Annotated in this window: 54 protein-coding genes (1 of these 54 running past the window's edge); 27 read left to right on the top strand and 27 right to left on the bottom strand. The window is 47.8% G+C overall.

What is annotated here, in order from left to right; translation table 11 throughout:
* Positions 1–1331, top strand: partial view of a DegQ family serine endoprotease gene (locus CWB98_RS20500; protein WP_138546524.1) — the 3' portion only. The gene continues 22 nt to the left of window position 1, outside the view; the window shows 1331 of its 1353 coding nt (coding positions 23–1353); its start codon lies off the left edge, out of view; it ends in the stop codon at positions 1329–1331.
* Between the two features lie 272 nt (positions 1332–1603).
* Entirely contained in the window at positions 1604–2686 is a 1083-nt protein-coding gene (locus tag CWB98_RS20495) for a trypsin-like peptidase domain-containing protein (RefSeq protein WP_138546523.1), read from the top strand.
* A 69-nt stretch (positions 2687–2755) separates the two neighbouring features.
* On the opposite strand, the gene murA is transcribed toward CWB98_RS20495, so the two are convergent.
* From murA to CWB98_RS20460, 7 genes are read right to left on the bottom strand one after another with little or no spacing between them, the layout of a single operon-like run.
* Positions 2756–4021, bottom strand: coding sequence for a UDP-N-acetylglucosamine 1-carboxyvinyltransferase (murA, locus tag CWB98_RS20490; RefSeq protein ID WP_138546522.1), 1266 nt, complete (start codon positions 4019–4021; stop codon positions 2756–2758).
* Between the two features lie 12 nt (positions 4022–4033).
* Positions 4034–4291 (bottom strand): BolA family protein, encoded by a 258-nt coding sequence (locus CWB98_RS20485; RefSeq protein WP_010386610.1) that lies wholly within the window; start codon positions 4289–4291, stop codon positions 4034–4036.
* A gap of 5 nt (positions 4292–4296) precedes the next feature.
* Positions 4297–4590 (bottom strand): STAS domain-containing protein, encoded by a 294-nt coding sequence (locus CWB98_RS20480; protein ID WP_054014289.1) that lies wholly within the window; start codon positions 4588–4590, stop codon positions 4297–4299.
* The gene (locus CWB98_RS20475) at positions 4583–5266 is read right to left on the bottom strand and encodes an MlaC/ttg2D family ABC transporter substrate-binding protein (RefSeq protein WP_171045708.1); all 684 of its coding nucleotides are present in this window, start codon (positions 5264–5266) and stop codon (positions 4583–4585) included. The genes CWB98_RS20480 and CWB98_RS20475 overlap by 8 nt, the downstream gene beginning before the upstream one ends.
* 5 nt (positions 5267–5271) lie before the next feature.
* A complete protein-coding gene (gene mlaD / locus CWB98_RS20470; RefSeq protein ID WP_138546521.1) occupies positions 5272–5817 on the bottom strand; it encodes an outer membrane lipid asymmetry maintenance protein MlaD in 546 nt (181 codons plus the stop codon).
* Between the two features lie 14 nt (positions 5818–5831).
* On the bottom strand, positions 5832–6608 hold the full coding sequence (gene mlaE / locus CWB98_RS20465; RefSeq protein ID WP_138546520.1) for a lipid asymmetry maintenance ABC transporter permease subunit MlaE: 777 nt from the start codon (positions 6606–6608) through the stop codon (positions 5832–5834).
* The gene (locus CWB98_RS20460) at positions 6608–7414 is read right to left on the bottom strand and encodes an ATP-binding cassette domain-containing protein (protein ID WP_138546519.1); all 807 of its coding nucleotides are present in this window, start codon (positions 7412–7414) and stop codon (positions 6608–6610) included. The genes mlaE and CWB98_RS20460 overlap by 1 nt, the downstream gene beginning before the upstream one ends.
* 228 nt (positions 7415–7642) lie before the next feature.
* On the opposite strand from CWB98_RS20460, the gene CWB98_RS20455 reads away from it, so the two are divergent.
* The 12 genes from CWB98_RS20455 (at position 7643) to mgtE (ending at position 16934) form a co-directional block, all read left to right on the top strand.
* Positions 7643–8602 carry a calcium/sodium antiporter gene (locus tag CWB98_RS20455; RefSeq protein WP_138546518.1) on the top strand — a complete coding sequence of 320 codons (960 nt, stop codon included), beginning with the start codon at positions 7643–7645 and terminating at the stop codon, positions 8600–8602.
* A gap of 9 nt (positions 8603–8611) precedes the next feature.
* Positions 8612–9583, top strand: coding sequence for a KpsF/GutQ family sugar-phosphate isomerase (locus CWB98_RS20450; RefSeq protein ID WP_138546517.1), 972 nt, complete (start codon positions 8612–8614; stop codon positions 9581–9583).
* On the top strand, positions 9584–10135 hold the full coding sequence (kdsC, locus tag CWB98_RS20445) for a 3-deoxy-manno-octulosonate-8-phosphatase KdsC (RefSeq protein ID WP_138546516.1): 552 nt from the start codon (positions 9584–9586) through the stop codon (positions 10133–10135). It abuts the gene before it with no gap.
* A complete protein-coding gene (gene lptC / locus CWB98_RS20440; RefSeq protein WP_138546515.1) occupies positions 10132–10686 on the top strand; it encodes an LPS export ABC transporter periplasmic protein LptC in 555 nt (184 codons plus the stop codon). The genes kdsC and lptC overlap by 4 nt, the downstream gene beginning before the upstream one ends.
* Entirely contained in the window at positions 10676–11215 is a 540-nt protein-coding gene (gene lptA / locus CWB98_RS20435) for a lipopolysaccharide transport periplasmic protein LptA (protein WP_138546514.1), read from the top strand. The genes lptC and lptA overlap by 11 nt, the downstream gene beginning before the upstream one ends.
* Positions 11212–11937: an LPS export ABC transporter ATP-binding protein gene (gene lptB, locus CWB98_RS20430; protein WP_138546513.1), complete on the top strand. Its 726-nt coding sequence runs from the start codon at positions 11212–11214 to the stop codon at positions 11935–11937. Before lptA ends, lptB begins: the two co-directional genes overlap by 4 nt.
* 44 nt (positions 11938–11981) lie before the next feature.
* The gene (locus CWB98_RS20425) at positions 11982–13490 is read left to right on the top strand and encodes an RNA polymerase factor sigma-54 (protein ID WP_138546512.1); all 1509 of its coding nucleotides are present in this window, start codon (positions 11982–11984) and stop codon (positions 13488–13490) included.
* Positions 13491–13515: 25 nt separating this feature from the next.
* The gene (gene hpf, locus CWB98_RS20420; protein ID WP_010386630.1) at positions 13516–13803 is read left to right on the top strand and encodes a ribosome hibernation promoting factor; all 288 of its coding nucleotides are present in this window, start codon (positions 13516–13518) and stop codon (positions 13801–13803) included.
* A 2-nt stretch (positions 13804–13805) separates the two neighbouring features.
* Complete coding sequence (locus CWB98_RS20415; RefSeq protein WP_138546511.1) at positions 13806–14261, top strand: PTS sugar transporter subunit IIA; 456 nt, start codon at positions 13806–13808, stop codon at positions 14259–14261.
* 12 nt (positions 14262–14273) lie between these two features.
* On the top strand, positions 14274–15119 hold the full coding sequence (gene rapZ, locus CWB98_RS20410) for an RNase adapter RapZ (RefSeq protein WP_138546510.1): 846 nt from the start codon (positions 14274–14276) through the stop codon (positions 15117–15119).
* Positions 15116–15394 carry an HPr family phosphocarrier protein gene (locus CWB98_RS20405; RefSeq protein ID WP_138546509.1) on the top strand — a complete coding sequence of 93 codons (279 nt, stop codon included), beginning with the start codon at positions 15116–15118 and terminating at the stop codon, positions 15392–15394. The genes rapZ and CWB98_RS20405 overlap by 4 nt, the downstream gene beginning before the upstream one ends.
* Before the next feature lie 181 nt (positions 15395–15575).
* Complete coding sequence (gene mgtE / locus CWB98_RS20400) at positions 15576–16934, top strand: magnesium transporter (protein ID WP_138546508.1); 1359 nt, start codon at positions 15576–15578, stop codon at positions 16932–16934.
* 24 nt (positions 16935–16958) lie between these two features.
* On the opposite strand, the gene pmbA is transcribed toward mgtE, so the two are convergent.
* On the bottom strand, positions 16959–18305 hold the full coding sequence (gene pmbA, locus CWB98_RS20395) for a metalloprotease PmbA (protein ID WP_138546507.1): 1347 nt from the start codon (positions 18303–18305) through the stop codon (positions 16959–16961).
* Between the two features lie 193 nt (positions 18306–18498).
* Here pmbA and yjgA point away from each other — a divergent pair, with 193 nt between their 5' ends.
* Positions 18499–19020 (top strand): ribosome biogenesis factor YjgA, encoded by a 522-nt coding sequence (yjgA, locus tag CWB98_RS20390; RefSeq protein ID WP_138546506.1) that lies wholly within the window; start codon positions 18499–18501, stop codon positions 19018–19020.
* A 58-nt stretch (positions 19021–19078) separates the two neighbouring features.
* Here the strand turns inward: yjgA and tldD are convergent, their stop codons facing one another.
* The 9 genes from tldD to CWB98_RS20345 all read right to left on the bottom strand — a co-directional run bounded on the left by tldD (position 19079) and on the right by CWB98_RS20345 (position 31873).
* The gene (gene tldD, locus CWB98_RS20385; protein WP_138546505.1) at positions 19079–20533 is read right to left on the bottom strand and encodes a metalloprotease TldD; all 1455 of its coding nucleotides are present in this window, start codon (positions 20531–20533) and stop codon (positions 19079–19081) included.
* Positions 20526–21350, bottom strand: a complete 825-nt coding sequence (locus tag CWB98_RS20380; RefSeq protein WP_138546504.1) for a carbon-nitrogen hydrolase family protein — start codon at positions 21348–21350, stop codon at positions 20526–20528. Before CWB98_RS20380 ends, tldD begins: the two co-directional genes overlap by 8 nt.
* Positions 21347–25306, bottom strand: coding sequence for a YhdP family protein (locus tag CWB98_RS20375; protein WP_138546503.1), 3960 nt, complete (start codon positions 25304–25306; stop codon positions 21347–21349). The genes CWB98_RS20380 and CWB98_RS20375 overlap by 4 nt, the downstream gene beginning before the upstream one ends.
* Positions 25307–25310: 4 nt before the next feature.
* On the bottom strand, positions 25311–26783 hold the full coding sequence (rng, locus tag CWB98_RS20370) for a ribonuclease G (RefSeq protein ID WP_054014273.1): 1473 nt from the start codon (positions 26781–26783) through the stop codon (positions 25311–25313).
* A complete protein-coding gene (locus CWB98_RS20365) occupies positions 26776–27354 on the bottom strand; it encodes a Maf family protein (protein ID WP_138546502.1) in 579 nt (192 codons plus the stop codon). Before CWB98_RS20365 ends, rng begins: the two co-directional genes overlap by 8 nt.
* Positions 27354–27830, bottom strand: a complete 477-nt coding sequence (mreD, locus tag CWB98_RS20360) for a rod shape-determining protein MreD (RefSeq protein ID WP_138546501.1) — start codon at positions 27828–27830, stop codon at positions 27354–27356. The genes CWB98_RS20365 and mreD overlap by 1 nt, the downstream gene beginning before the upstream one ends.
* The gene (gene mreC, locus CWB98_RS20355) at positions 27827–28666 is read right to left on the bottom strand and encodes a rod shape-determining protein MreC (RefSeq protein ID WP_138546500.1); all 840 of its coding nucleotides are present in this window, start codon (positions 28664–28666) and stop codon (positions 27827–27829) included. Before mreC ends, mreD begins: the two co-directional genes overlap by 4 nt.
* Positions 28666–29709, bottom strand: a complete 1044-nt coding sequence (locus CWB98_RS20350) for a rod shape-determining protein (RefSeq protein WP_054014269.1) — start codon at positions 29707–29709, stop codon at positions 28666–28668. Before CWB98_RS20350 ends, mreC begins: the two co-directional genes overlap by 1 nt.
* Positions 29710–29848: 139 nt before the next feature.
* Positions 29849–31873, bottom strand: a complete 2025-nt coding sequence (locus tag CWB98_RS20345) for an SUMF1/EgtB/PvdO family nonheme iron enzyme (protein WP_138546499.1) — start codon at positions 31871–31873, stop codon at positions 29849–29851.
* Between the two features lie 211 nt (positions 31874–32084).
* On the opposite strand from CWB98_RS20345, the gene CWB98_RS20340 reads away from it, so the two are divergent.
* Complete coding sequence (locus tag CWB98_RS20340) at positions 32085–32987, top strand: 1-aminocyclopropane-1-carboxylate deaminase/D-cysteine desulfhydrase (RefSeq protein WP_138546498.1); 903 nt, start codon at positions 32085–32087, stop codon at positions 32985–32987.
* A gap of 22 nt (positions 32988–33009) precedes the next feature.
* Here the strand turns inward: CWB98_RS20340 and CWB98_RS20335 are convergent, their stop codons facing one another.
* Positions 33010–34605 (bottom strand): EAL domain-containing protein, encoded by a 1596-nt coding sequence (locus CWB98_RS20335; RefSeq protein WP_171045707.1) that lies wholly within the window; start codon positions 34603–34605, stop codon positions 33010–33012.
* A gap of 380 nt (positions 34606–34985) precedes the next feature.
* Between CWB98_RS20335 and CWB98_RS20330 the strand changes: the two genes are divergently transcribed.
* The 3 genes from CWB98_RS20330 to CWB98_RS20320 are packed head-to-tail and all read left to right on the top strand — an operon-like array spanning position 34986 to position 37328.
* Positions 34986–35333 (top strand): PadR family transcriptional regulator, encoded by a 348-nt coding sequence (locus tag CWB98_RS20330; RefSeq protein WP_138546496.1) that lies wholly within the window; start codon positions 34986–34988, stop codon positions 35331–35333.
* Entirely contained in the window at positions 35333–36067 is a 735-nt protein-coding gene (locus CWB98_RS20325; RefSeq protein WP_138546495.1) for a permease prefix domain 2-containing transporter, read from the top strand. The genes CWB98_RS20330 and CWB98_RS20325 overlap by 1 nt, the downstream gene beginning before the upstream one ends.
* Positions 36051–37328 (top strand): serine hydrolase domain-containing protein, encoded by a 1278-nt coding sequence (locus CWB98_RS20320; protein ID WP_249364730.1) that lies wholly within the window; start codon positions 36051–36053, stop codon positions 37326–37328. Before CWB98_RS20325 ends, CWB98_RS20320 begins: the two co-directional genes overlap by 17 nt.
* Positions 37329–37421: 93 nt before the next feature.
* Here CWB98_RS20320 and ssb read toward each other — a convergent pair whose 3' ends face one another.
* From ssb to CWB98_RS20305, 3 genes are all read right to left on the bottom strand, one after another.
* The gene (ssb, locus tag CWB98_RS20315; protein ID WP_138546494.1) at positions 37422–38117 is read right to left on the bottom strand and encodes a single-stranded DNA-binding protein; all 696 of its coding nucleotides are present in this window, start codon (positions 38115–38117) and stop codon (positions 37422–37424) included.
* A 27-nt stretch (positions 38118–38144) separates the two neighbouring features.
* Entirely contained in the window at positions 38145–39512 is a 1368-nt protein-coding gene (locus tag CWB98_RS20310) for an MFS transporter (protein WP_138546493.1), read from the bottom strand.
* 97 nt (positions 39513–39609) lie between these two features.
* Positions 39610–40362, bottom strand: a complete 753-nt coding sequence (locus tag CWB98_RS20305) for a substrate-binding periplasmic protein (protein ID WP_138546492.1) — start codon at positions 40360–40362, stop codon at positions 39610–39612.
* A 124-nt stretch (positions 40363–40486) separates the two neighbouring features.
* On the opposite strand from CWB98_RS20305, the gene uvrA reads away from it, so the two are divergent.
* Both uvrA and CWB98_RS20295 read left to right on the top strand, forming a co-directional pair.
* Positions 40487–43306 (top strand): excinuclease ABC subunit UvrA, encoded by a 2820-nt coding sequence (gene uvrA, locus CWB98_RS20300; RefSeq protein ID WP_138546491.1) that lies wholly within the window; start codon positions 40487–40489, stop codon positions 43304–43306.
* Between the two features lie 64 nt (positions 43307–43370).
* Positions 43371–44453: a hypothetical protein gene (locus CWB98_RS20295; RefSeq protein WP_138546490.1), complete on the top strand. Its 1083-nt coding sequence runs from the start codon at positions 43371–43373 to the stop codon at positions 44451–44453.
* A gap of 184 nt (positions 44454–44637) precedes the next feature.
* Here CWB98_RS20295 and CWB98_RS20290 read toward each other — a convergent pair whose 3' ends face one another.
* Entirely contained in the window at positions 44638–45027 is a 390-nt protein-coding gene (locus tag CWB98_RS20290; RefSeq protein ID WP_138546489.1) for an acyl-CoA thioesterase, read from the bottom strand.
* A 29-nt stretch (positions 45028–45056) separates the two neighbouring features.
* Between CWB98_RS20290 and CWB98_RS20285 the strand changes: the two genes are divergently transcribed.
* Positions 45057–45773: a 2OG-Fe(II) oxygenase gene (locus CWB98_RS20285; RefSeq protein ID WP_138546488.1), complete on the top strand. Its 717-nt coding sequence runs from the start codon at positions 45057–45059 to the stop codon at positions 45771–45773.
* Here the strand turns inward: CWB98_RS20285 and CWB98_RS20280 are convergent.
* A complete protein-coding gene (locus CWB98_RS20280) occupies positions 45770–46144 on the bottom strand; it encodes a YacL family protein (RefSeq protein ID WP_138546487.1) in 375 nt (124 codons plus the stop codon). The genes CWB98_RS20285 and CWB98_RS20280 overlap by 4 nt on opposite strands.
* 135 nt (positions 46145–46279) lie before the next feature.
* Between CWB98_RS20280 and CWB98_RS20275 the strand changes: the two genes are divergently transcribed.
* Entirely contained in the window at positions 46280–47188 is a 909-nt protein-coding gene (locus CWB98_RS20275) for an AEC family transporter (protein WP_138546486.1), read from the top strand.
* On the opposite strand, the gene CWB98_RS20270 is transcribed toward CWB98_RS20275, so the two are convergent.
* The gene (locus tag CWB98_RS20270; RefSeq protein WP_138546485.1) at positions 47180–47404 is read right to left on the bottom strand and encodes a hypothetical protein; all 225 of its coding nucleotides are present in this window, start codon (positions 47402–47404) and stop codon (positions 47180–47182) included. The genes CWB98_RS20275 and CWB98_RS20270 overlap by 9 nt on opposite strands.
* 236 nt (positions 47405–47640) lie before the next feature.
* On the opposite strand from CWB98_RS20270, the gene CWB98_RS20265 reads away from it, so the two are divergent.
* Positions 47641–48954: a short-chain fatty acid transporter gene (locus tag CWB98_RS20265; protein WP_138546484.1), complete on the top strand. Its 1314-nt coding sequence runs from the start codon at positions 47641–47643 to the stop codon at positions 48952–48954.
* A gap of 40 nt (positions 48955–48994) precedes the next feature.
* Here the strand turns inward: CWB98_RS20265 and CWB98_RS20260 are convergent, their stop codons facing one another.
* Positions 48995–50008, bottom strand: coding sequence for a site-2 protease family protein (locus CWB98_RS20260; protein WP_138546483.1), 1014 nt, complete (start codon positions 50006–50008; stop codon positions 48995–48997).
* A gap of 186 nt (positions 50009–50194) precedes the next feature.
* On the opposite strand from CWB98_RS20260, the gene CWB98_RS20255 reads away from it, so the two are divergent.
* The 3 genes from CWB98_RS20255 to CWB98_RS20245 all read left to right on the top strand — a co-directional run bounded on the left by CWB98_RS20255 (position 50195) and on the right by CWB98_RS20245 (position 54861).
* On the top strand, positions 50195–51403 hold the full coding sequence (locus tag CWB98_RS20255; RefSeq protein WP_138546482.1) for an EAL domain-containing response regulator: 1209 nt from the start codon (positions 50195–50197) through the stop codon (positions 51401–51403).
* 89 nt (positions 51404–51492) lie between these two features.
* The gene (locus CWB98_RS20250; protein ID WP_138546481.1) at positions 51493–53946 is read left to right on the top strand and encodes an alpha/beta hydrolase family protein; all 2454 of its coding nucleotides are present in this window, start codon (positions 51493–51495) and stop codon (positions 53944–53946) included.
* A gap of 210 nt (positions 53947–54156) precedes the next feature.
* A complete protein-coding gene (locus CWB98_RS20245) occupies positions 54157–54861 on the top strand; it encodes a response regulator transcription factor (protein WP_138546480.1) in 705 nt (234 codons plus the stop codon).
* A 6-nt stretch (positions 54862–54867) separates the two neighbouring features.
* On the opposite strand, the gene CWB98_RS20240 is transcribed toward CWB98_RS20245, so the two are convergent.
* Both CWB98_RS20240 and CWB98_RS20235 read right to left on the bottom strand, forming a co-directional pair.
* A complete protein-coding gene (locus tag CWB98_RS20240; protein ID WP_138546479.1) occupies positions 54868–56385 on the bottom strand; it encodes a YifB family Mg chelatase-like AAA ATPase in 1518 nt (505 codons plus the stop codon).
* Between the two features lie 14 nt (positions 56386–56399).
* Entirely contained in the window at positions 56400–57014 is a 615-nt protein-coding gene (locus tag CWB98_RS20235) for a trimeric intracellular cation channel family protein (RefSeq protein ID WP_138546478.1), read from the bottom strand.
* Positions 57015–57671: the final 657 nt, after the last annotated feature.

Below are 57671 nucleotides of genomic sequence, written 5' to 3'. Positions count from 1 at the left end.
TTACCGCAGCGCTACTTTCTTCAAGCTTATTCTTATTACCTGAAACCAGCCATGCACGGCTGCCAGTTGCCGTCGATGGCCAACAGCTGCCCACATTGGCCCCGATGTTAGAAAAGGTCACCCCCGGGGTGGTCAGTATTCAGGTATCTGGGGCAAAAGAAGTACGCCGACGCGTTGATCCCTTTGATTTCTTTTTTGGTAACCCAGCCCCGCGCTCTCAAAAACGTCCTTTTAGCGGCTTAGGCTCTGGCGTGATCATTGATGCAGACGAAGGCTATGTCGTGACCAATAATCACGTCATCGACGAAGCCGACAATATTATTGTAACACTTAAGGATGGCCGAGAATTCAAGGCTGAACTGGTCGGTACTGATAAAGAATCGGATATCGCCCTGTTACAAATTGAAGGGGAAGATCTTACTGCCGTGAAGCTGGCTGACTCAGACAAGCTAAGGGTCGGCGACTTTTCCGTTGCCATTGGTAACCCATTTGGCCTGAGCCACACCGTTACCTCTGGTATTGTCAGCGCATTGGGTCGCAGTGGCCTCAACATAGAAGGGTATGAAGACTTTATCCAGACCGATGCTGCCATCAACCAGGGTAACTCTGGTGGTGCACTGGTTAATCTCCGTGGTGAACTGATCGGGATCAACACTGCCATACTGGGTGCCTCTGGCGGAAATGTCGGTATCGGTTTTGCTATCCCCTCTAACATGATGAAAAACCTGGTTGATCAGATCATTGAATATGGTCAGGTACGTCGTGGCTCACTCGGGATCCGGGGTCGAACGCTTGATGCAGGTCTGGCTAAAGCCCAGGGATTCGACGTCAAACAAGGTGCCTTTGTACAAGAGGTCGTCAAAGATTCAGCGGCAGATGAAGCAGGTATTAAAGCCAACGATGTCATCGTTGCGCTCAATGGCGATAAAATTGAGAGCTTCGAAGAACTGCGCGGTAAGATTGCAACCCTTGGTGAAGGGAAAAAGGTCAGAATTGAAGTCTACCGAGACGGTGATACCCGCACGCTCAATGTTGAACTGAAAGGCGCGAGTGAGCAACGTGCGGAGGCAGATCGCATTCACCCCAGCCTGCAAGGTGCGGTACTGGAGAGTGGTGAACGCAATGGCAACCAGGGGATTGTGGTAGTGTCCGTTGAAGAGCGTTCTCCGGCTGCCAGAGTGGGCCTTCAAGAAGGGGATGTGATTATGCAGGTCAACCGCCAGCGTGTTGCATCGGTACGTGATATGAAACGCCTGATAGATGATATTCAGGGCAATATCGTACTGGGTATTAAGCGTGGTCGTGACTCTGTCTTCTACCTCATCCAGTAACTCACACCAAATACAGTATTCCGTTTAAACAGTAAACAATACAGCGGCATTCGTCGCTGTATTGTTTTTTCAGCTTGACTCATTAAGGTACTCGCCGTTACACCACTCCATCTTCGTAAGCCTGACAAAGTGCCTTATGCATTTGTTCTGGGTAAAAATTTTCAACTTAGTCAGTGGCAGGGTTAATCCTCTGTCTGAGCATGTCTTAATGCAGATTACTGTTAATTATGCCATTATTACCTTCTACACTGATAACTAGATAAAAAATAGCCGTGTTTAAATTGTTCAAGCTTATTATACCGCCAATCTTCGTTGGTTTAGGTCTGGCATTGATTATCATCTGGCTCACGCCCGAATTACGTCAAAATGCTCTGCGCCTCAACCTCAACAGCCACTATACCGCTCAGCATATGAGCTTTGCCTCCGGCGTTAACCGCGCAGCACCTGCGGTGGTGTCGATTTTCTCTGAAAGCTTTAGTAGCCAGCCAAGATTTAAACGGCAAAATACGGTTCAGGAACTCGGCTCTGGTGTAATCATGAGCCGAGAAGGCTATATCCTTACCAATTATCATGTCGTCAATAATGCCGATCAGATTATTGTATTGCTGCCAGACGGCCGCTTATTCAATGAAGTACAGTTGGTAGGATATGACACCATCACTGATCTGGCTCTATTAAAAATTAAAGCTGAGCATCTTCCTGTGATCCCGGTTGACGATGCCTTTAACCCGCAAGTGGGCGATGTGGTGCTGGCTATCGGCAACCCGCTGAACCTGGGGCAAACCATCACTCAGGGGATCATCAGTGCCACAGGCAAGCAAACCCTCACTGACAGCCAGTATAATAGCCTGCTGCAAATGGATGCTGCGGTAAACATGGGTAACTCTGGCGGTGCACTGGTCAACTCAAACGGCGATCTCGTTGGTATCACCTCTGCCCAGTTCAGGGCCAGATACAATATCGATATTCAAGGTATTTCCTTCGCTGTGCCTTATTCCCTAGCCAAAGATGTCATGGCCAAACTCATCAAAGATGGCCGAGTTATCCGCGGCTACCTGGGTTTCCGAGGCACCCCTGTCGATAACACCGGACAGGAAGTCACTAATGTCTACACCACCATTGTAGGGTTAAGGATTAGTGATCTCGACCCGCTGGGTCCTGCCTGGCAGGCCGGAATGAAGGAAAATGACATAGTGACGAAAGTAGCGGGAGAGCCTGTTAAGAATCCACAACAAACTTTGCGTAAGATAGGCAATACCGCACCGGGTACTCAGTTAGAATTTGAGGTGTATCGTGGTGACCGTCACCTGACCTTTATGGTGGAAGTGGCTGAGCTGGAAACCCCGATTTACTAGCCCCCAGAAACGGGGTCAAGACAACAAAAAAGCGAGCTCAGCTCGCTTTTTTAATTTTCATAAATTTGCTTAATTATGGCGGCGCTTAATCTTAGCGCCCAGCTTACTAAGCTTATCCTCAATACGCTGATAACCGCGGTCAACATGGTAAATGCGATCGACAACGGTTTCACCACTGGCAACAATGCCGGTTAAGATCAAACTGGCCGATGCCCGTAAGTCGGTTGCCATGACCTGCGCACCTGATAAAAACTCGGTCTCACCACAATAAGCAGTATTGCCCTCAAGACGAATATTCGCGCCCATACGCTGCAGCTCAGGTACATGCATAAAACGGTTTTCGAAAATCGTCTCAGTAATAGTCGCACTACCATTAGCAACCACATTGAGTGCCGTAAACTGCGCCTGCATATCGGTTGGAAAGCCTGGGTGTGGCATGGTTTTAATGTTCACCCCTTGCAGCGTGCGGCCTTGCATGCTGACAAAAATGCTATCTTCAGCCACCTCAACAAGGGCATTGGCATCACGCAATTTATCTAGTACGGGCTCAAGGCTATGATAATCTGTGTTTTTACACAAAACCTCTCCGCCACTCATCGCCGCGGCAACTAAAAAGGTACCAGTTTCTATTCTGTCTGGGAGGATCTTGTGCTCACAACCATGCAGGGCTTCCACCCCTTCTATTTCAATACGGCTGGATCCGGCACCGGATATTTTGGCCCCCATGGCAACCAGACACTCTGCCAGATTGACGATTTCGGGCTCACGAGCCGCATTTTCCAATACCGTTTTACCTTCTGCCAGCGTTGCCGCCATCAAGAGGTTTTCAGTTGCACCTACCGAGACCGTTTCCATGAAGATTTCTGCTCCATGCAACCGTTTCCCTTGTGCAATATCGGCATTGATATAGCCATTTTCAACACGAATGGTCGCGCCCATTTTCTCCAGACCGGAAATATGCAAATCCACTGGACGCGCGCCGATAGCGCAGCCACCGGGTAGCGATACCTGTGCTTTGCCAAAGCGCGCAAGTAAGGGGCCCAGCGCCAGTACTGATGCACGCATCTGTTTAACCAGCTCGTAAGGTGCCAGAACTTTATCAACCTTGGCACCATCAATCTCTAACAACTGACCGCGCCAGTTGACCTCAGCACCTAAGGTGCGCAGTAAGGCTTCTGTAGTCCCTATATCCCTGAGTCTTGGTACATTACTGAATGTGCTTTTTCCATCGGCAAGGAGTGCCGCAAACAGAATCGGCAGGGCTGCGTTTTTAGCCCCGGAAATAGTGACTTCACCGTTTAAAGTGGTGCCACCTTGGATAACAAACTGATCCATTGTGGCTCCAGATTATTGAGGTAAGATAAATTTGCGCTCGCGTTGCCACTCTGTGGGCGTGAAAGCTTTGATGCTAACGGCGTGGATTGTTCCGTCTTTAATCACTTCCATCAAGGGGGCGTAGACCATTTGTTCGCGCTTAACCCGGCGCAGATCTTCAAAACAACCGCCAACCGCGATCACTTCGTAATGGCTGCCTTCTGATTTAACTTTGACTTCGTCAAGTTCCAGCGCTTCTTGTAGTAAAGCTTCGACTTGGTTTGTTTCCATTGGACTCACTCAAATAGGTTACTGACCTGACCTAATGCCATTAGGTTTTGTAGCTGATCAGGTACATTTTTTAACTCAAGACGTACGTCTTGCTGCTTTAATTTGCCTAAAGAGTGAATTAACCAAGCTAAGCCCGCGGTGTCAACCCTGGATACCTCAGAAAGGTCAAAATACAGGACTGACTGCGCATTTTCTAGCAACTGGTTAAGAAGCGATTCATTTGTGAGACTATCTCGGGTTAATTCCCCGACGACCGCCACAGTGTCTGCAGCGGGTTTGGTAAATTGCAAATTAGGCATTGCCGTCATCACCTCGAAACTGCACAGGCAGTTTGCTTTTCTTGTCCAGTAACTCAATTACATGCTCAATGCCTTGCTGGCGTAATATACCGTGCAGCTCAGATTGCTTGGCATCCAATAGACTGATCCCTTCTGCCATCATGTCAAAGGCACGCCAATGGCCATTGCTATCTCGGCGCACTTTAAAATCGATTTTAATATCCGGCTTCCCGGCTTCAACGATCTTAGTTTTCACAATGGCAATTTTATCATCTTCAGCGTCACGAGCTGGTTCAAACTCGACTTTCTGGTCTGTATATTGAGTGAACACCCCTGCATACGTCGCAACCAGATATGACTTAAACACGTCAATAAAAATACGGATATGCTCTATCGCCTGGCGCTTCTCTTCCTTATCCTCGATATTACGGACTTTCTGAATATGACTGCCCAATACCCGATAGGCAGCATATTTGTAATCGATATACGGCAACAGCTCTTCTTCTACGATGACTCTGAGGTGCTCTTTGCTCTGCTCAATTTTAGCCTGATCTTTGGTTACACGTTTAAAAGTATTATCTGCAACTTGTTGTACCATAGTATAAGGGTTAGTCAGATCGACTTCGCTGGCAGACACGGTACTGGCAAGTACAATCATAAAAACACTTGCGATGAATCCCAAAACTTTCGCCATCATGGTTATTACTCACTACTTTGATTGAACAGGAATTGGCCGATCAGTTCTTCCAGAACTAATGCAGACTTAGTATCGGTGATCATATCACCATCTTTAAGTGCAGCGCTTTCAACGCCAAACAGTTCACCCAGGTCGAGCTCATCGTTGTTTACCACTTCCTCGCCTAGACAGCTCTGCTTGGCGGATTTAGAGGCAATCACCGGGGAAATACCCAGATATTGCTCTCCTAATATACCTGAGGTGAGAATAGAGACCGACGTAGTATCTGAAAACTGACACTCATAATGTCTGTCAATACTCATACTTACGACAGGCACAAACTCTTGCGGATGGATACTGATCCCGTCAACACGACCAATCACTACTCCACCCACTTTGATAGGTGCGCGTGTTTTAAGTGACCCGATGTTGTCAAATTTGGCCTGCAGTGTGTAGGTTTCACTATTGCCGCTGATCCCTGCATTCGCAACCTTGAGTGCTAGCATAACAAAGGCGGCCACACCCAAGGCAACGAATAGGCCTACAAGTATTTCAATTTTCCGTGTATTCATGTTTCTACAAACCCTTAACTTGAAAACATCACTGCTGTCAGAACAAAGTCGAAGCCCAGAACAGCAAGAGAAGAATGAACCACCGTTTCTGTAGTGGCTTTACTGATCCCCTCAGACGTTGGGATACAGTCATATCCTTTGTATAGCGCAATCCAGGTCACGATGAGCGCAAATACAAAACTTTTAATCAAACCATTGACAATATCCTGCTCAAAAGAGACCTGAGATTGCATAATGGACCAGAAGCTACCTGAATCGACACCCAGCCAATCGACACCAACTAAGTGCGCACCAAGAATGGCGATAGCGGAAAAAATCAAAGCAAGCAGCGGCATGCTGATGAAGCCTGCCCAAAAACGCGGTGAAATCACCCGTTTTAAAGGATCAATTGCCATCATTTCAAGACTGGATAGTTGCTCAGTCGCTTTCATGAGGCCTATTTCCGCGGTCAATGCACTGCCCGCACGACCTGCAAACAGTAGTGCTGTAACCACAGGTCCCAGTTCTCGCAATAAACTCAGCGCGACAAGCGGACCCAGACTGTCTTCAGCCCCGTAATCAACCAGTACTGTGTATCCTTGTAAAGCCAATACCATGCCAATAAACAGACCAGAGACCATAATGATAAGCAACGACTGATGGCCAACCATATAAAGCTGGCGTACCAACAAAGGCCCGCCTTTTCTGATATTGGGCATACTGCACAGCGCCCCTATCAGCATTCTGGTCGCTCGACCTAATGAAGCAAATCGATTCAGCGTCTTATGGCCCAATTTCTGCAAAAAATCCATTAATGGCTTCCCCCTGCAAGTAACTCATCTTCGTAAGGAGCTGCATCAAAGTGGAATGGTACCGGCCCGTCAGAATGGCCTTGCAAGAATTGTTGAACCAGAGGTGATTCATGGGCCAACATCTGCTCCGGCGTACCACTGCCGATAACACCTTGCTCCGCAATGATCACAACATGATCGGCGATACTTAGTACCTCGGTTACATCGTGCGTTACTATCAAAGAGGATAATCCCAATACTTCATTCAGCGATTTAATCAGGCGCACTAAGACCCCCATAGAAATGGGATCTTGCCCTGCAAACGGCTCGTCATACATAATCAGTTCCGGGTCAAGCGCGATGGCTCTGGCCAGCGCTGCACGGCGCGCCATCCCCCCCGACAACTCCGAGGGCATGAGATCCCGAGCGCCACGCAGACCAACCGCCTGCAGCTTCATAAGCACCACCAGACGGATCAGCTCTTCACTTAGTTTGGTATGCTCGCGCAGTGGGAAGGCGATATTGTCAAAAACAGACATATCCGTGAACAAGGCCCCGCTTTGGAACAACATGCTCATGCGCTTACGTGCCTGATACAATGCCTGACGAGACATAGAAGGAATGCTGTCACCAGAGAAGAGGATCTCACCACTATCCGGCTTGAGTTGACCTCCGATCAGACGCAACATGGTGGTTTTACCGATACCACTGGGTCCCATGATGGCCGTAATTTTCCCTTTGGGAACGGAGAAACTCATATTTTTGTAGATTGTCCTTTCACCACGAGAAAAGGTCAAATCCCTGACTTCAACTATTGACTGCGTCAAGTCGCTCTCCACATCATACTTTTTCAATTGTGGAATAATACGTTGTTTTGCCGCGAGATGGAAAACCCTTAATGGTAAAATTTTGTAATTCATTCACCACAAATCTTGTAGGAAATTGACACTACTCTCTGCGTTTGCATTGCCCAAAGCCGATGACTTTATTTATACATTTGATAAGCTATTTGATACTATCAGCGCCATTGAATTTAGTAACTTGGCTTAGACTTCATGGTTTTATCGTTTGTCATTCTCATTCTTGGATTCATTGCCCTGGTTTGGAGTGCAGATCGCTTCGTGTATGGCGCGGCTGCACTGGCTAAAAACCTTGGGGTACCAACGTTAATTGTGGGTTTGACTATCGTTGCAATGGGCTCATCAGCACCTGAGATGATGGTCGCCGCGCAAGCAGCGCTGGTTGACAAAACAGACACCGCCGTTGGTAATGCCGTAGGTTCAAACATTGCAAATATTCTGATGGTACTTGGCATCACCGCGATGTTACGCCCGCTTGGCGTCGGCTCTGGCATTTTAAAACGTGAAATACCACTATTGGTTGTCGTGTCATTGGCTGCGTGGTTTATCATCAGCGACAACCATTTTAGCGCGCTCGAAGGCTGGCTGTTGCTGATTGGCTTTTTGGTCTTCATCGGCGGTCTCATCTACATCTCTAAAACCGGTAAAACCGACCAGGACGACCCACTGATTTCAGAAGCCTGCGACGAAGTACCGAGTGATGTCCCGATGAGCAAGGCTATATTCTGGCTGGTCGTCGGTATGATCCTACTGCCAGTCAGTGCTGACTACCTAGTCGATTCAGCGGTAGATATTGCAAAATATTTTGGCATGAGTGACCTGCTGATCGGCCTGACAATCATCGCTATCGGAACGAGCTTACCTGAACTCGCCGCTTGCGTAGCTGGTGTTCTTAAAAATGAAGATGACCTGGTGCTGGGCAATATAATCGGTTCGAACATCTTTAATATTCTGGCAGTCTTGTCTATCGCAGGGATCCTTAACCCTGCAGAACTGGACAGTAACATCGCTAACCGAGACATCTATGTCATGCTGGGCGCAACCGCCGCACTGGTAGTAATGAGCCTGAGCCTCAAAGGTCGCCGACAGATCAATCGTTTTGAAGGTGGTTTGCTCTTGAGCGCTTTCGCCGGTTATATGTACTTCATTATTTGAGGAAGCAGCATGAACACCCATAATTTTATTGGTTCTGCCAAACAAGTCTTGGAGATAGAAAAGCAGGCTATTGAAGAAATAACCCAATATATTGACACCCAGTTTGCTGCTGCCTGTGAACTCATGTTGCAGTGTCGTGGTCGTATTATTGTCGTTGGTATGGGCAAGTCAGGTCATATCGGCAATAAAATAGCCGCCACGCTTGCCAGCACAGGTACACCTGCGTTTTTTGTTCACCCAGGTGAAGCAAGTCATGGTGATTTGGGGATGATCACGACCGACGATGTTGTGCTTCTGATCTCAAATTCCGGGGAAACCCATGAAGTACTGGCCATTGTGCCTGTGATTAAACGCATTGGCGCACAGGTCATCAGTATGACAGGGAACGCTGAGTCGAGCATGGCCAGACTGGCAGATATCCACCTGTGTATTAAAGTATCAAAAGAAGCCTGCCCGCTGGGGCTGGCACCAACAGCCAGTACCACAGCTACTCTGGTAATGGGAGATGCGTTGGCGGTAGCTTTGCTGGAAGCCCGAGGCTTTACAGCTGATGATTTTGCCCTGTCTCATCCCGGAGGCAGCCTGGGAAAACGTCTGCTGCTTACATTAGCGGATGTGATGCACACAGGTAAAGCGGTGCCCATTGTGGCGCTAGGCTGCACTATAACTGACGCCTTATTTGAAATGTCAGGCAAAGGTCTGGGTATGACCACCATTGTCGATGACAAAGGTCAACTCAGAGGCTTGTTCACAGATGGGGACTTACGCCGTATTATTGAACAACGACTTGATTTACATAACACTTTAATCGAATCTGTGATGACGAAGCACTGTACTACAGTGACACGGGATATGTTGGCAGCAGAAGCACTGCATATCATGGAGAAAAAACGCATCAATGGTCTCATTGTTATTGATGAGCAAGGTTGCCCAATCGGCGCGTTAAATATGCAAGATTTACTGCGAGCAGGAGTATTATAAATGCTGTTTTCTGACCTATATCAGCCCATTGACAACGCAGTTGTTCATAAAGCGCAGGCTATTAAACTCCTGATCTGTGATATCGATGGGGTATTCTCTGATGGCCGTATTTATCTGGGCAACCAAGGTGAAGAGCTTAAAGCCTTCAATACTAAAGATGGCTTTGGGATCAAAGCATTGATCAACGGCGGCGTCGAAGTTGCAGTCATCACTGGCCGACATTCACAGATAGTTAAGCAACGTATGACTAGCCTCAACGTTAAACATATCTATCAGGGGATGGAGAACAAGTTGCAAGGTTACGCTGAATTGAAAGATAAACTGCAACTTGCAGACCATGAGATTGCTTACATTGGCGATGACGCCCCAGATTTACCTGTGATGCTCAAGGTTGGCCTGTCTGTCGCGGTGAATGATGCGCACCCAATGGTGATCCGTCATGCTGACTACACCACCCTATTGCCAGGCGGCTATGGTGCAGTACGCGAACTGACTGACTTACTGTTGCTGTGCCAGAATAAACCCTTAGGATATGAAGGCAGCAGCATATGACCGTGCTTCGTGTCTTATTGCTCTTTGCATTCAGCCTGACCATGCTTTGGCTGTGGTACCCTTATTTAACGCAATCAGGTCAAACAGCGCCACAATCAGAAGAAGTGTTAGCCAAGCCTGACTATGTCGCGCTCGATCTTAAGCAGACTAATTATGCCGAGAATGGCCAGCTTAGCTACCAAATCACCGCTGACAGAATGGAGCTCTATCAGGAACTCGGCTTCAGCCACTTTACTGCGCCCATTTTTACACTTCACAACGATCAGCAAAACTGGCAATTAAAAGCCAATGAAGCCACTTTATATGGCAACAACACGCTGATATTAGAGGGTAAAGTGCAAGCAACAAACCTGACCGACAATGCGATGATAAAGCACATCAATGCGGATCATGTACAAGTCGATATTAGCGAAAAACACATGCGCTCCGAGCACCCGGTTGAAATTACTGGGCCTAACTTAACCATTTCGGGTAAGGGGTTGGTTGCCGATCTCAATACCGAAATCATTGAACTCATCAACCACACTAAAACGATTTATTATGAGCAATAAATTAACTTATTCCCTGATCCTGCTGTGCACATTAAGTGCTTTTCACCCAAGTGCTTATGCAGAAGATACGGTAGCCGACCAGGTCATTATCAGCTCGGGAACTCAGCTGGCCCAATTGCAAACCAATATCGGCGTATTCGAAGAGAACGTTGAAATCATCCATGGTGACCGAACAATTTTGGCAGATCGTCTTGAAGTCCATCGTAGAGAAGAACTAGGCAAAAACAAGCAACTACTGGTTGCTACAGGTAGCCCGGCGGTGTTTCAAGAGCGCCAGGCAGATGGCTCACTATTAAAAGCAACCGCCAAAGAAGTCCGTTATGATGTGGCAAACCGCATGCTGACCATCAAAGGCGGTGCAGAAATAAGTCAGGCAGGCCAGAAAATCAGCGCACAAACCATAGTTTATGATATGGAAAAAAAGCTGATCAGCGCGCAACGGGGCGATCAAGAGAAAAATCGTGTAAGAACCATTCTTTTACCTGAAAAAGAGAGCAGTAAGAATTCACAAAAGAAGGGTAATCCGTGAGTAAGTTAACAGCCACAGCACTGGCCAAGAGCTACAAGGGCAGACAAGTTGTCAAAAACGTCGAATTGAGCGTTGAAGCTGGCAGCATTGTTGGCCTCCTGGGCCCTAATGGTGCGGGTAAAACCACAACTTTCTACATGATCGTGGGTCTGGTACCCAGCGATAAGGGCAGCATCCATATCGATGACCAAGATATCACTTTGCTCCCAATGCACAGCCGAGCACGCCTGGGCATTGGTTATTTGCCACAAGAGTCCTCGATCTTCCGCAAGCTAACTGTCTATCAAAACCTGATGGCGATTCTGGAAACTCGTAAAGCACTTAATAAAGAGCAAAGAGAAGTCATCCTCAACGAGTTATTAGATGAGTTTAATATTCAGCATATCCGCGACAGCCAGGGCATGGCATTGTCGGGCGGTGAACGACGTCGGGTAGAAATTGCACGTGCACTTGCGGCAGATCCAAAATTTATCTTATTGGATGAGCCTTTCGCTGGTGTTGATCCCATTTCAGTGTTAGATATAAAGAAAATTATTGAACACCTAAAAAACCGCGGTATCGGCGTATTGATTACAGACCACAATGTGCGTGAAACGCTGGACGTCTGTGAGAAAGCTTATATAGTGTCACATGGTGAACTGATAGCAGCAGGCACCCCGGAGCATGTTCTGGCCGATCAAACCGTGCGGGATGTCTACCTAGGTGAGCAATTCAGGCTATAGTTATAAGATTAGAAGTAAATAACAAAAAGGATTGTTAGAGATACATGAGGCAATCGCTACAGCTGCGCATGGGGCAGCAACTGACAATGACACCACAGCTGCAACAGGCTATTCGTCTGTTACAGTTGAGTACGCTAGATCTCCAACAAGAAATCCAAGAAGCGCTTGATAGCAATCCTTTGTTGGAAGTGGAAGAAGGTGAGTCTGAATCACACGATAATGAAACACAGTCCAAATCGGATACTGAGTTAGACCAACACGCAACCAATGATAGTGACAGCTTTGAGGACTCGGCTGTCAGTGACTATGAGCAAGACAGCGACGCTGCATTAAACAAAGACACAGTCAGTGAGGATCTGGCAATGGACGTCACCTGGGATGAGTACATCAGTGCCGCCCCGGCAAGCAGCTCTGGCCCGATGCCAGAAGATGAAACCATCTATCAGGGCAAAACTACTGAGACGCTGCAAGAATACATGATGTGGCAACTGGAGCTCACTCCCTTTAGCCCAACTGACAGAGCCATTGCTCTGGCAATCGTCGAAGCCGTTGACGACGCTGGTTTATTGACCATCAGCTGCGAAGACATTGTTGAGAGCATGAATCAGGACAATGACGACGAACACATAGAACTGGACGAAGTTGAAGCCGTACTGAAACGGGTGCAATTATTCGATCCCGTTGGCATTGCAGCGCGCAGCTTGCAGGAATGCTTGTGTATCCAGCTCAACCAGTTTGATCGCAACACCCCCTGGCTCACTCAAACCAAAGAAATCCTGACTGAGCACATTGATTTGCTGGCCAGCCGCGATTACCGCACTTTGATGAAAAAGACTAAGCTCAAAGAAGCTGAGCTTAAAGAAGTCATGACCCTGATCCACAGTCTTAACCCAAAGCCAGCCGCCAGCATAGTGCAAGAAGAAGCAGACTATGTGATACCGGATGTCTCGGTGAAAAAAGTGAAAGGCCGCTGGGTTGTTGAACTCAATCCGGACTCTATGCCGAAGATCAGAGTAAACGATCACTATGCTGCTATGTCCCGTTCAGTCAAGTCGAGTACAGACAGCCAATTTATCCGCTCGCACTTGCAAGAGGCAAAATGGTTTATTAAAAGTCTTGAAAGCCGCAATGAAACTTTATTGAAAGTTACCAATTGCATTGTGCAACAACAACAGGCATTCTTTGAACATGGCCCCGAGGCAATGAAGCCGATGGTCCTCAATGATGTGGCCGAAATGGTCGACATGCATGAGTCCACGATTTCACGTGTAACAACGCAAAAGTATATGCACACGCCACGCGGTATTTATGAGTTGAAGTATTTCTTCTCAAGCCATGTCAGCACTGAAAACGGAGGAGAATGCTCTTCGACTGCAATCAGAGCATTGATCAAAAAGCTAATTGCCGCAGAGAATACAGCTAAGCCATTGAGTGACAGCAAAATTGCGGATGTATTAGCAGATCAAGGGATCAAAGTGGCTAGACGTACAATTGCCAAATACCGAGAGTCTTTGGCTATCCCACCGTCGAATCAGCGTAAAAGCCTGATTTAGACGTAACTACAGAAGGAAAATGCTTATGCAACTAAATTTAACTGGTCGACATGTAGAAATCACCGATTCGTTAAGAGACTATGTAACAAACAAGTTTGCGAAGCTAGAAAGGCACTTTGATCACATCAACAATGTGCATGTCATCCTAGATGTCGAAAAGCTCATCCAAAAAGCAGAAGCCACATTACATGTGAACGGAGGGGAGATTTTCGCCTCGACCGAACACCGGGATATGTATGCCGCAATAGACGGACTCATCGATAAGCTTGATCGTCAGGTGATCAAGCACAAAGAGAAGCTAACTCGACACTAATCATGAAACTAAGCTCATTGATTTCACAGGACTGCAGCAAAGCTGCGGTCCTTTTTAATAGCAAAAAACGTATTTTAGAATACATCAGCGAGTTGGCACATAGTCAGCTGCCAGACAGCAATGCCCATGATATTCTGGATTCGCTACTCAGTAGAGAAAAACTTGGCAGCACAGGTATCGGCAAGGGGATTGCATTACCCCACGGCCGCCTTCCGGGGATCGATAAAGTCGTCGCTATGCTCCTCGTTAACCAACAAGGTATTGCTTTTGACGCCATCGACAATCAACCCGTCGACATTTTTGTGGCACTCATCGTACCCGAGGGAGAAAATCAACAACATTTGCAGACCTTGGCAACAATCGCTGATAAACTTAAAAACAAGGTGTTTTGTAAACGTATCAGACAAGCTCACGATGATCAGGAGTTATTCTCGATAATTGAAGAGTTTGACAACTAACGGAGAGTTTTTGTGCAGCTAATTATTGTCAGTGGTCGTTCTGGCTCGGGAAAATCGGTCGCTTTGCGTGTACTGGAAGACCTTGGTTACTACTGCGCCGATAATATCCCTGTTAACCTTCTGCCCGCGTTAGTGCGCAGTGTATCCGACAGCTACGATAAAATTGCCGTCAGTATTGATGTGCGCAACCTGCCAAAAGATCAACAAGAACTCGACGATATCCTGGAGTATTTACCGGGCTTTGCTGAGCCAAATATTTTTTACCTGGATAGTGAAGATCAAATCCTGATCCGCCGCTTCTCAGAAACACGCCGTCTGCACCCACTGTCATTAGCGGATCTATCGCTAGACAAAGCGATCAAAAAAGAAAAAGAGCTGCTGGACCCATTGATCCGCCGCGCTAATATTACAATCGATACAACGGACATGAGCATTCATCAGCTCGCAGAGCAGATCCGTGAGAAAATACTGGGTAAAAAAGACAAGCAATTAATTATTACGTTCGAATCATTTGGTTTTAAACATGGTATCCCCAAAGAAGCTGATTATGTTTTTGATGCCCGTTTTCTCCCTAACCCTCACTGGGAGCCAGAGCTTAAGCCTTTGACTGGATTAGATAAGCCTGTCATTGACTATCTAGCTAGCCATAGCCTGGTACAAAAGTTCACCTGGCAAATACAAACCTTTGTGCAAACCTGGCTACCACACCTTGAGCGTAACAACCGCAGTTATCTGACAATTTCAATTGGTTGTACTGGCGGTCAACATCGCTCTGTTTACTTGGCTCAAACGTTGGGTGAGCGCTTTGCCCGAACACATAGCAACGTGAAAATCCATCACCGCGAACAAGAAAAATGACACAACGCTTTGAAGATACCTTTTTGATCCAAAATAAATTGGGCCTGCATGCTCGTGCAGCCAGTGTTCTGGCTGAGCTTTCCGCTCAGTTCGATGCCAATATCATGCTCTTTCAGGGAGACAAAGCGGCTGAGGGCGACAGCGTGTTGGCGCTACTGCTGCTGGAAAGCAGCCAGGGTAAGGAAGTCAAAGTCGTATGTGAAGGGCCTGATGCCGAGCAAGCTTTAAGTGCAATTGGTAATCTGATAGACGACAAATTTAACGAATCCGAGTAACGCTCTTCCCCTTTTTACACAGCCACCACATGCGCCCTGACAAGGCTATTTGCATCACTTAATGCTACTTTTTTAGTTATACTAATTGATATTAAAACAGCTATAATTATCATAAGCCTATAATCAGTGCGCTTTACACTCATGACAAGCTTAATTGTCGACTATCCAATCTGGGACGCCTATGCCTGAAGTTTTTGAACAAGACTACACACTGGAGCTATTACAGCAAGTTACCAATGCCCTCAACAGTGGTCAGTTTGTTCAAGTCAGGCGCACATTAGCCGAAATTCCACCCTGCGACACCGCATTACTCCTTGAGTCCTCTCCGCATAAGGTCAGAACGCTGCTTTGGCAGTTGGTTGACCCGGATATTCAGGGTGACGTATTAGAAGAGCTGTCAGAAGACGTACGACTTAGCATCATCGCCAAGATGGAACCTGAGCTCATTGCTGCGGCAACCGAGGACATGGACGATGACGACCTTGGTGAGGTCCTGAGAAGCCTGCCAGACCCTGTTTATCAGGATGTTATCGGTGCTATGGATTCGCAAGACAGAGCCAGAGCGACACAGGCGCTATCTTATGTAGAGCACTCCGCTGGCGCCCTGATGAACACAGATACGGTGACTATTCGCCCGGATGTGTCTTTGGACGTTGTCTTGCGTTACTTGCGCCTTAAAGGTGATCTGCCTGCTGGTACCGATGACCTGTATGTCGTTGACAAAGACAATTGCTTTTTGGGATCCCTGTCTATCAGTATGTTACTCACCAGCCAGCCTGATAAGCTCGTCAAGGAGCTTATGAATGATGAGCGTGAGACCATCCCCATTTCCATGGATGAAAGCGATGTCGCTCAATTGTTTGAGCGTCACAACTGGATCTCAGCCCCGGTCGTCGACGATAACGCACATCTGCTGGGCCGTATCACCATCGATGACATCGTTGATGTTATTCGTGAAGATGCAGAGCACAGCCTGATGAGTATGGCTGGTCTTGATGACGAGGAAGATACCTTTGCGCCAGTATGGAAAAGTAGCCGGCGCCGTTCAATCTGGTTGGGGATCAATCTACTTACTGCACTGATGGCCGCTTTTGTTGCCAGCTTTTTTGAAGGCACCTTAGATATTTTACCAATCCTGGCTGTCTTAAATGGCATAGTTCCAAGTATGGGTGGGGTTGCCGGTAGTCAGACTCTGACTCTGGTTATTCGTGGTATTGCACTTGGCCACGTAAATGCCACTAACCAACGCTTTCTGCTCGGAAAAGAGTTAGCGATTGGGGCACTCAACGGCCTGCTATGGTCACTGCTCATTGCTGGTGTGATAGCACTGTGGCAATGGGATTTTGTACTCGGTGGCGTGATCGCCTTTGCAATGTTTATGAACCTTGTCGCCGCAGGTATTGCTGGTGCCAGCATTCCTCTAATTCTAAAAAGAATGAACATAGACCCAGCTCTGGCAGGCAGTGTGGTGCTGACGACGGTCACCGATATCGTAGGTATTTTTGCCTTCCTGGGCACTGCAACCTGGCTGCTGGTTTAAGCAGCCGGTCTTCAGCGATAATTATTACTGACCAGCAATTTGCATGCTTTCAATAAGCACTGAGCCAGTTTGTACTGCACCTCGAGTTTCAATGTCTCCGCCAATTGCTTTGACTGACTTAAACATCTCTTTGAGATTGCCGGCAATGGTAATCTCACTGACCGGATATTGAATCTCTCCATTTTCCACCCAAAAACCAGCAGCGCCGCGCGAGTAGTCGCCAGTCACAGTGTTCACCCCCTGACCCATTAACTCAGTTACCAACAAGCCGCGTCCCATTGTGCGTAACACAGCAGCAAGATCAGGTTCTGTTGCTTGCACCAGCCAGTTGTGGATCCCGCCGGCATGACCAGTGCTGCGCATACCTAAGCGTCTGGCGGCATAGCTGGGTAACAGATATGTTTCCAACACACCATTACTGATAATATCGCGTGCTGTTGTTCTGACACCTTCCGCATCAAACGGGCTAGACGCCAAGGCCTGAAGCATGTGCGGCTGCTCCTTTATAGACACACAAGGGTCAAACACTTCGCTTCCCAGACTATCCAACAAGAAACTCGACTTGCGATATAAGGCACCACCACCAATTGCCGATACCAAATGACCAAACAGGCTGTTAGCAATGTCCGCACGAAACACCACAGGCACCCGCATGGTATCCAGCTTACGGCTATTTAACTTTGCCAGTGTTGACTCTGCCGCTTCCACCCCCACGGCTGTGGCATCACGCAGTTGAGTATGCAAACGTGAAATTGAGTAGGCGTTGTCGCGTTGCATCACGCCATTTTCTTCGCCAATCACCATGGTACTTAAAGTATGTCGGGTACGCGGGAACCCTGCCAAAAAACCATGGCTATTGCCATAAACACGCAACCCCTGATGACTGGCCACACTGGCCCCATCAGAGTTGACAATGCGAGGATCGAAATTCAATGCAGCCTGCTCGGCTTCAAGACATCGCTTTACACCTTCTTCTGGGGTCAGAGCCCAAGGGTGAAACAGATCCAAATCAGGTACTTGTGTTGGCATTAGATCCGCATCGGCCACACCATTGCACGGATCGTCGGAGGTAAACTTGGCAATTTCAACCGCTTTTTCCACCACCGAGCGTAAGGCGCTATGACCCAGATCGGCAGTTGATGCAGAGCCTTTGTGCTGACCCACATACACACTCAGCCCCAGTCCACCATCTTGATTAAATTCTATCGTTTCAACTTCACCCATACGGGTGCTGACTGACAAACCCGAAGTCCGGCTCATCGACGCCTCAGCAGAGGTTGCGCCAAGTTGCTTTGCGTAGTCAAGGACATCGGACACTGCCTGTTTTACTTCATCAATCTGCGTCCAAATGGGATCTTGCTGCTGGCTCATGTTTTTCTTCCACAAATCATAGTTCTTCCTTAATCCTAACACAGCCCGGGCCATTACGCTGTGGCTCGCACAAAGATTCTGGTTACCTTGCGTGTATAATGCACGCATCATATGCAGGTGTTATTGCAAACGTTACTGCTTTTCTTACTTCTGGTATAATCTGTTCATTAATAACTTAAGTAAGTGCGACACCATGGCCAAAAAACCGACTCCAGAGCCAGAAGAAGAAATTATTTATGTCTCGAAAAGCGAACTGAAACGCGATGCACAGCAGTACCACCAGCTTGGTGTTGATATCGCCCAGTTAGGTAAAAAACAAAGAGAAAAGATCCCACTCACCCCTGAGCTGGTTGCAGCTATGGATTTGGCCGATAAACTGCGTGGTAAACATGATGCTTACCGCCGTCATCTGAACTTCATCGCCAAACAATTGCGTACCACCAGTAATGTGGATGAATTACAGCAAAGCTTGGACCTGATATTAAACAGGAACAACCAGGCCGATGTATTGCTCAATCAGGTCGAAAAACTCAGAGATGAACTGATCGCCAAAGGAGACGACAAGATCAACGCCCTGCTTGATCAGCACCCGACGCTGGAACGTCAAAAACTCAGGCAATTAGTTCGTCAGGCAAAAAAAGAGCAACAAGCGGAGAAACCGGGGAAAGGATACAAAGAGCTATTTCAGTTGCTTAAAGAATTGATCTTGCCATAACAATAGTCGCTCTATCTACCCGCAGTATCACGCACTTTGTTCTACTGCGGGTGACTTCTTATGCCGTACCACCGACAGTGAGCTCATCAATTTTCAAGCTAGGCTGACCCACTCCAACAGGCACACTCTGACCGTTTTTACCACAGACACCGACACCCGTATCTAATTCCAGATCATTACCTACCATTGAAATTTTTTGCATTACATCTGGGCCATTACCGATCAGCGTAGCGCCTTTTATGGGCTGTGTAACTTTACCATCTTCAATCAAATAGGCCTCAGATGCAGAAAACACGAACTTACCAGATGTAATGTCCACCTGACCACCACCGAAGTTAGGAGCGAAAATCCCCTTCTTGACCGAGGCAATTATCTCGCTCTGGCTATGTTCACCAGGCAGCATATAGGTATTGGTCATTCTTGGCATTGGTAAGTGTGCGTATGATTCACGTCTGGCATTACCTGTCGGCGCCACGCCCATCAACCTGGCATTGAGCTTATCCTGCATATAACCTTTCAACACCCCCTTTTCGATGAGGACGTTATAACCGGCCGGCGTCCCTTCATCATCAATGTTCAATGAGCCTCGGCGATCATTCATAGTACCATCGTCTACCACAGTACACAGGCTGGATGCCACTTGCTCACCGACACGACCGCTAAACGCAGATGCTCCTTTGCGATTAAAGTCGCCTTCAAGACCATGGCCAACAGCTTCATGCAGTAACACACCAGGCCAGCCAGCACCCAATACCACAGGCATAGTGCCCGCTGGCGCATCAACTGCTTCCAGGTTTACCCGGGCTTGGTGAACGGCTTTGGAGACGTATTGTTGCCAGCGCGGTTTGCCATCTACCAACTCGCGAAAATAGTTGTAGTCCAGACGTGCGCCGCCCCCCGCGCTACCGCGCTCCCGGCGACCATTTTTAGCCAATAATACAGAACAATTTAAACGTACCAGAGGACGAATATCCGTTGCAAACGTGCCATCACTGGCCGCAACCAATACTTCCTCGTATACAGCCGCCATTGAACTTACTACCTGCTCAGCCTCCGGAGCCAATTCACGGATTGCGGCTTCTAGTTCGCGTAATAAAGCAACTTTTTCAGAATCACTCATACTCAGCAGCGGCTGAGTTGCCTCAAACTGGGTCGCGGCTTTAACATCACTGAACACCTGCACCTGCTTGTCTTCCCCCTGCTGTGCAATGCTTCTGGCCGCCATAGCTGCCTGATTTAATGCTTCCATATTTATGGCATCTGAGTAACTAAAACCAGTTTTTTCACCACTCACAGCACGCACTCCAACACCGCGTTCTATATTGTAACTCCCCTCTTTGACAGACCCATCTTCCAGCACCCAGGTCTCGTGATAGCTGGATTGGAAATACAGATCAGCATAATCCACCTTGTGCTGATGAATGTATGCCAGCGTCTGCTGCAGCTGCTCACGGGTTAAGTCACTGTCAGTCAGTAAATGTTGTTCAACGTGCTCGCTACCAAAATTACTCATAAAAATCGCTCTTAAATCGGTTATGTGCCGCAACCGGCATTTTCTGTCGGATGGCGTGTAGTGCAGCCAGGTCAACTTGTGCGTGAATAATTTCCACTTGGGTTGAAGCTTCTGCCAAACAAGTCCCCCAGGGAGACACTATCATGCTATGGCCATAGGTTTGCCGACCATTTTCGTGATGCCCAACCTGAGCCGCAGCCACCACATAACATTGTGTTTCTATCGCCCGCGCTCGCAACAAAGTCTGCCAATGCGCATCGCCGGTTACGGTTGTGAATGCACTGGGTACCAGTATTGTCTCAGCTCCCTGTTCACGCATCATTTGATAAAGGCCTGGAAAGCGCACATCATAGCAGACACTCAGCCCAATGCGGCCAAAAGGGCTTGCCACAGTGACCACGTTTTCGCCGGCGCGGGTCAAGGTAGATTCCCGATATTGCCCCGCATTGTCTGCAACATCCGCATCAAACAGATGGATCTTATTATAGCGTGCAACTTCAGTCCCTTCATTGTTAAACAATAAGCTGGCAGCATAATAACGACCCTCACCATCTTTAATCGCGATGGTGCCCGCAGCTAACCAAATATCAAAGTCTCGACAAAGCTGTTGAATTTGTCCGATCCAGTTATGACTTTCCTCAGCTTGTGCCAGTGTCTGTTGAGGCGTTTCGCAAAACGCCAGCCATGATTCGGGCAAACACACCAACGCAGGCTGCTTTAGGGTCTGTGTCTTAAGTAGTTCCCGCAACTGCTTCAGGTTGTGTGCAGGGTGTGTCCCCGAACACATTTGCACGGTATAGATATGACTGATACTCATGGCTTTTCCTCGTTAACCATCGAAGGTTCTGCAGCTGTCTTAACTGCAGTACTCGTACCGACTTCCGGTGTGCCCTGTTTTCCTGGCTGCTCAGTTTGTTTCACTTCCTGTTGAAGCTGTGCTGGCCCCTCAGCGTTATCAGGCTCAGCATTCGGAGGTTTAGGTAATTCAACTTCCCGGCTCTTACGGTCCAGCTCCGTGACGACAGGTTCCGTCATAGTGCCTGTCACTTTGAACTTAATTTCTGAGATCACGCGCGCGGAGTGGATCACCTTGTCTATTGCTAATGCGGCAAGACCCGTCACGGGGTTAACCATCCAGCCAACAATAACAGGTAAACTCGAGGTGACCTGAGGCGCCACAGCCAATTCATAATCAATGGCCTGGCTATTTAGATCTGCATAGCCTCTGACAGACAAATCAGCTGGCACTCCATCCAATTGAGTGTCTTCCGTATAGACAACTCCATTGTTCAGCTGGAATGTCCCATCAATTTGGTTGTAAAAAAACCCTTTTGCAAACACGTCACGAAAGTCTAGCTTGAGCTTGCGCACCAGCGAATCCAGACTGAGTAAAGAAAACACGCGTGCCCCATGATCACTTATCTCCGCCAAATGTCCCTCACCCAGTTGCCATTTAACTTCTCCATCCAAGCTGGCAACATCAAATTCATAAGGAGGTTTAGCCCAACTCAGTACAAACTCAATATCAGCACTGGAGTCCTGAACGCTTGAGGTAATATCAAACTCTTCCATGAGTTGACCAAAATCGTCACTGACAAGGGTTCCATTAAAGTAGGTTCGACCATCGCGCCACCCCCCATTGCCCGTTAGCAAGTGGTCCCCCTTATCAACGCTCAGCTGATTTATCAGCAACTCTTCACCATTACCCGCTAATGTCAGGTTGACCTTATCGAGCTGATACTGGGCAATTTTGCAGTCATCACAGTTTAATTCAATAGCCGGCATACTTGCTAACCATTGATGTGATTCTTGAGTGCCTTCATCTTGTGGCGCATCTTCTGCTGTGACCGCATTTTCCTCTATAGGAATGGGGTTCAAACGCAGGTAATCCGCCTGGATCTGAATTGGCTGCGTTGACTTGCTGTCCGGGATTTGCACCTGTGCTCGCAGTTCCTTGCCATTCAATCTGGCCTGTAATCCCTGGGCACCCGGAGTTAAGCTTAACTCAAAGTCACTGACTGCGAGCTCAAGCGCATTCAGCTGCGTAACTTGGGCACGTAGCTCACCAAAGGCAGGCAAGATCCCCGGTTCAGTTGACGGTTGCTCAACCTGCTCAATGATACGTTCAATAAAAGGCAACCAAGGTGCCAGAGACAGCTGAGGCTGAGTAATTGCGATGTTAAAGCCAGGCTCACTTAACGCACTATTATCTTTGGCAAGAACCAGCTGAGCACGCTCAATCGTGCCGCTGTTGTTGTCCAAAATGCCATCAAAATAGAGTTGTTCCCCCAGCGCCACGCTGATTAGGTTCGAAATGTCATCGCCACGCACTTGTGCTTGTAATTGCATACGCTCATTGACCTGCTTACCAACTGGCTTGGGTAATTCTATTGCCGCACCGTGCAAGTCTGACCTGAAGTTTGCTTCATAGCTGAATCCTTGCTCCGTAAAATCGAGCATCACACTGCCAGCCAGTAGCGCCTGTCCATCTACAAACCCATCCATCAAACCTTGTGTCAGCGGCATCAGCTTGTCACTGTCTGCACTCAGCCTTGTTTCTATTCCCAAACGATAGCGACTGCTGTCTCCTTGTCCGGATAAACTAAATAGCAAAGGCATACCGCGCCACAATGCTCGTGTATTCTCCAGCTCAATATTGTCATCAATGAAATTAAGCGTACCACTCAACTTATCGAGCGCCATACCCGGCTGTTGCAGATAGAGCGCATTATCTGTAAATTCAACGGATCCCAGCACATTGACATCCAGCGAAGCCAAATCAATTAACAGGTCCACATTGCCCGTTACATCTCCCTGGACCTGAGCAACCTGAAGAATATCAGCAAGAGGGTCTGCGATGGGTGTTGCACTAAAAAATGCGGCCAGGGTGCTGGCCTCTGTGGTATGGGCAATATTCACGGTCAGCAGATCTGTTTGTTCAAGGTCAGCCAGGCTGACAACTACCCCAGTGTCCAATTCCTGGTTTAATAATGTGCCTTGATTCACAGTGATATCCATCCGCTCATCCGCAAAGTGCAGAGTCACATCACCATCGTGCAAAGCCGCCCAGTCAGGTGCAAAAGCAAATTTAGCCTGATCAATACGCGCCAACACTTCAAAACGGCCCTGATGACCGCGATAGGGGAATTGGCTCAACGGTCCGGACAACAATACCTGAGTATGTCTTAGTCGTCCTCCCTGGATCCCATTATTCAAATAGTCGACCAGGTTTTCATTCATCAGTTGTAGCGGAAAATACCGCCCAGCTATGCTGGCGTCACCACCAAATACATCGGCATAGAGATCAAGCTCTGGCTCATCCAACAGACGCAAGTGCATCTCCAAAGCTAAGCTCAAATCATCATTGCTAAGCCACAAGTTATTCGATAAAACGTGCCATTGCTGCGCATCGTCGAGGTAAAAATGAATATCGCCATTGAGTTCATTGACTGCCAGTGGCGCGATAAATTGTTCTTCCACCTGCAATGCTTGGTTCTGAGCACTCACGGTTACCACGCCACGATCGGGGGCCAGTGTCAGCTCAGCATTCAATCCGGAAAAGCCCGGGATCCCGCCATTTTGCAACCAGCCCATATCCTGCAGAGCCAACCACATAGACATCGGTTTACCGTCTTCAAGTAACAGCCTGGCCGCAGCAACCTGACCAAATGGAGAAAGTGTTTTTACTTGCTTCGCCCAGTCAAAGTGTGTCAGCGATACAAGCTGAGCAACATAAGTCAGATCCAACTGCTGCAGCCACAAGATGCGTTCACCCTCGCTGAATTGCCCCTGAATACTCATAGGTGCAAGGCTTTGCTTATCCTGTGATAACTTTAATTCGGAGCTGCTCAGCGCCCAACCACCTTGCGCTGGCTGCAAGTAAAGAAAGCCACCTTGCACGCCCAGTTGCTTGTCGACTTGCTCCTGCTGCCAGCTAATATGACTGGGTAACCAATCCACTAATACATCTTTAAGTTGTCCTTGCTCCAACTGTGCCCAAAGCTGCATGCTAACACTGGAGGTGACGTCGCTGTATTGAGGGTCAAGGTAGGCCTGCAGCCAACTCGTTATCTCAACCTGTTGCGCATCGATAAAGATATCGCCCGCCATAGCATGAAGCTGCTGGCCATGGAAACGAAAACGCGCATTAACTTGGCCCTTAGACAGTCCGGGCAAAGAGATTTGCCCCTCTCCATGATGCATGTCTGCACTATTTTGCCAGATCAGATCCGGCACCAATAAAGTATGTGAAGTATCGTCACTGAGCAGTAAAGTCACTTGGCTATTCTGAACAGCAAAATGCCCGGTGTCGCCCAAAAATAGTTCTTCAATCAACGCCTGTTGCTCAAACTCCCCGCTGCTCCCCTCCATATCAGTCGTCATCGCACCGATATCTAGCGTGGCATCAAATCCATCCAGCACGAAATAGTTGGACACCAATCTCCATTGTCGGACGGATTCAACCAAGTTGAGCTGCAAACTCGTTTGTGCAATATGCAAAGAAATTGGAGAACGAAGATTATCTTCAAAACTGACATCACGAAGCACCAGCGCGGGTCCGTTGCCCTGCCAGCTGGCACTGATACTACCAATATTTAACTCGACGCCGAGCTGCTGGTAGAGCAACGATTCGATGTCATTTTTATACTCATTGGCATAAGGCAGACTGTATTTAACCAGAGATACCAAGACGGCAAGCAGTACCAATGTGACAGCAAACACCTGCCATATTTTTCGCACACAAAAAAAGCAAACCGTCTTTACTTGCATCATGTTACTACATCATGACGACATCAAACTGCTCCTGGCTGTACAGGCTCTCAGTCTGAATATTGACTTGCTTACCGATAAACAACTCCAGTTCTGCCAGATTGTGATATTCGTCATTGACCAATGCCTCGCTGACAGCCGGTGATGCATAGACCATGAATTTATCGGCATCGTAGGCACGGTTTACACGCACAATTTCGCGTAAAATTTCGTAGCAGACGGTTTCAACTGTCTTGAGTGAGCCGCGACCTGAGCAGGCAGGGCATACGTCACACAGAATGTGCTCAAGGCTTTCTCGCGTGCGCTTTCGAGTCATTTCAACCAAGCCCAACGCAGATAACCCATTGATATTAGCCTTGGCCCGATCTTTTGCCAGTGCCGTTTCCAGTGAGTGTAAAACCCGGCGTTTATGCTCGTCCGAAATCATATCGATGAAATCAATAATGATTATACCACCCAGGTTGCGCAGCCTGAGCTGCCTTGCAATGGCAGAAGTCGCCTCAACGTTGGTGTTAAAAATGGTCTCTTCAAGGTTACGGTGACCAACGAAAGCGCCAGTGTTCACATCAACCGTAGTCATGGCTTCAGTTTGATCAAAGATCAGGTAACCACCCGATTTCAACTCCACCTTACGATGCAATGCTTTTTGAATTTCGATCTCAACATCAAATAAGTCAAAAATTGGACGCTCTCCCGGGTAGTATTCGAGCGTTTGTGACAGCTGTGGGACGAACTCTTCTGTAAAATCTTTTAGCTGCTGGTAGGTCAGTTTAGAGTCAACACGGATACGTTCCATGTCTTCCCCAACGTAGTCCCTGAGTGTGCGAAATGCTAAAGTCAGATCCTCATGGAGAATACTCGCTTTGCTGGTTTTTCTTCGGCGTTTAATGATTTTTTGCCAAAGCTTCTTAAGAAACTCAGCATCATGCTGTAGCTCTGCTTCCGCAGCCCCTTCCGCTGCCGTGCGAACTATAAAGCCACCATTTTCATCATTATATTGAGCAACAATTTTTTTCAACCGACTGCGCTCTTCTTCGGTCTCGATGCGTTGGCTTACACCCACATGGGTCGCATCCGGCATAAACACCAGGTAACGCGACGGAATGGTAATGTCTGTGGTCAGGCGGGCACCTTTCGTGCCGATAGGATCTTTCACCACTTGCACCATTATGAACTGGCCCTGTTTTACCAGCTCACGAATATCTTGTACTTTCTTAATTGGCTGATCGTCAACCCCCTCTTCAATCGAGGCGCTGTTAACAATATCGGATGCATGCAAGAAAGCGGCTTTCTCAAGGCCGATGTCGACAAAAGCGGCCTGCATTCCCGGCAGAACACGGCTGATTTTGCCCAGATAGATATTACCTACAATACCGAGATTACCAACTCGCTCTACTTGTACCTCTTGTAAAACACCATTTTCAATGAGTGCAACCCGGCTTTCGCTGGGAGTCACATTGATCAATAACTCACTACTCATCTACACCCGCCATAAATGCTTTAATCAGTTCATCCGTCTCGTATAAAGGTAAGCCGACAACGGCGAAATAGCTACCTGATAACTGAGTAACAAAACGCCCACCTAACCCTTGAATGCCATAGCCTCCCGCTTTATCCTGCGGCTCTCCACTTTGCCAGTATTGCTCAATTTCCTGTTCACTCAAGGGTTTAAATGTAACATCTGTTATCACAGTTCGACTTAGGATCCGATCTATACCGGCAACAGCAACCGCGGTCATGACTTGATGCGTTTTACCAGACAGCGCCTGCATCATGACCATAAAGTCATTTTTGTCTTTGGGCTTGCCCAGCGCCTGCTGTCCGAGGACGACAATGGTATCACTGCCTAGTACAGGTGCATCCTGATAGCCCATAGAAACGCCACTGGTGGCCTTCAAGCGCGCCAGGCGTTCGACATAAATCAACGGCGTCTCGCCGGTTAATTGACTTTCGTCTGCATCTACAGAAAATTGCGAGAAAGAATAGCCAAGCTGAGTCAACAGCTCGCGCCTGCGTGGCGATGCTGACGCCAGATAAAGTGTTGGTGCCATTAACGGATCCTAAAATGCCTGCGATACTTGCGTAATAGCAGGAAAACCCAGGGCCAGCACAACATACCAATTAAGGCCGGCCATAAATATCTTGGGTTAAAATAAATGTCTAGCAGGAAGTGATTCAGCCAAAACTGCAGCAAATGATATAAAGCTAAAAACAAGCCAATAAGCACTGCCTGCTGCCAGATTGAAAAGTTCCTAATCTTTTGAAAATTGCTGGTCGTGATATACAAACAAATGGAATAAGTCAGTGAATTCACACCCAACGGAGAACCCGTCGCCAGATCCATAACTAACCCTGTACACCATGCCCAACCAATGTTGACACGATGCGGTAAGGCAATAGACCAATACATTAATACCAGTAAGACCCAGTCAGGCCTAAATGGTTCAAAGGAGATGGGCAGCGGCATCAAAGCCATAATTAGCGCAACAAACAGGCTTAGGGCGACCAGCGCGTAACTTCGGTTCATGCCTCAGGCTCCTCTTTGGCCATTTTGCCCAAGATCACCAGCAGACGAATACGATCCAGCTGGGCCACAGGCTCGGCATACACTTTAGAGAAAGGCAGCCCTTCATCACGATCTATCTCAGTTACCACGGCAACTGGGTATCCCTCTGGAAACGTACCACCCAACCCGGAAGTCACCAGGATGTCTCCTAAACGAATATCAAGGCTGTGTGGTACATGCTGCAATTGCACCAGATTGATTTTACCTGTGCCTTCCACCACGGTACGTACATCATTGCGCAGGATCCGTACAGGCGTAGCATGGGTCGTGTCTGTCATGAGTAATACACGGGACGTGGTACTACCAACCTGAGTAAGCTGACCAACAATGCCCATTTCATCAATCACAGGTTGACCTTCCAATACACCATCAATGGCACCACGGTTCACCACCACCTGATGACTGTATCGACTCGAACGTACCGATAAAACTTCCGCAATCAAGCGCTCTCTCTGCTGACGAGAAGATGCGCCGAGTAAAGCACGCAGTTGCTGGTTTTCACGTAACAGAAATTGATACTGCTGAAGTTGTTCGCTTTGTAATAGCTGCTTTTTACGTAGTGCTTCGTTTTCCTGAAATAACCGATCTCGAGTGTCCAGACTTTTGGCACCCAGGCTAAAAACTTCATAGGGAACATTCGCCACGTAGAGCAGTGGGCTTACCAATGTATTCAGGCTAGTTCGCACGAAGGTACCGCCCGAGGTATAGCGATCTCCCAGGATCAGCAGTACGCTAAGCACAACTGCGACCGTAAGTCGCAGTTGTAAAGAAATGGTACGTCCAAAAAGCAGGTTCATCAGTCGTAACTAAATACGTCACCACCATGCATGTCTATCATCTCAAGGGCTTTACCACCACCACGAGCAACACAGGTCAGAGGGTCTTCAGCCACCACAACCGGGATTCCGGTTTCTTCCATCAGCAGACGGTCCAGATCTTTGAGCAATGCGCCACCGCCGGTCAGCACCATGCCATGCGCGGAAATATCCGATGCCAGCTCAGGCGGAGACTGTTCTAATGCAACCATGACCGCACTCACAATTCCCATCAGCGGCTCTTGTAAGGCCTCTAAAATTTCATGAGAGTTGAGCGTAAACGAGCGTGGCACCCCTTCTGCTAAGTTACGACCACGTACTTCAATTTCCACTGGCGTTTCGCTCTTAAAGGCCGACCCTATCTCATGCTTGATGTGTTCGGCGGTGGCCTCACCAATCAGGCTGCCAAAGTTACGACGCACATAGTTGATGATCGCTTCATCAAACTTGTCACCACCGATTCGAACAGACGATGAGTAGACCACACCATTCAGTGAGATAATTGCCACTTCCGTGGTCCCCCCACCGATATCGACGACCATTGAACCAGTTGCTTCTGAAACAGGTAAGCCAGCACCAATTGCCGCCGCCATTGGCTCTTCAATGAGATAAACCTCTCTGGCTCCCGCACCCATTGCTGACTCGCGAATGGCGCGTTTTTCTACTTGCGTTGCACCACAAGGGACACAGATCAGCACGCGAGGACTCGGACGCATAAAATTATTATTGTGCACTTGCTTGATGAAGTGCTGAAGCATCTTTTCCGTTACATAGAAGTCAGCAATCACGCCGTCTTTCATAGGTCGAATGGCTTTAATATTACCTGGGGTACGGCCCAGCATTTGCTTTGCGGCAGTACCCACAGAAGCAACGCTCTTTGGTCCACCCGCACGCTCCTGACGGATCGCAACAACTGAAGGCTCGTTCAACACGATCCCTTCTTCTTTCACGTAAATCAGGGTATTTGCCGTACCTAAGTCGATCGACAGGTCGTTTGAAAATAGTCCACGTAGTTTTTTAAACATGAGGCTGGGTAACCTTTAAGAATTCTTTTTGCAAACCATGCAGCGGCTCAGGCCACTGCGTTGAAATTTTTCACTCTATGTCTGAGACACAGTGACTCAGGCATGAATAACGCCGCCCCATTGGCGTGCTTAGACAGCCTTAACGTTCTCTTACTAATCTAAATCCGATGTAATTGGCCCTAAAATCCGGTGTCAGGGCCAAACGCGTTGATACGCGCGCGAGGCTAGGAGCAAAGTTCCAGGCGCCGCCACGTACCGTTACGTCGTCCTGGGAAGCACGCTTTTGCGTCCACTCCCAGACATTGCCAACGGTGTCGTATAACCCGTAAGCGTTGGCCGCAAACTGACCCACAGGTGCTGGGCTCTTATTGGACCACTCACTGCCACACCAGCCGCAGTTCGCTTGGTTGCGACCGATTTCGTTGCCCCAGGGATATTCCGAGGTGGTATCACCACGGGCTGCATATTCCCACTCAACTTCATTGGGCAGACGATATTGCATCCCCTGATCGCCAGACAGCCAGTTCGCATAGGCTTTAGCATCTTCATAAGATACACAGACAACCGGGAAATCATCAGCCTGCTGGTATCCTGGTGCTCTCCAGTTGTAATCTATTTCCCAAACAGGCTCACCATTTTTATAGTGTGCACAGCCTTTTCCCTTCTCTGCCTCAGTAATATACTGAGAACTATCGATAAAACGGCGGAATTCAGAAACAGTGACTTCTTTGCTTTGCATCACATATGAATGGCTTAGCACCTTTTCTACTACCGGGCGTTCATTTGCCAGACCGTTTCCTGTCAAATCACCCATCTTAAAGCTACCAGCAGGAATGATCACCGTTTCATTAATCACCCGGTCTGGATTCACTATTTTAACGGGTTGTGATGCGGCGACTTGCTGTACTGGCTGAGTTTGCTCGCTTTTTGGTGTCGGTGCAGCAATCGACTCAGGCTTTTTTACCAGCCGGGCGTTTAAGGTCCGGGCTCGTCGCAAATTAAGGTTGGCTTTATAAGGCTCATATCCTAATTTGCGTACTTCGATGTCATGCATGCCAGCTGGTAGATTCACCACCAGCTTGGTTGAGCCATAACTGACGCCATTGATAAATACTTCATCGTCATACACGTTGGAACGTAAGGTCAGTTCGACCTCGCGATTTTTTGGCGGCTGAGGCGCTATCTCGGTGGCAATATCGGGAGAGGCTGGCATTCTGGCGACGCTGACCACCGGCTTGTTTTGAGATAAGTCATTGGAAAAAGTCAGCTGCTCGTCACTGTATGTTGTTGGATAATTAGCTTGATACCCCAGCGCCAGTGGTGAGCCATACTCACTGCAATAACGGTTATCTAGGTTCAGTAAGCTACATAAACGGCTATTATTAACATCGCCACGCATGGTCACACTCAGATTAACACTGTAATTGCCCTGACCACTGAACGCACTGCCAACCACGTGACTACTGACAACCTGTACTTGCGCACCTGCCAGGTGACGCTTAGGTTCAACAACTCGTTGCTCCGTTAGGTTAGCAAAAATTTGATCAATAAAATGCTTCGTCGCTTTTTGCAAGCCCAATTGCTGACCACGTTGTTCACACGCCGCCAGTGTTTCAGTACGCTTACAATTGATTGTATGGTCCACCTCTAACGTGCCTTCACGACTGAACTCATTACGCAGGCGTTCTATTCGTGCTGTACTAAGCTGGTCATTCAAACTGGCGATGGTGTTAACTAAGGTGTGCTTGGTAACGCGGATTTGCTCGATATCTTTTCGGTGTGATGCAATCGCCGCCAACTGCATTACAATGTCTTCTTTATTTTGTTTATGCTCTGAAACTGCCTGCTGATATCTGCCCTGTGCCGCCGAGATATCCAGAGAGGGATCATCGATTAGGCGTCGATAAATATCATTCATTGCATCAAGCGCCTGGTTTTTTTCTTTATCCAGCTCCGCGGATCGCTGTCGCAACAGGTCGAGCTGCGCCTGCAAGCGAGTTTCTTCACTCAAGTGTTTATCGAGTACCTGAGTATAGTTATCTAATTCAGCTTGCTTTTCAGTACGCTCAGATTCAATAGCAGTCACAGTTGCAGTATCTTGCGCCGACACACTTAAAGATAAAAGGGTCGCAGAGACAAAAAGAGATAAAGGAGCAATTTGCATAAATTCCATTCCCAACAGCGGCAGTTGTTTGGTCTTTGTTATTTTTTATAATTTAGCGCTTAATGCTATGTACTTAAGAAGTAAAACACAAGCCTAGCACAATTAATATCTGAGTTTACAACTATTAGCCACTTCCTTACCAGTGTTCTACCAAGATTTTCATGAAATAATAGCGGGTATTAGACACTAAACAACACAGACTGAACCTGAGATGGACAAGCTTGATTTTCCTGAGTCTCCGTTACACCAGATCCACTCGCCGGAACTCGATGCAGCCGGCGTATCACTGCGTATTAAACGCGATGATCTACTCCATCCGACAATCCAGGGGAACAAATGGCGCAAGCTTAAATATAACCTCAGAGCAATGGCACAAGATAATAAATCGGCTTTACTCACATTTGCAGGGCCCTTCTCCAACCACCTCTATGCCACAGCCATGGCCTGTAAACAGTTCGGCATTCAGGGCAGCGCCATTATCCGAGGTCCGCAGCTGGATTTAAATAATCCAACAACCCGCTTCGCCAAAGCCTGCGGTATGATATTGCACCCAGTCACTCGCCTGGAATACCGACAGCGCAATGAAAAAAGTTACCTGCTACAGTTACAATCGCGCTTTCCAGACACTTTTATTATTCCAGAGGGAGGCAGCAACCAACACGCCCTCGAGGGGTGCAAAGAATTGGCGCAGAGCCTGCCATCGAGTGATTATGTCTGCTGTGCCGTGGGCAGCGGTGGTACGCTGGCCGGTATGATTGAAGGCCTGGACGACGAGTGTCAGTTACTTGGAGTTACTGTATTAAAAGGCGCGCAGTATCTGCACGATGAAGTTCTGGGGTTAAATCCGCACGCAGCAACGCGCTCCAACTGGCAACTCTTACATGACTACCATGATGGCGGATATGGCAAATTCTCCGCGCCGCTGTGGCAATTTTGTCAACGCATGCGCCAAGAGCATGCCTTGCCCTTAGAGCCTATTTACACCGGCAAGCTGATGTTTGCCGTCTGGCAATTAATTACGCAAGGGTATTTTCCACGCGGAAGTCAGATCATTGCGATTCACAGCGGCGGGTTACAAGGCTTAGATGGGCTACGCTATCGTCAGCTCATCTAACTCGCAGAGTATGTTAGAGTCTTTACAGACTCTGCTCCAGCTGCAGTAAAGGCGCACTGAAATAGTATCCCTGTGCACCATCCACGCCCAGCTTGGTAATACATTCAAATTCCTCTTTTGTTTCGACACCCACGGCGTATACCGGAACACCCAGTTCTTTAGCCTGCGCCACAACCTGACGTACAACGCTGCGCCGCTTGGCTGAATGGTGAACTTCATGGATAAGCTCAAACGCCAGTTTAAGTGCTGCCACTCGACCAAATCCGCGCAGCGCCTCTAGTTTTACTGACGCGTTTACATGATCCAATACAAACCGGCAGCCCAATTCAGACAAAGTCGTGAGGACCTGCCTTGCATACTCTTCATGCAGATAAAAATCCTGCAACGTCAGCTCAAACGCAATATCACTTGCCCGACCAGATGCTTTAACCTGTTCACGCAGCCAGTCGATGAATTCCACATTACTCCAGTTGAGCACATGTAAGTTAACACTCACTGAAAAGCCTGAAGGTTCTTTGGTCAGGGCATTGAGGGCATGACGCACCATGGTTTTATCCAACAGCATAAGGTGTTCAGCCTGGTGAATTTTGTGAATAAACTGCCCCGCAGACATCAACCCTAAAGACCGGTGACGAACCCGTAATAACGCCTCACTTTGGATCACATCCTGTTGCGCAAAGCCAAAAAGCGGCTGAAAGAACAACATAAATCGCCCAGCTTTAATGTCATCAATGATCTCGCTCTCAGCCCGACGTAAGCTGGTGCTTAAGGTATGATTCAGCGGCATAATATGGACATGCTGCCAGACATTACTCTGTGCTATGCTTAGTGCTGATCGCACTACCTGATATACCATAGCCTGATCGGCCCCCTTAGCATAAAAACACACCCCACACTTAACCGCGCTACGTGACAGATCCGGACGAAAAGTCAGTAAAGCCTGGTAGACCACCTCATGGATCCGCCGTGCCAGCGCATCAACATCCACTTTATCAACCGGTGACAGTGTCATAACCAAAGCGCCAGACGACAGATACTTGCATGAACAGCGTTCATATTTTGCAAAGCATCTCGCCAATACCACGCTAAAATGACTTTGCGGATCCAGCTCATCGGGCAACGCCTGGCGCCACTTTAGCATCGCAAACACGGAAACTTTGCAGCTGGCTTCCGCAGCCAGTGCTTTGGCCTGTGTCTCAGGTGCTAAATCAGAGGTAATTGCCTGGGTTTGGACAGTAGCGCGGTGTGTATGAGACTGGTTTCTCATCCACCGGAATAGTAAATAACCGGCCACCAGCATCAGCAGATTTATAAACACAACGAGCGGTAAACAGTCTTGCAAAATGGGGGCTGGAGAGAGCAACAGCTCTGAGCCTGAAAACTGAAAAGGGACACTGTCTGTCATCCACTGCCAAACACTGGCCGTCTGGGCCTGTTCAGCAAAGCCGTAGTGGTGTATCAGGGCCGTAAACTCACCTGAACGCGCAACGCTGACCGATGCGTCGAGTTGACTGAAATGACTTTGCAACTCACCCGCTTGCTGCACTATCTGTGCATGCGTAAACTGCCACAATGCACCGTTGACTAACAACCAGACAACCAAGCTTACCGCGCGCACACTCCACCCGGAAAAAACTTCATTATCTGACCTAACAAATCGATGCATGCCACTACACAAGCCAAAGAACCCTTATCCAAGTTTTGTTCAAGTCCTGCTAAAACTCAAGTTGCAGTGACAGATTCCTCAGGGGGCCAATCAACACTGTCCGACCAGCGTTACAGATGACACCTTAACCCATCAATCTGGGCTTCAAAAACTTGCACCTGATTGCTCGCTCTCCCCTATTCGAACTCTTTCTCTGGCCTTTACACAAACCAAAATCATCGCTTTAGTGGATCATACAACCAAAAATAAAACTACATTGTAGTAATAATACCTTGCGTCAAATTACTATTTTGTAGTAAAAATAAAAAAAGCAATTTTAATGACTTAACACTATGTCTGAAAAAGATAAATTCTTAGGTGAATTCGAACAAATGACTATGCTTGCACTGCTTCATCTTGAAAATGAAGCGTATGGTGCAGCGATTCGACAACTATTGGCAGACCAAGTGAATCGCAATGTAGCCATCGGCGCGCTTTATTCAACGCTAGAGCGATTGGAGCGTAAAGGCATGGTGGAATCGTGGCTAGGTGAAGCCACAGCTCGGCGAGGCGGGCGAGCGAAGCGCTATTTCAAAGTAACTGCACAAGGCCATAATGCCCTTAAGCGCGCCAGACAGGCAATGGACACGTTATGGCAAGGACTGTCCGACTCCCATTCTTTATTCGGAGAAGCACCGTAATGAACCTCAACCCTGGCAAAGAACCCGATATCAAACCGCCAGCATTAGCGAATAAAATCCTATCTATGCTGCTACCTAACAGATTATTAGAAAGTATTCTCGGCGACCTCGAAGAAGAGTTTAATTTACGAGCGAAACAAAGTATTAAACATGCTAATCATTGGTACTGGCAGCAAACTCTTGAAACGAGCATGATTTATCTACAGAAGAAATTGGCTTCTGTAGATGTGTTGGGGCGATTGAATTTTTACTTACCACTTATCATGTTCGTTGTGACTGCGGGTCTAATTGTGTTGCTGTCCATATTGAACGACCCTGCCTTTATTTCTGAAACGTTTTGGGATGAACTGCTACAGGGAAAAATTCATACGGCGCTCTTTAGTGCACATTTTTGGCACAATTTCTGGGACATTTTAGCGCTGGCTGAATGGGGCATGTTTATACATTTCGAGTCTTTGCTCATCTCATTCTTCAGTATCGCAATGATGCTCTGTTTATATAAACAACAACAAGCCTCCCTATTTGAACTCGCTATATCTGGTTATTCACTTGCTTTCATTCCTTACTTATGGAGCATCATGCATATCGAACATCATAGCTTTGAAGCAAAGCAAATAGGGCCCATTGTTGCGACCGGTATTCTTTGCCTGCTATATCAGCTACCACCTGTAAGCTACATTATCCATCGCAAATTACAGCAGTTAAAAACGGAACACTTTGAATTTCAGAAATAAAATAGAACTATATGGAGACGTTATGGCTCGCGTAAAATACAAACTGCTATTGCCTTTTATTGTCTGTAGCTTTGCCAGCATGGGTAATGAAGTATCTTTAACGCCAGTAAATAAAATGGCACCAACAGCCAGCGCTGACGAAGCAATAATACGCCACTGGAGACAACCTGAAATAAAGCGAGAGTTTTGGGATATCTCTGTACTACCACAGGCTTTTATTGATGTTAAGCCAGCCCCGGGAAGTGATGGCTTAGCCGTTGGTGAGTTGGGCGTTGATGGCGGTAAAAAAGCCAATATCCTTGCACTGGCTGATGAGCTTGCCAAAGGAAAGCACGGTAATTTTGACAGCCTGTTAATCCACCACAAGGGCAAACTCATATTTGAGTCATACTACATGAGAGGCCGCATAGATTTATCCCACCCCCAATCATCCGTGACTAAAGCTTATACAGGTATGTTACTTGGTCGTGCTATTCAGCTAGGTTATCTAAGCATGGATGACTTAGACAAGCCTGTGGCGGGTTTTCTGAACAAACTGGACGCTTCAAAGTTTGTTGATGGTGCAAGTCATATTACCTTACACCAGGCTTTAACAATGACGACAGGCCTTAGGGTCAGCGATGCAACCCGTAAGTCTTTGCTGGAACGTCCTGAATTAGTCCCAGGTCAAAAGGAAATTCAATTTCTTTTCGAACACAGCGCACCCATAACACCCGAGTCAAAAGGCTTTTATTACGATATTGGCCCTCAACTTATTATGCAGGTACTTGCGGCTGTAGTCCCCGGCAATATTGAAACATTCATTAAGACAGAATTATTGGGGCAATTAGACATCACAAATTTTGCCTGGAAAACGGCACCGAGCGGCTTACCAGAGTCAATATGGCGGTCGAGCTTAACATCAAGAGACATGATCAAAATGGGCATACTCGCAGCAAATAAGGGCAAATGGAAAGGCAAGCAAATAATTAACCGTGAGTTTATGACCAGATCCACCAGTAAACTGATTATCACAGGAGATGATGAGATTTTCGGAGATGGCAAAGACGTGTCTAACCAGGGTTATGGCTATTATTGGTGGAGTTCAGATCTTCAATACAAAGATAAAAAATATTCGAGTGTCTCTGCACAAGGCGGGGGTGGCATATACATCATTTTAATCGAAGAGTTAGACTTAATTATTGCAGTAACAGCGCATCACGTGGACCATGCAACACAGCAAATTGTAGCTGAGCGAGTTTTACCTGCATTTATCAATTAGCGTCACAGGTGGCTGATCACTTTTTCATAAACTAAAAAGCCGCTTAGCAGCGGCTTTTTAGTTTGTTTTTCAACGCTTATATTCTTACTTTAATTAGAACGGAATATCGTCATCAAAGTCGATGGGCGGCTCCATTGGGTTACTGGCACTGCCGCTTGCATTACCACCGGTGTTGCCACCTGCACTGCCTTGTTGAGGCGCGAAGCCACCTTGCGCAGGCGCACTATGCTGTGGTTGCTGACCCATAGACTGACCACCGCCAAAACCGCCACCTTGTTGTTGGTTTTGCTGAGGCTGTTGTGCTTGTTGAGGCGCAAATCCACCCTGCTGCTGTTGCCCATACTGAGATTGGCCCCCCTGGTTGCCATAGTTAGTCTGGTTAGACTGACCGTAGTTTTGACCACCCTGTTGACCACCCTGATACTGACCACCACCTTGTTCACCGCGACCACCCAGCATTTGCATTTGGCCGCCCATATCTACAACGATCTCTGTTGTATAGCGTTCCTGACCACTTTGATCAGTCCACTTACGTGTCTGCAGACGGCCTTCAATATAGACCTGTGAACCTTTACGCAAATACTCGCCCGCTACTTCTGCCAGCTTACCGAATAGCACTACACGGTGCCATTCAGTGCGCTCTTGCATCTGACCTGTGTTTTTATCTTTCCAACTGTCGGTCGTTGCAATGCTGATGTTCGCTACGCCGTTTCCGTTGGGCATATAACGTACTTCAGGATCTTGGCCTAAATTACCAACCAAAATAACTTTGTTTACACCGCGTGCCATGGCACCCTCTCCTCACACTATTGCAAGCTAGCGCAAGCCCAGGGCTTGCTTTGCTTTGTTTAAATCAAATTCTTTATCGTTTACTTTCAAGTAGGTACGATTTTCTTCACTGACAACGGTCGCTTCAATGACCCCGGGTAATGCGACCAGCTGATCAGCCAAAGCATCGGCTTTTTCTGGCCCATCAACCTCAGTCACAAAACTGAGGGTTTTACTTCGCACCGGGATTTGCATACGCCACGCAATAAATAGCCATATTACCCCAATTGCCGCAGCCGCAGCAAACACAGTTTGAGCATTAAACTGCTGGGCCAGGTAGCCACCCATCACACCACCTGCAAATGCGCCAAAAAACTGCGAGGAGGAAAACACCCCCATCGCCGAGCCCTTCTGGGTCGCGGGTGCAATGCGCGATACCAAAGCAGGCATTGTTGCCTCCAGAAAGTTAAACGCAATAAAATACACTGTCATCGCCACCGCTATACCGAGCAGTGAATTTGCCGCAGGGATTAAAGCCAGCGTGCTCAGCACTAGCAAGGCTATCGATGCCAGAAAGACCTGTTTTTCTTTTTGCTTACGAATGGCCACAATCATCAGCGGGGCCATCAGCACGAACGCGAGCAATAACACCGGAATATACAATTGCCAATGGTCCTGCGCAGCCAGGCCATCAGCAATAAGCTGCCCCGGTAGCGCAACAAATAATGTCGTCAACGTTAAGTGTAGCAGCAGCACGCCCAGATCCAGTCTTACCAGCTGTGGATGACGTACTAACTGACGTATGTCTGCCATACTGGCTACCGTGTCTCCTTTGGGCGCCCGATTTACCGCACTTGGCACGATAAACATCACAATTCCGATCCCAAGTACCGCCAGTGCCGCCGTTAGCCAAAAGATACCAGCTATACCAAACGCCGCGGCAACCATAGGGCCCAACAGCATGGCCACAGCAAAGCTCAGACCGATACACATGCCAATGACCGCCATGACTTTGGGCCTTTGCTCATCACGGCTCAGATCAGAGGCCAGCGCCAGCAAGGCACTCGCAATCGCCCCCATGCCCTGTAGGGCTCGCCCTGCTGTCACCCAGTAAATCGAGTCAGCCAATGCTGCTATCACAGATCCAACAGCAAACATAATTAAGCCGGCAACAATAATCGGTTTTCGGCCAAATTTATCAGACAACCACCCCATGGGAATTTGCAGCAATGCCTGTGTCAGTCCGTAAGCGCCTATCGCCAAACCAATCCATAATGGCGACACATCAGTGAGCGATTGACCGTAAATGGCCAACACGGGCATGAGCATAAACAGCCCGAGCATCCGAAAGGCGAAGACACTGGCCAGTGAAATAGCAGCGCGTTTTTCAAGAGAGTTAAGTGATTGTTTCGACATGACACTTATTTGGCTAAGACAAAAACAGGCGCTAGTCTAGCAAAAAAGTAATCAAGTGTTGACGACCAGATCGGATTTTAGTGAGAAAAACCGGTGTTTAGTCTAATCCATACTTGGCCAGGATCTGCTTTAAACGGCCTGAATGTTGAAGTCGCTTAAACGCAGCCATCAATTGCTGCATGTCCTTTGCGGACACAGACTGCTTACTCATGGCATAATAAACAGGCTCTCGGTTCACCACCAGCGGACTCACAGTGATCAGAGCAAAATCCGGGTTGTATTGCGACTGGTACAATACATTAAACTTTTCTTCCAGAAACCCGGCAATTCGTCCATGCTTGAGCAAACTCAGCTTACGCTGGTTATCCGCCACATAAATGAAGCGTTGCGACTCTGCTTTACTCTGCTCTCGCAACAATAATTCATTAAACACATTTCCATAAAATGCACCTTTCTGAATGGCGACAGGCACAGGTAAGGCAAATAGATCGGTCAGAGAATTTACTGTAAACGGACGTGAGCGGTTCATTGCAAACACGATTGTTTCCATTCTTTGCGGGCCAATAAAATAAGCAAACTGCTCTCGCTCAGATGTACGGGTGACGCTAAGCATCATATCAAGCTTGCCTTCCGCCAGCATCTTCAGGGCTCGCCCCCAAGGCACATTAATAAATTGATAGTCACACCCAGCCTCATCCAGCAGAGCTCTGGCAAAGTCCACATCCAAGCCATGCCATTTTAGTGTATTGTCTAACCGCGATTGCGCAGCATAGTTCTCAAACCGGACAACCAGCTCACACCCCACGACGAGCGGCGTAAACAGCGCACATATAAGAGCGAACCAGTGCAAATGTGATCCCCAGATTCAAGGTTTCTCGTAAGTTTAGTTAAGATTGCTTAATTTTACAGACAGGATAGGTTACTCTTGGAGTCTGATAAAAACACTGTAAGTTTGTACAGCAAATAAGGCCACCATGGATAAAATAGAAGTTAGAGGCGCACGCACGCACAACCTCAAAGACATCTCTCTGACAATACCGCGCGACAAGCTCATTGTGATCACCGGCCTTTCTGGGTCAGGCAAATCATCGCTGGCATTCGACACCTTATATGCAGAAGGGCAGCGCCGCTATGTCGAGTCACTATCAGCTTATGCCAGACAGTTTCTGTCGTTGATGGAGAAGCCTGATGTAGATCACATCGAAGGACTTTCGCCGGCCATTTCTATTGAGCAGAAGTCAACTTCTCACAACCCCAGGTCAACAGTGGGTACCATTACAGAGATTTACGATTACCTGCGCTTATTATTTGCCCGTGTCGGTGAGCCCCGCTGCCCTACCCATGATTTGCCACTCAAGGCACAGACTATTAGCCAGATGGTGGATACGGTTATGGCCCACCCCGAAGGCAGCAAGCTGATGTTGCTTGCCCCTGTGGTGAAAAACCGCAAAGGGGAGCACGTTAAGCTTCTGGAGCAACTTGCCAGCCAGGGCTTTATCCGCGCTCGAATCGACGGAGAAGTATGCGATTTATCCGATCCACCCACATTGGAGCTGCACAAAAAGCATACCATTGAGGTAGTGGTTGATCGTTTTAAAGTAAAAGAAGGCCTGGAACAAAGGCTCGCTGAATCTTTTGAAACCGCGTTAGAGCTGGCTGATGGTATAGCCATGGTAGCTTCGATGGACGGTAGCCTCGAAGATGAGCTGATATTTTCAGCCAACTTTGCCTGCCCAACATGTGGCTATGCCATGACCGAGCTTGAACCTCGCCTATTCTCGTTCAATAACCCGGCCGGTGCCTGTCAAAGCTGTGACGGCCTCGGCGTAAGACAGTTTTTTGATCCCAGCAGGGTTGTACAAAATCCAGAGCTGAGCCTGTCCGGTGGCGCCATTAAGGGCTGGGACAAACGTAGTTTTTACTATTATCAGATGCTCAGCTCGGTAGCCGAGCATTACGACTTTGATTTAGAAGTCCCGTTTAAAGACCTGCCAGGCGATGCGCAAAAGGTGGTCCTGGAGGGCTCAGGGCGCACCAAAATTGCTTTCAATTATCGTAACGACAGAGGGGATTTGATCACCCGGAATCATGAGTTCGAAGGCGTACTGAACAACATGAATCGCCGCTATCGGGAAACGGAGTCGGCCTCAGTTCGCGAAGAGCTGGCTAAGTATCAGACCAGCCAGGCATGTCCAAAATGTGGAGGCTCCAGACTCAGAGAAGAAGCGCGACATGTATTCATTGGTGCCACGAATTTGCCAACCGTCACCACTATGAGTATCGGCGAAGCATGTGACTTTTTTGGTGACCTGACGCTCAGCGGCCAGAAGGCAAAAATAGCGGAAAAAGTGCTTAAAGAGATCCGTGACCGGCTGTCCTTTTTGATCAATGTCGGCCTGAACTATCTGTCACTAGAGCGTAGTGCCGATACTCTTTCAGGGGGTGAAGCCCAGAGGATCCGATTAGCCAGCCAGATTGGTGCGGGCCTGGTCGGAGTGATGTACGTGCTGGACGAGCCTTCTATAGGCTTGCATCAACGAGACAATGACCGCCTGCTTAGCACACTGACACACCTGCGTGACTTGGGTAACACCGTGATTGTTGTTGAACATGATGAAGACGCCATACGGGCTGCGGACCACATTATCGATATTGGCCCGGGCGCAGGTGTCCATGGTGGCTATGTGGTCGCTGAAGGCAGCCGCGAGGACATTATGGCCAACTCTGAGTCGTTAACTGGCCAGTACCTCAGTGGCAAGCAAGAAATTGCCATTCCTGCACAGCGTCACCAGCCAGGCGACCAATGGTTAGCGCTCAATGGTGCCAGCGGGAATAACCTTAAGGACGTCAATCTGAAGATCCCATTTGGCCTGATGACATGTGTCACAGGCGTATCAGGCTCAGGCAAATCCACGCTCATTAACGACACACTGTTCAAGCTTGCTCACAGAGAGCTCAATGGTGCTACGGTCGCGGAACCATCACCTTATCAGTCAATTGAGGGCTTGGAACACTTTGATAAAGTGATAGACATAGATCAAAGCCCAATAGGACGTACTCCACGTTCTAATCCGGCAACTTATACTGGGATATTTACGGCGATCCGAGAGTTATTCGCAGGTACGCAGGAGGCACGCTCTCGGGGGTATAAAGTTGGCCGTTTCAGCTTCAACGTAAAAGGTGGCCGCTGTGAAGCCTGTCAGGGTGATGGTGTCATAAAGGTTGAAATGCACTTCCTGCCAGATGTGTATGTCCCCTGTGACGTCTGTACAGGTAAACGATACAACCGTGAAACTCTGGAAGTACTCTATAAAGGTAAGAATATTCACGAAGTGCTCGAAATGACAGTAGAAGATGCCCGTGAATTTTTCGATAAGATCCCGGCCATCAAACGTAAACTGCAGACCCTGATGGACGTTGGTCTGTCGTATATTCGACTTGGGCAGGCTGCAACTACCTTGTCTGGAGGAGAAGCACAGCGGGTTAAATTGGCCCGCGAGCTTTCTAAGCGAGACACAGGGAAAACCCTGTATATCCTGGATGAACCGACTACAGGCTTGCACTTCCATGATATTCAACAGTTGTTAGTGGTGTTACATCGCCTGCGTGATCATGGTAATACTGTGGTGGTCATTGAGCATAACCTGGATGTTATTAAGACCGCGGACTGGATTGTTGATTTGGGCCCCGAAGGTGGCGCTGGTGGAGGTCAAATCCTGATAGCAGGCACGCCGGAAGAAGTAGCACACTGTTCAGCCTCTCATACTGGTCGATACCTTAAGCCTATGTTATAACGGACTGAGCAAGGGGGAGCTGCTCCCCCACTCACTTTAAACGTCAGGGATTGGAACAATAATAATGAAACTGGCTCTCCCAAACGCGCTACAACCCGCATTAAGCCCGCTTGTCAAAATCCAAACAAGGTGGCTGGCGTTCTGGCACGCACTCAATGTAGCGCAACGCTGCTACTTTTCAGCAACTATGCTGTGCCTGATAGCAGTTTTCAACGAAGTACCTGAAGACAGTGCCCTTTATCTGAGCGCTTCTGTATTAGCATTGATAGCCATGACCAAAGAGTTCTGGCCCAGATTTATTCACCTTTGGGAAAGTCTGCCGGGCAAAGCGGTGATCTTGTTGTTCTACGCGTTTATTGCCAACTATGCGCTGGCACAGGCAGCAGGTATGGTCAATGATATTACCGGAGTGAATGCCGATCACCTGCCCTATTCGCATAACTTTAGTATGTTGCTGTCCGTGCCAACCTGGTTTGTCACTACCAGCATCTTGCTGCTGATCCTGTTACAACTCATCCAACCTGTCTACTTGTTTGTGCTGATGTTGTTAAGACCCTTTGGTTTGCATAAATGGTGGCACAGCCCCGACTACCAATACCCAGTTACCACCGGATTGGTGCGCTTTTTCTTCGGCTTGTTTTTGCTCTACCAGATGGCTGTATTTATTTCCTCTACTGGCATGTCGCGTGGTGTGAATAGTTTTTTGCGGCATATTATTGAAGGCTTTACTGGCCAGTCAATCCAGGTCAACATTGCTATGCAAGAAGGCTCAATCAACACGGCTGAACGAACCAGTATTGATGCCGTAGCTGGCTCTGCAGTGGATGACACAGCACAAGCCAAACTCGCAGAGAAACAAGCTGAGCTACAAGAGCTGCAGGTACAATTGTCAGCGTTCGAAAAAAATGCCGATAAATATGAACGCCACTTACAAAACGTACTGACATATTTTATCTATGAGTATGAATCAGATAGTCGCTCGCGATGTGAAATCACACCGGGTACCCGTATCATCGAGTTGAACGACTATGAATTACTGGAGATCACTAAGATTGACGGTGAGCCTACCCGGTATGAATTTGTGGTGAAGCCCTGTATCTCCGCAGCCATCGGACACCAGTTTCGGGCAACGCCAGACAGTCAGTAGCTGATATAAATTGGAGGTGAACCCCAGCACCTCTGCTGCTATTGGACATCAATGTCTTCGGGCAACACAACACAATCTGTAGCTGATATAAATTGGAGGTGAACCCCAGGACCTCTGCTGCTATTGGACTTCCATGTCGGGCAACACCAGACAACGAATCGTTGAGTCAGATGGCGCGTGAAATCTAAAGCGCGTAGGCAGCCAGCTCAGCTTTTTCTTTATCATTCAGCGCCTGAGAAGTTTTGTTTGCAAAATCATAACGCACCATTACAGTGCGCCCTTCTGCGCAACACTCCCCGTGCTGCCAGGCCTGCTGAAGGATCACAAAAGAGCTGTTACCTACCTTCTCGATAGCGGTTTTAACTTCAACTTGTTGCCCGTAAAACAGCTCACCTTTAAAGGTTACCTCCACTTTGGCAACAATCAGCTTCCATTGATGTGGATTAAGGTCTGGTGTAAAAATTTTGAAAATAGGGGTGCGCGCTGCTTCAAACCATACCGGGAGTGCGGTATTGTTGATGTGTCCGAGGACGTCCGTTTCACTAAAACGCGGCATAAGAGTTTCTGACAACATAATAATTCTAACCAATTTTGGATATCAACATGACTGATTTTATTCGCATTTATGAAAATGCACTGAGTCCCGAATTCTGCCAGCAGTTTATTCAGACTTTTGATAACAGCCCCCACCTGGCTCAGGGTACAACCTCAGGCGGTATCGATCTCAGTAAGAAAGTCAGTCAGGATCTGTATTTAAATCAATACCCGGATTATGCTCAGCAATTAACACACATTCAACAAACCACGTCAAAATACCTGTTCGATTATATTGAAGAGCATTTCTTTATGATGATCGGCGCGTTCGGGCTGAGTGTCTTCCACCCCAAAACTGGTCAGCCAGTCAACTTAACCGTTGATAACTTTGAGGAAGTAGGTAAACCGCAATTACCTATTTTAACCCAACAATTGTTTCGTTTAGGGTCAATTCAGGCCCAGCGTTACCCGATCAACAAAGGTGGTTATCCCTATTGGCACAGCGAAGTTTATCCGCAATTACAACATAACGAAGCGTTGCACCGGGTCCTCTTGTTTATGTTTTACCTCAACGACGTAGAGGAAGGCGGCGAAACCGAGTTTCATTATCAAGATAAGCTGATTAAACCAAAACAAGGGTCTATGGTGATTGCCCCAGCCTACTTCACACATACACATCGGGGTAACATGCCACGCTCTAATGACAAGTATATTCTTACATCCTGGGTGCTATTTAACCGGGCGGAGCAACTATATGGAGCCCCGCCTCAGCGAGAGACGAGCTAGCGACGACGGCGGATAAATTCCTGCCAGTCGAGCAGCAAGGCTTCGAAATCTTCGAAGCCACAACCGGCACTCAGACCATATTCTTCCAGAGACAATGCGTCATCACTGAAAACGGATAGCGCATCTGATTGCTCATGGTATAAATCGTGGGCTTCAAATAATGCTTCCTGGTGTGAGACGGTCAGCCGCACTTCACGCCCTTCAAGACAAAGCTCATCCCGACTGATTTTTACCGCTTCGAGTTGTGCAACAAATGCGGGCACTTCTTCATGGGCAAGCTCATCATTCAACCAACGTCCAACCAGCTCATGCTCAGCTGACATTTTGACGCGAAATCCAGCAATCGGATCGCGAATAAATTGATACTCCATACTTACTTCAAGTTATGATTACACACCTAAGTAAGTATACCCTAACTGCGCGACAGTGCATTGTTTAGCTCAGATAAACCCGTATAATACGCGCTTCACTCTGATCCATAATCGTTCGCAACTGGCGAGTACCCCGTGACTTTCATTGATATTCTGTTTCCGCTGATTTTTGTTGTCACCTGTGGGTTCCTCTCTGCCCGCACCCAGTTTATTTCATCTGCACAATTAGATGGGATCCGCGTCTATATTTTTAATCTGGCGATCCCTGTACTGCTATTTTTAAGTATGTATCGTGCCAAGCTGTCGGATATTGCATCAGCCAAGCTGCTGCTGGCCTTTTACTTACCAGTCTGTGCCATCTATTTGCTCATCGTTGGCATCATGCAACTTTACAGCAAATGTACCATTAAAGAAGCTGCGCTTAGTGCTCTCAATAGCACTTACTCTAATACAGTGGTTGTGGGACTCCCAGTGATCCTGGCTGCACTGGGTGAGCAGGCCGCGGCAATGGTATTTATGATCATCCCTTTGCACAGCGCAGCGCTGTTTTCTCTCACCTTTATGCTGGCACGAGAAAAAGGCACCCGCGGTATGACGTGGCTAAAGCCGCTCTTTCTGAACCCAGTTGTACTGAGTATCAGCCTTGGATTGATAACCAACCTGCTGCAATTGCCTATCCCGACATTACTGATCAGTGGCATGGACTGGTTTGCAAAACCAGCCATTGCAGGCGCCCTGTTTGTATTGGGTGCCAGCCTGGTCCAATATGGGTTTCGTCCGGTGTGGTTTCCCGCGCTGATACTCAGTACAGTCAAGCTGTTGATATTGCCACTCGGTGTTTATCTGACAGCTAGCCTGCTGATGCTGGAACCACTGCAGCGCCAGGTTGTCACCTTGATGAGCGCAGCGCCACTTGGTATCAACGCTTACCTGGTCGCGCGTCAATTATCAGTGCAACAAGCGGTGAGCGCAGGTAGCGTAGTGTTATCTACGCTGTTAAGTGTCGTCTCACTGAGCCTGTGGCTGGCCATTTTATCAGTCTGAAGAACGGTATTTAGCGGCATCAATGATCGACCATAATTGCACGATTGCCGCCAACACTGCTGGCACTACTAGAAACCATAGGTAATATCCACCAACACAGATGACTGCAAAGATCAGAGCCGCCAGTAAACGTCCCTGCACCAATTGACCTAAGCCCGGAAAAAACACATTACATATCGCGGCAATTACATTGCCTCCTGAACCCTGTCCTGCCATAAAGACCTCTCTTTTTTAGATTTAACCGCGCAGTTGAATAGTGACGCGCAGACAATTCAAACGTATGATTTATCTGTTACACGTTCTGTGCCAGAATTATAAACACTTAATAATCAATAAAATACAAAAAACATGCGACTCACTCAGCTGTTAATATAGCTTAATTGACTAACTTTTAGTGAATTAAATCACTAAGCCAGAAGCTGTTTGTCGCGCATATTCAATGGGAATTTGTCATGCTAAACCGTATAACACAGCCACTCAGCCGACTGGTCGAGCGCTATTTACCCGACCCCTATATTTTTGTCTGCCTGCTGACTATGCTGGTGCTCGCCCTTGCCAGCATGTTCACTCCCACTACACCGACAGAGGCACTCTCCATCTGGGGACAGGGGTTCTGGAACCTGCTGCAATTTGCCATGCAGATGCTATTGATCTTAGTCTGTGGCTATATGTTAGCCAGTACCCGCCCTTGTGTCATGGCGTTAAATAAATTAGCGACTTTTGCTCGTACACCTGCCCAGGCCATTATGCTGGTGACTCTGGTTGCCATGCTGGCCAGCTGGCTCAACTGGGGTTTTGGCCTGGTGGTCGGTGCTTTGTTCGCCAAAGCACTCGCGCGTCAGGTTGCTGTAGATTATCGGCTACTGGTTGCCAGTGCTTACTCCGGGTTTATTGTCTGGCACGGCGGGCTGGCAGGTTCGGTACCGTTGACCATCGCGACCCCTGGGCATTTTGCTGAAGCGCAGATAGGTATTCTGGACGCAGGTCAGACTTTGTTTGCACCGTTCAATCTGCTTATTTTAGGTACACTTTTTGTGGTCATGCCGTTGCTTAACCGTTTTATGCTGCCACCAACCGAAGCCCAGATCATCGTCAACCCTGAAAAACTGGTACAACCTGAACCACAGAGCCCCCCAGCTTCACCAACCCCAGCTGAGCGGCTTGAGCATAGTACACTGGTTGGTACCCTGATAGGGTTATTGGGATGTGGCTATCTGCTGCATTATTTTTTCGTCGCCGGCGGCACGCTTAACCTCAATAGTGTTATTGCACTGTTTTTGTTTTTGGCCATCTTGCTACATCGCACACCTGCTAATGTACTAAACAGCTTACAAGAAGCGATTAAGGGGGGCGCGGGTATTGTGATCCAGTTTCCCTTTTATGCGGGGATCATGGCCGTGATGGTCAAAACCGGGCTGGCACAACAGATCTCCAGCGGCTTTGTCGAGATCAGTACCAGTACAACTCTGCCATTGTGGAGCTTTCTCAGTGCCGGGTTGGTCAATATTTTTGTGCCTTCAGGTGGTGGACAATGGGCCGTTCAGGCGCCCATTGTTATCCCTGCTGCACAAGAGTTAGGAGCTGACATTGCACGTGTTGCAATGGCCGTCGCCTGGGGAGATGCCTGGACCAACCTGATACAACCATTTTGGGCACTTCCCGTACTGGCCATTGCTGGTTTAAAAGCAAAGGACATTATGGGGTTTTGTCTGGTCCAGCTGCTGGTCAGTGGGATTGTCATAGCACTTCTGCTGACTCTGGCTTAACCTCAAAGATATGCCGGTCATAACGCTGACCGGCAAGCGGTTAGTTTGACAGCACTTTGATGGGTAAGCTCAGTAACACGCTATCAGCGTCTGCGAAGTGCCACATAACGGCAATTAAACCGCCAGAGACAATCACGTAGAGTGCCGTTGACACGACCTGCCCATATCGGTCCAGCGGGATTAAATGCGCCTGATGACGACCACGCCATTCCAGCAAAATATCTATCGTACCAATCACCAAAAAGAACACCAGCAACATCAGACCAAAGGTATAGCTGATCACTACGCCCAGCAGGATCCCTGCCAGACAAACAAGTAACCCGGCCCAGGAGCGCATGGAGAAACTGATACTTTTCAGTACATGCCCCCCATCCAGAGGCACAATCGGTAGCATATTAAATAAGTTTAACAACGCACTCAGCACAGCGACGCCTGCGAATATTTCCAGCCCACTAACATAGTACAGTACAACCGCCACCAAAGAGGCTAGTAAACCAAAAGCAGGGCCCATCAGTGAAATAATCACATTCTGCCAACGCGTAGTAAGTTTGTCTTCACTTACAGCTAATCCACCTACAAATGGGATTAAATATATTCCTTTCGTTTTTAATCCGAAGTAACGCATTGCGCGAATATGGCCATATTCATGAATGACAAGACACGCCAACAGCATGACAGCAAATTGCCAGGAAAAGAGCCAGGCATAACCAGCCAGAGATGCACCAGCTAGTGCGGCCTTAACTACATTGGCACTTTTCAGCAGCTTAAAACCTAAAGCCGCTAGGCCAAACCAGCTGCCTTTGTTATCACGTTGCTGGACAGGCACTTCGAGCCATTGCCAGGGCTCGTTATCAACGGCAATCGCCAGCAGCCCTTCCGGTAAGCGACTTGGATCAAGCCGCAGCTGATGTCCGTCTACTGTAACTAAGTACCGCTGATCGTCTGTTGGCTCATGCGCAAGACGTTGCTGATCCTGATATACCTGGAGGATCTCCTGGCGATTCACTAGTACAGACACCTGATAGCCTGCTAATGGAAATTCAATGCGGGTCATGATGACTCGAAAATAAACATACAATGTGTCCATTATACGCATTTTTTATACGCAAGTACCTAACCCTTCAGAGCCCGAATACAAGCCTGTAATGCACATTATTTTCATTATGTAGAGAGTCTGTCATGTGCGTTCTATAACCAATGTACTAGACTTATATTTGGGTTCCATACTAAGGATAGCGTTATGCAACATCAAGCCAAACACGTACTCGTCGTAGATGACTCTCAGGCCATTTTAGTTGTAATGAAAGCCATTTTAGCAGAGCTGGAAGTCGACTACGTTACGACCGTGTCCAGCGCACCTCAAGCTCTTGAACTGGTTAGGCAAACGCCACTGCAATACGACGCTGTTTTTACGGACCTAAACATGCCTGATATGGACGGTATGGAGCTCATCCGCAAGTTGGGCGAACTCCGATACCCTGGTGGGATCGTCATAATCTCTGAGATGGAAACCCGGGTTATGGATCTGGCAGCGAATCTCGCACGGCAACACAACACACATCTGATCGGTAACATTTCCAAACCTGTCCAGCTCAATGATGTCGACAGACTACTTAGAAAACTGGATAGCTTTATAGGTAAAGATGATCCAGAAGATCCATGTGTGACAGAGGAGCAACTCCTTTATGCCATCAGTAATAATGAGATCACACCGTTTTACCAACCTAAAGTACACCGTGGTAGCAAAAAAATTAAAAGCGTTGAGGTACTTGCGCGTATCGTATCTCACCAGCACGGTGAAACACTTTTACCTCATCGTTTTATCGGCGTTGCCCAAGATCTGGATTTGATCAATTTGGTCACCTTTCAGCTATTTGAGAAAGCGACTAAAGAGTTCCAGAAACTCAGAGCCGAACTCAATTACCCTTTCAAACTCGCTTTTAACCTCTCACCCGTACAGCTTAATGACAGCGGGTGCCCCGACAAACTTGCCCTGATCCTGGAACTCAATCGTCTTGAGCCCAAAGAAGTGATCATTGAAATTACGGAAAACCAGCCTATTGTCAGCAATCTGCAACTCGAAACTATCAACCGGCTCAGGTTACGAGGGTTCGATTTGTCATTAGATGATTTTGGTACCGGGTTTACCAACTTACAGCAGTTAAAAAATCTGCCATTTACTGAAATCAAACTGGATCGTTCACTCATTACTTATATTGAGTCTGATCGTTTCTCTCAGGTGCTGGTTGATAGCCTGATTGACATTGCGCAAAACCAGCAAATGGATATTGTGGCGGAGGGCATAGAGAGAATAGAAGAATTACAGTACCTCGAAAAGTACAAGTATAGCCTGCTGATGCAGGGATACCTGATCAGCCGCCCCAAGGCGTTACCCGAGTTTATTCGCTGGATCCACTCCTGGCAGAGAATGATCAATTCAAATCCATAAGGCGATTAGAAGTTAATCTCACCTCAAGGTGAGAAGCGCAAAGTCTATGTTATAGTATACGTCCAATTTACCCACAATAGGCGCAAACTATGAAGTTAAGATCGGCTGCTTTGCTGCTGTTATCTGCCCTGAGCACCTCACTCAGTGCAGCTCCAATCGACAAGCAAAATATTCAGTTTATTGGCCCTCTGGGTCAGGCCAGTACAATTAAGCCCTACAATACCGCACACCAAAAAACCATCATTGCCAACCTGATCCCCAGTTTATCGGGTGCAGAAAAAGCCATGTCTATGTCGGGTATTGACGCCAAATGGCAGTCGCTCTCTGAAGTCAATGCCTTGACCTTGGGTGGCCTGCAAGCGATGAAAATGGAGTTTTCTGTCAGCCGCTTTGTACAGGGTGATCTGGTCCTGAGTGGCCTGGAGAAAGCACACATTTTCGTTAATGGTGAGCGTCACTCTGACAAAATGACTTCAACACTCAATTTGCCGACCGGAGACCACCAAATCATCATTGTTGTTGAACAAGCTGATGACTGGAAAAAAGTGGCCGTGGAATTCAAGGGTAAAACCGACCATGATACCCTCCTGTTTACTGACAAAACCACCCGGGCCTTGTCCGCTAAGCAACTCTTTGACGCCCCGGTTCTCAGCGCCATTTCCTTTGCACCTAATGCAAAACATTATGTGACAACACAAAAGCACTATCAGAGTAATCGTGGTAACCAGGCACTGACCAGCACAACTGTTTACAATGAAGATGATAAGGTGATTTTTACACTCGACGGGGTCAATGCCAGTTCATTAGCCTGGCGTCAGGATGGCAAGCAAGTCGTTTATAGCCAGAATGGCCAGCTAAAGCTCTTGGATCTTACTACTTTAAAGTCCCGGGTTATTGCTGAAGATCTTGCCGGTGCAAGCGGGTTCGCCTACTTTAACGACACGAGTTTGATATTTAACTGGTCTAAATCCCCAGAGGAAGACAAGGCACTTGTAAAGCACTATCAGGGCCTGGAAGATCGTTGGTCATATGCCCGTACGAACACGCAAATCTATCTGCTTGATATCGCAACCGGCATGATACAAGCGGTCACTGAGGGGAAACACAGCCATACCCTCGAAGATCACGATGGACAAAGCAATCGCATACTCACCAGTCGTGCTTTACAAGACTACTCGGCACCACCACACATGCTTTCAGAATTGGTAGAGTACGACTTCTCACAAGGCTCTAATAAGGTAATTGGTCAATACCGTAACATCAACAGTGCCAAATACGGCGCGAAAGGTATCTACATTGTTGGTGGCCCTGACTTCAATAATGGGCTTGGCAGAACAGTCGATAAAGATCAGTTATCGAACAACTATGATGGCCAGTTATACTGGTTAGACAAACAAGGAACTCAGGCCAAAGCACTGAGCAAGCAGTTTGATCCTGCTATCGGCTCCATCGAAGTTTTAAACAATGGTGACGTGATCGCCAAAGTCACTGATGAAGATCGCCAACAGCTCTACCTCTATGATGCCAGCAAAGACAGGTACACGCGATTAAAAACCGGTTTAGACGTGGTTGAACGCTTCAGCATCGCAGATAGCCGTAAACCGGCATTACTGGTGACAGGCACACAAGCTTCTGCTCCTCAACAACTCAAGCAGATCAACATATATAAGAACCGTGCCCGCACTTTATGGGACTCAACGCCACTGGCATATGCAAATAGCGAGATTGCAAATCTGGAAGAGTTTAACTTTACCAACAGCCAAGGCACCGAAATTAAAGGCCGGGTTTATCTGCCACATAACCTAGACAAATCAAAGCAATATCCGGCATTGATTTATTACTATGGTGGTACCTCACCCGTTTCCAGAGCGTTTACTGGTCGATATCCATTTAACTTGTGGGCAGCCAATGGCTACGTGGTTTATGTTCTGCAACCCACAGGAGCCACCGGATTTGGCCAAGAATTCTCCGCCCAGCATGTCAATGCCTGGGGTGAGCAAACGGCTGATGACATTATCAAAGGTACCAAAGCTTTTCTTACTGAGTACCCATTTGTTGACAAGAATCGTCTGGGTAATCTAGGCGCCTCCTACGGCGGCTTTATGACCATGTTGCTAACGACCAAGACAGATATGTTTAGTGCCTCTATTTCACATGCAGGTATCTCCAACATTACCTCATATTGGGGCCAGGGTTGGTGGGGCTACCTTTATTCAGGCGAAGCGTCAAAACACAGCTTCCCGTGGAATAACCCAAAGCTTTACTCCCAACATAGCCCTGTCTTTCATGCCGACAAGGTGAAGACACCTTTACTGTTGCTACATGGCGATGCCGATGTAAACGTGCCTGTAGGCGAAAGCCACACTATGTATACCGCGTTAAAACTGCTTGGTCAGGACGTAGAGCTGATTGAAATAAAGGGAGCGGATCACCAGATATTCGCCCGCGACCGTCGCTTTCAGTGGTGGGATACCATGCTGGCTTACTTTGATAAACACCTGAAAGAGCAACCTCAGTGGTGGTTGCACCTGTATGGTAAATAACAATCAGGGCAGCACTTAGGTGCTGCCTTTTTTTATAAAACCCATTCAACTGTATGGCATCTCACAAATACCACATTTTTATTCACTTACATGCCTCATACTAAAGTTTCATTTAAATTGTTTTTTATTTGAAAATAATCAACTTACCCTTCTCAGCCCAGTTTTCTCAGTGCTAATATATAAGTGATTTATTGATAAAGTTATGGTGCTATGAACATTAACGTGCTTCTGGTGGAAGATGATGACCTGCTGGCAAAAAGGATCTCGAACCATTTTGCTGATACTGAATTTCAGCTCACACTGGATAATACCGGTGCACATGCCTTACAGCTCGTTCATAGTAAAATCAATGACGGCACGCCATTTGATATGGCCATTGTAGATGTTGTATTGCCAGCAACGGATGGCCTTAATCTCGCCAAAGAGCTCAATGCATTTACTGACATTGGGGTGATCATGCTATCCAGCCGAGATACCCAAGCAGACCGTATCGCGGGCTTAGCTCAGGGGGCGGACGACTATGTCTGTAAACCCGTAGATCTACTGGAGCTTGAACTGCGCATGCGTGCTCTTTACAAACGCATTGCAGGCACTAAAGCCGAGGATGAATCTGAGGAGTTTATTGAATATGCAGACTTCAAGTTGCACCCAGATAATCGTACGCTCATTAATCCACAAGGTGAAGAAGCCCGACTTACTGAGGCAGAGCATAAGGTGCTTATTTGCCTGATTGCGAATGCAGGTAAGGCAACCTCAAGGGCTAAAATTTCGGAAGATATTGGTCAACCCGATTGGAGCCCCAGTGACCGAACGGTGGATGTACTCATTGGTCGACTGCGTAAAAAGCTCGGCGACGAAAAAGAACAAAAGCGGATAGTCACTGTACGCGGCAAAGGCTATATGCTGTCAACCTAATTAGCCTCAGCTGTAAGTCAATTGCCCCAATAGTCGCTCAAATGCCCGATAGCTAAGTGCTTCTTTCAAATCAGGTACAGTGATATCTCTACGTCGTGCCAAGTCCGCAATCGTTCTGGCAACCTTGATAATTCGATGGTAGGAACGAGGAGACAGATTAAGCTTCTCTGTGGCTCTGGCAAGCAGCTGAGCAACATCTGGCGCAAGCATACAGTGAAGCTCTATTTCCCGAGTCGAGAGCCTGGCATTGGCCTTCCCCTGGCGCTGCAAGGCAATTTCAAATGCAGCTTCCACCCTCTTGCGGATCACTTCACTTGTCACTTCCTGCCTAGTTGATTGCAGCTCCTGTGTACTTAACCGGGGCAACTCTATTTGCAAATCGATACGATCTATAAAAGGACCTGATATCTTACTCAGATATCTCAGCACCTGATCAGGAGAAGCCCTTTTATCAGTATGGCAGCCCGTGGGACTCGGATTAAGCGCCGCAATCAACTGAAATGAAGCGGGAAAGTCAACCTGTTGCGCCGCACGTGAAATGGTCACTAATCCCGTCTCCATGGGCTCTCTTAACGAATCCAGTACCTTACGCTCATATTCAGGCAGCTCATCCAAAAACAGGACACCATTGTGCGCTAAGGAGATTTCTCCGGGTTTGGGGTTTGAAGACCCTCCCACCAAGGCCACAGCTGAACAAGTATGGTGAGGCGCACGAAAAGGTCTGTTGCGCCACTTATGATGATCCAGCTGCTTACCAGTCAAAGAGTAAACGGCCGCCGTTTGCAGCGCTTGTTCCACACTCATTTTTGGCATAATACCCGGCATTCGTTGCGCCAGCATAGACTTACCCGTACCTGGCGGGCCGAGAAACAAAATATTGTGCCCGCCAGCAGCGGCAATTTCGAGCGCCCGCTTTGCCATAGGTTGCCCTTTAACATCACTCATATCCATAAAGCACAAGTGTGCGCTGTCAGCAAGTGTTACTTTAGCACAATCAATTGAAGGGAGTTGAGCCTGACCACTAAGATCTAACCAAAGCCCTTGGAGTGTATTTGCAGCGACGCAGTGCTCATACTCGACCAGTTTAGCCATAGCGACATTTTGATCTGGGATGTAGCACTTGTGCCGCTCATTTTTGGCCGCCATCACAACGGGAATAATTGCAGTGACAGGCCTAATTTCACCATTAAGTGCTAATTCGCCGTAAAACTCACAACCTTGTGTCGCCTGCTCATTGAGCTGCCCCGATGCAACCAAAATACCGATGGCAATCGCCAGGTCGTACCGCCCTCCCTGTTTTGGCAGGTCGGCAGGAGCCAAATTCACCGTAATACGTTGCTCTGGAAATATAAATCGCGAATTATGCAGCGCGGAGCGCACGCGCTCTTTTGATTCTTTAACGGATGTTTCGGGCAAGCCTACAATATTAAAACTCGGCAGCCCATTGCTAAGGTGTACTTCGACTGTTACTACAGGAGATTCAATACCAACCTGAGCCCGTGTGAGTATTCTCGCTAGTGACATTCCTTGTCCTTTGTTTAATCTTTGTAGTTAAAGACATGCAACACAATGTGCCAACGCATGGCTGCCAGACGGGCAAACAGCGTAGTGGCCATTGCAAGCAGCATGACAACCTCTGTTGATAAATTAAAGTCTATGAGTTGAGTATAAACGATCCCACCCAAAATACAGGTAATAGCGTACAACTCCCCTTTTAACAACAGCGGTATTTCTCTTGCCAGTACATCTCTGATCACACCGCCAAAACACCCCGTCAGAACGCCCATGATCACCGCTGTAGTATCTGGCATACCGATATTGAGGGCTTTTTGGACCCCCATCACCGCGAAGAAAGCTAAACCAAAAGCATCCGCTACTTGCAGATATAAAGTTGGGATCTGTTTTCTCCGATTAAGCGTCCAGATACTGACCGCAACCGCCGAAAATATCGCAATAAAGTAGCTAGAATCATGTAACCAAAATACAGGTACATCAAGAATGACGTCACGAATTGTGCCCCCACCTATGCCTGTGACAGTCGCGAGCACCACAACACCAAACCCATCCATATGCTTGCTATAAGCGATCAAAGTACCCGAAATGGCAAAAACCATGACACCAAGTAAATCGAACCAGTGATAGAGTTCAGACATTATTTTCTCGCTATGATACTGACATGAGTGGATATTAGCCCACTTTCTAGTAATAAAGTAGCTTAACCGATCATCCACGCACTCTGATGGTCAGCAATAATGGTAAAAGCTTTAACCAGGGTTGTGCATCCCATGTGGGTGAGCTTGCGCGAAGAGGTTATGGGTTGCATCCCCTCCTCAATGGAATACCTTCAGAGCGTGTCAATTCGCAGCGCAACTTACATGAACGGTGTGGCCTGTTATTAGAGGTGCGGGATGACGGTAGTGTGGCTGTAAGAATCGAAATATAAGCGACTTATCCAAACATTTGGGCTGGCTATCCTGGAGAAATATCAGCGTTATCCACTGAGAAACTATGATTACTCCAAACGCAAAAAAGCCCGACTCTTCCGAATCGGGCTCTCTTTTATTAGGAGCTTGGCAATGTCCTACTTTCACATGGACGAAATGAGACCGAAGCAACGCTTCGCAGCTCATTGAGATGAGCGCAAGGATGCGCGATGGGACCAAGCTTCATGGACGAATAGACAACGCCATTCTATCTACAGCTTCATCGACGCCTTTTTAAATTGCGCATAGCAAAAAACCCGCTGCATTGCTGCAACGGGTTTCTCTTATAAGGCCCTGGCGATGTCCTACTTTCACATGGGAAACCCC

The organism is Pseudoalteromonas rubra, from assembly GCF_005887115.1.
In the GTDB taxonomy this organism is placed as follows: Bacteria; Pseudomonadota; Gammaproteobacteria; order Enterobacterales; family Alteromonadaceae; genus Pseudoalteromonas; species Pseudoalteromonas rubra_F.
This window is presented reverse-complemented; position numbering and strand designations above follow the sequence as displayed.

Excerpts from the sequence above, each read along its gene's own strand:
- mlaD (WP_138546521.1), bottom strand. The coding sequence starts at position 5,817 with ATGAATACACGGAAAATTGAAATACTTGTAGGCCTATTCGTTGCCTTG.
- yjgA (WP_138546506.1), top strand. The coding sequence starts at position 18,499 with ATGGCCAAAAAACCGACTCCAGAGCCAGAAGAAGAAATTATTTATGTC.
- CWB98_RS20485 (WP_010386610.1), bottom strand. The coding sequence starts at position 4,291 with ATGGAAACAAACCAAGTCGAAGCTTTACTACAAGAAGCGCTGGAACTT.
- CWB98_RS20375 (WP_138546503.1), bottom strand. The coding sequence starts at position 25,306 with ATGATGCAAGTAAAGACGGTTTGCTTTTTTTGTGTGCGAAAAATATGG.
- CWB98_RS20255 (WP_138546482.1), top strand. The coding sequence starts at position 50,195 with ATGCAACATCAAGCCAAACACGTACTCGTCGTAGATGACTCTCAGGCC.
- lptA (WP_138546514.1), top strand. The coding sequence starts at position 10,676 with ATGAGCAATAAATTAACTTATTCCCTGATCCTGCTGTGCACATTAAGT.
- tldD (WP_138546505.1), bottom strand. The coding sequence starts at position 20,533 with ATGAGTAATTTTGGTAGCGAGCACGTTGAACAACATTTACTGACTGAC.
- CWB98_RS20245 (WP_138546480.1), top strand. The coding sequence starts at position 54,157 with ATGAACATTAACGTGCTTCTGGTGGAAGATGATGACCTGCTGGCAAAA.
- CWB98_RS20325 (WP_138546495.1), top strand. The coding sequence starts at position 35,333 with ATGAACCTCAACCCTGGCAAAGAACCCGATATCAAACCGCCAGCATTA.
- CWB98_RS20450 (WP_138546517.1), top strand. The coding sequence starts at position 8,612 with ATGAACACCCATAATTTTATTGGTTCTGCCAAACAAGTCTTGGAGATA.
- CWB98_RS20345 (WP_138546499.1), bottom strand. The coding sequence starts at position 31,873 with ATGCAAATTGCTCCTTTATCTCTTTTTGTCTCTGCGACCCTTTTATCT.
- hpf (WP_010386630.1), top strand. The coding sequence starts at position 13,516 with ATGCAACTAAATTTAACTGGTCGACATGTAGAAATCACCGATTCGTTA.
- CWB98_RS20285 (WP_138546488.1), top strand. The coding sequence starts at position 45,057 with ATGACTGATTTTATTCGCATTTATGAAAATGCACTGAGTCCCGAATTC.
- CWB98_RS20310 (WP_138546493.1), bottom strand. The coding sequence starts at position 39,512 with ATGTCGAAACAATCACTTAACTCTCTTGAAAAACGCGCTGCTATTTCA.
- rng (WP_054014273.1), bottom strand. The coding sequence starts at position 26,783 with ATGAGTAGTGAGTTATTGATCAATGTGACTCCCAGCGAAAGCCGGGTT.
- CWB98_RS20270 (WP_138546485.1), bottom strand. The coding sequence starts at position 47,404 with ATGGCAGGACAGGGTTCAGGAGGCAATGTAATTGCCGCGATATGTAAT.
- CWB98_RS20260 (WP_138546483.1), bottom strand. The coding sequence starts at position 50,008 with ATGACCCGCATTGAATTTCCATTAGCAGGCTATCAGGTGTCTGTACTA.
- CWB98_RS20415 (WP_138546511.1), top strand. The coding sequence starts at position 13,806 with ATGAAACTAAGCTCATTGATTTCACAGGACTGCAGCAAAGCTGCGGTC.
- CWB98_RS20380 (WP_138546504.1), bottom strand. The coding sequence starts at position 21,350 with ATGAGTATCAGTCATATCTATACCGTGCAAATGTGTTCGGGGACACAC.
- lptC (WP_138546515.1), top strand. The coding sequence starts at position 10,132 with ATGACCGTGCTTCGTGTCTTATTGCTCTTTGCATTCAGCCTGACCATG.
- CWB98_RS20290 (WP_138546489.1), bottom strand. The coding sequence starts at position 45,027 with ATGTTGTCAGAAACTCTTATGCCGCGTTTTAGTGAAACGGACGTCCTC.
- CWB98_RS20240 (WP_138546479.1), bottom strand. The coding sequence starts at position 56,385 with ATGTCACTAGCGAGAATACTCACACGGGCTCAGGTTGGTATTGAATCT.
- CWB98_RS20405 (WP_138546509.1), top strand. The coding sequence starts at position 15,116 with ATGACACAACGCTTTGAAGATACCTTTTTGATCCAAAATAAATTGGGC.
- CWB98_RS20480 (WP_054014289.1), bottom strand. The coding sequence starts at position 4,590 with ATGCCTAATTTGCAATTTACCAAACCCGCTGCAGACACTGTGGCGGTC.
- mreC (WP_138546500.1), bottom strand. The coding sequence starts at position 28,666 with ATGAACCTGCTTTTTGGACGTACCATTTCTTTACAACTGCGACTTACG.
- kdsC (WP_138546516.1), top strand. The coding sequence starts at position 9,584 with ATGCTGTTTTCTGACCTATATCAGCCCATTGACAACGCAGTTGTTCAT.
- CWB98_RS20475 (WP_171045708.1), bottom strand. The coding sequence starts at position 5,266 with ATGATGGCGAAAGTTTTGGGATTCATCGCAAGTGTTTTTATGATTGTA.
- murA (WP_138546522.1), bottom strand. The coding sequence starts at position 4,021 with ATGGATCAGTTTGTTATCCAAGGTGGCACCACTTTAAACGGTGAAGTC.
- CWB98_RS20280 (WP_138546487.1), bottom strand. The coding sequence starts at position 46,144 with ATGGAGTATCAATTTATTCGCGATCCGATTGCTGGATTTCGCGTCAAA.
- mlaE (WP_138546520.1), bottom strand. The coding sequence starts at position 6,608 with ATGGATTTTTTGCAGAAATTGGGCCATAAGACGCTGAATCGATTTGCT.
- mgtE (WP_138546508.1), top strand. The coding sequence starts at position 15,576 with ATGCCTGAAGTTTTTGAACAAGACTACACACTGGAGCTATTACAGCAA.
- CWB98_RS20455 (WP_138546518.1), top strand. The coding sequence starts at position 7,643 with ATGGTTTTATCGTTTGTCATTCTCATTCTTGGATTCATTGCCCTGGTT.
- CWB98_RS20330 (WP_138546496.1), top strand. The coding sequence starts at position 34,986 with ATGTCTGAAAAAGATAAATTCTTAGGTGAATTCGAACAAATGACTATG.
- CWB98_RS20235 (WP_138546478.1), bottom strand. The coding sequence starts at position 57,014 with ATGTCTGAACTCTATCACTGGTTCGATTTACTTGGTGTCATGGTTTTT.
- uvrA (WP_138546491.1), top strand. The coding sequence starts at position 40,487 with ATGGATAAAATAGAAGTTAGAGGCGCACGCACGCACAACCTCAAAGAC.
- mreD (WP_138546501.1), bottom strand. The coding sequence starts at position 27,830 with ATGAACCGAAGTTACGCGCTGGTCGCCCTAAGCCTGTTTGTTGCGCTA.
- CWB98_RS20425 (WP_138546512.1), top strand. The coding sequence starts at position 11,982 with ATGAGGCAATCGCTACAGCTGCGCATGGGGCAGCAACTGACAATGACA.
- CWB98_RS20365 (WP_138546502.1), bottom strand. The coding sequence starts at position 27,354 with ATGGCACCAACACTTTATCTGGCGTCAGCATCGCCACGCAGGCGCGAG.
- CWB98_RS20350 (WP_054014269.1), bottom strand. The coding sequence starts at position 29,709 with ATGTTTAAAAAACTACGTGGACTATTTTCAAACGACCTGTCGATCGAC.
- ssb (WP_138546494.1), bottom strand. The coding sequence starts at position 38,117 with ATGGCACGCGGTGTAAACAAAGTTATTTTGGTTGGTAATTTAGGCCAA.
- CWB98_RS20250 (WP_138546481.1), top strand. The coding sequence starts at position 51,493 with ATGAAGTTAAGATCGGCTGCTTTGCTGCTGTTATCTGCCCTGAGCACC.
- CWB98_RS20295 (WP_138546490.1), top strand. The coding sequence starts at position 43,371 with ATGAAACTGGCTCTCCCAAACGCGCTACAACCCGCATTAAGCCCGCTT.
- pmbA (WP_138546507.1), bottom strand. The coding sequence starts at position 18,305 with ATGAGCCAGCAGCAAGATCCCATTTGGACGCAGATTGATGAAGTAAAA.
- CWB98_RS20340 (WP_138546498.1), top strand. The coding sequence starts at position 32,085 with ATGGACAAGCTTGATTTTCCTGAGTCTCCGTTACACCAGATCCACTCG.
- CWB98_RS20265 (WP_138546484.1), top strand. The coding sequence starts at position 47,641 with ATGCTAAACCGTATAACACAGCCACTCAGCCGACTGGTCGAGCGCTAT.